Annotated in this window: 46 protein-coding genes (1 of these 46 only partly in view); 18 read left to right on the top strand and 28 right to left on the bottom strand. The window is 73.5% G+C overall.

The genetic code is table 11. The annotated features are described in order from the left end of the window. From ACJOT3_RS02930 to ACJOT3_RS02890, 9 genes are all read right to left on the bottom strand, one after another. A protein-coding gene (locus ACJOT3_RS02930) for a glutamine synthetase family protein (protein WP_406968436.1) crosses the window boundary here: on the bottom strand, positions 1-204 show its start. The gene continues 1224 nt to the left of window position 1, outside the view; 204 of the gene's 1428 nt are visible here — the first part of the coding sequence; the start codon lies at positions 202-204; its stop codon lies beyond the left edge, outside the window. Then, positions 201-2024 carry an IucA/IucC family protein gene (locus tag ACJOT3_RS02925; protein WP_406968434.1) on the bottom strand — a complete coding sequence of 608 codons (1824 nt, stop codon included), beginning with the start codon at positions 2022-2024 and terminating at the stop codon, positions 201-203. Before ACJOT3_RS02925 ends, ACJOT3_RS02930 begins: the two co-directional genes overlap by 4 nt. A gap of 5 nt (positions 2025-2029) precedes the next feature. Next, positions 2030-3856 (bottom strand): IucA/IucC family protein, encoded by a 1827-nt coding sequence (locus ACJOT3_RS02920; protein ID WP_406968432.1) that lies wholly within the window; start codon positions 3854-3856, stop codon positions 2030-2032. Next, complete coding sequence (locus ACJOT3_RS02915) at positions 3849-5084, bottom strand: MFS transporter (RefSeq protein WP_406968430.1); 1236 nt, start codon at positions 5082-5084, stop codon at positions 3849-3851. The genes ACJOT3_RS02920 and ACJOT3_RS02915 overlap by 8 nt, the downstream gene beginning before the upstream one ends. Next, entirely contained in the window at positions 5081-6415 is a 1335-nt protein-coding gene (locus ACJOT3_RS02910) for a lysine N(6)-hydroxylase/L-ornithine N(5)-oxygenase family protein (protein ID WP_406968428.1), read from the bottom strand. The genes ACJOT3_RS02915 and ACJOT3_RS02910 overlap by 4 nt, the downstream gene beginning before the upstream one ends. After that, positions 6412-7989 (bottom strand): pyridoxal phosphate-dependent decarboxylase family protein, encoded by a 1578-nt coding sequence (locus tag ACJOT3_RS02905; protein WP_406968426.1) that lies wholly within the window; start codon positions 7987-7989, stop codon positions 6412-6414. The genes ACJOT3_RS02910 and ACJOT3_RS02905 overlap by 4 nt, the downstream gene beginning before the upstream one ends. Before the next feature lie 189 nt (positions 7990-8178). After that, entirely contained in the window at positions 8179-8763 is a 585-nt protein-coding gene (locus ACJOT3_RS02900) for a GNAT family N-acetyltransferase (RefSeq protein ID WP_406968424.1), read from the bottom strand. A 135-nt stretch (positions 8764-8898) separates the two neighbouring features. After that, positions 8899-10218: an alanine racemase gene (locus ACJOT3_RS02895; RefSeq protein ID WP_406968422.1), complete on the bottom strand. Its 1320-nt coding sequence runs from the start codon at positions 10216-10218 to the stop codon at positions 8899-8901. A gap of 90 nt (positions 10219-10308) precedes the next feature. Further along, positions 10309-11328, bottom strand: coding sequence for an ABC transporter substrate-binding protein (locus ACJOT3_RS02890; protein WP_406968420.1), 1020 nt, complete (start codon positions 11326-11328; stop codon positions 10309-10311). 175 nt (positions 11329-11503) lie between these two features. Here ACJOT3_RS02890 and ACJOT3_RS02885 point away from each other — a divergent pair, with 175 nt between their 5' ends. The 4 genes from ACJOT3_RS02885 (at position 11504) to ACJOT3_RS02870 (ending at position 16913) form a co-directional block, all read left to right on the top strand. Continuing rightward, on the top strand, positions 11504-12589 hold the full coding sequence (locus tag ACJOT3_RS02885; RefSeq protein WP_406968418.1) for a FecCD family ABC transporter permease: 1086 nt from the start codon (positions 11504-11506) through the stop codon (positions 12587-12589). Further along, complete coding sequence (locus ACJOT3_RS02880; RefSeq protein ID WP_406968416.1) at positions 12586-13704, top strand: FecCD family ABC transporter permease; 1119 nt, start codon at positions 12586-12588, stop codon at positions 13702-13704. Before ACJOT3_RS02885 ends, ACJOT3_RS02880 begins: the two co-directional genes overlap by 4 nt. Continuing rightward, entirely contained in the window at positions 13701-14543 is an 843-nt protein-coding gene (locus tag ACJOT3_RS02875; RefSeq protein WP_406968414.1) for an ABC transporter ATP-binding protein, read from the top strand. Before ACJOT3_RS02880 ends, ACJOT3_RS02875 begins: the two co-directional genes overlap by 4 nt. Before the next feature lie 324 nt (positions 14544-14867). After that, positions 14868-16913 carry a PhoX family protein gene (locus ACJOT3_RS02870; RefSeq protein WP_406968412.1) on the top strand — a complete coding sequence of 682 codons (2046 nt, stop codon included), beginning with the start codon at positions 14868-14870 and terminating at the stop codon, positions 16911-16913. A gap of 151 nt (positions 16914-17064) precedes the next feature. Here ACJOT3_RS02870 and ACJOT3_RS02865 read toward each other — a convergent pair whose 3' ends face one another. Both ACJOT3_RS02865 and ACJOT3_RS02860 read right to left on the bottom strand, forming a co-directional pair. After that, positions 17065-17517: a GNAT family N-acetyltransferase gene (locus ACJOT3_RS02865; protein ID WP_406968410.1), complete on the bottom strand. Its 453-nt coding sequence runs from the start codon at positions 17515-17517 to the stop codon at positions 17065-17067. A gap of 23 nt (positions 17518-17540) precedes the next feature. Beyond that, a complete protein-coding gene (locus tag ACJOT3_RS02860; protein ID WP_406968408.1) occupies positions 17541-18971 on the bottom strand; it encodes an isochorismate synthase in 1431 nt (476 codons plus the stop codon). Positions 18972-19336: 365 nt separating this feature from the next. Here ACJOT3_RS02860 and ACJOT3_RS02855 point away from each other — a divergent pair, with 365 nt between their 5' ends. The 7 genes from ACJOT3_RS02855 to ACJOT3_RS02825 all read left to right on the top strand — a co-directional run bounded on the left by ACJOT3_RS02855 (position 19337) and on the right by ACJOT3_RS02825 (position 25942). After that, complete coding sequence (locus tag ACJOT3_RS02855; protein WP_406968448.1) at positions 19337-21004, top strand: glycoside hydrolase family 10-like protein; 1668 nt, start codon at positions 19337-19339, stop codon at positions 21002-21004. A 199-nt stretch (positions 21005-21203) separates the two neighbouring features. Next, the gene (locus tag ACJOT3_RS02850) at positions 21204-21419 is read left to right on the top strand and encodes an AarF/UbiB family protein (RefSeq protein ID WP_406968406.1); all 216 of its coding nucleotides are present in this window, start codon (positions 21204-21206) and stop codon (positions 21417-21419) included. Positions 21420-22410: 991 nt separating this feature from the next. Next, positions 22411-22812, top strand: coding sequence for a TOBE domain-containing protein (locus ACJOT3_RS02845; protein ID WP_406968404.1), 402 nt, complete (start codon positions 22411-22413; stop codon positions 22810-22812). Continuing rightward, the gene (modA, locus tag ACJOT3_RS02840; protein ID WP_406968402.1) at positions 22805-23626 is read left to right on the top strand and encodes a molybdate ABC transporter substrate-binding protein; all 822 of its coding nucleotides are present in this window, start codon (positions 22805-22807) and stop codon (positions 23624-23626) included. The genes ACJOT3_RS02845 and modA overlap by 8 nt, the downstream gene beginning before the upstream one ends. Next, complete coding sequence (locus tag ACJOT3_RS02835) at positions 23623-24447, top strand: ABC transporter permease (RefSeq protein ID WP_406968400.1); 825 nt, start codon at positions 23623-23625, stop codon at positions 24445-24447. Before modA ends, ACJOT3_RS02835 begins: the two co-directional genes overlap by 4 nt. Then, complete coding sequence (locus ACJOT3_RS02830; protein WP_406968398.1) at positions 24444-25481, top strand: ABC transporter ATP-binding protein; 1038 nt, start codon at positions 24444-24446, stop codon at positions 25479-25481. Before ACJOT3_RS02835 ends, ACJOT3_RS02830 begins: the two co-directional genes overlap by 4 nt. 176 nt (positions 25482-25657) lie before the next feature. Further along, entirely contained in the window at positions 25658-25942 is a 285-nt protein-coding gene (locus ACJOT3_RS02825; protein WP_406968396.1) for a DUF3040 domain-containing protein, read from the top strand. A 40-nt stretch (positions 25943-25982) separates the two neighbouring features. On the opposite strand, the gene ACJOT3_RS02820 is transcribed toward ACJOT3_RS02825, so the two are convergent. From ACJOT3_RS02820 to ACJOT3_RS02810, 3 genes are all read right to left on the bottom strand, one after another. Next, on the bottom strand, positions 25983-29813 hold the full coding sequence (locus tag ACJOT3_RS02820; RefSeq protein WP_406968394.1) for a penicillin-binding transpeptidase domain-containing protein: 3831 nt from the start codon (positions 29811-29813) through the stop codon (positions 25983-25985). 375 nt (positions 29814-30188) lie between these two features. Continuing rightward, the gene (locus ACJOT3_RS02815; protein ID WP_406968446.1) at positions 30189-31535 is read right to left on the bottom strand and encodes an FAD-dependent oxidoreductase; all 1347 of its coding nucleotides are present in this window, start codon (positions 31533-31535) and stop codon (positions 30189-30191) included. Between the two features lie 305 nt (positions 31536-31840). Further along, positions 31841-32536, bottom strand: coding sequence for a lysophospholipid acyltransferase family protein (locus tag ACJOT3_RS02810; protein WP_406968444.1), 696 nt, complete (start codon positions 32534-32536; stop codon positions 31841-31843). A gap of 270 nt (positions 32537-32806) precedes the next feature. Here ACJOT3_RS02810 and ACJOT3_RS02805 point away from each other — a divergent pair, with 270 nt between their 5' ends. Next, on the top strand, positions 32807-33451 hold the full coding sequence (locus tag ACJOT3_RS02805) for a cyclase family protein (protein WP_406968392.1): 645 nt from the start codon (positions 32807-32809) through the stop codon (positions 33449-33451). A 46-nt stretch (positions 33452-33497) separates the two neighbouring features. Here the strand turns inward: ACJOT3_RS02805 and ACJOT3_RS02800 are convergent, their stop codons facing one another. The 3 genes from ACJOT3_RS02800 to ACJOT3_RS02790 all read right to left on the bottom strand — a co-directional run bounded on the left by ACJOT3_RS02800 (position 33498) and on the right by ACJOT3_RS02790 (position 37949). Continuing rightward, positions 33498-35618 (bottom strand): FUSC family protein, encoded by a 2121-nt coding sequence (locus ACJOT3_RS02800; protein ID WP_406968390.1) that lies wholly within the window; start codon positions 35616-35618, stop codon positions 33498-33500. Between the two features lie 467 nt (positions 35619-36085). Then, positions 36086-37282: a hypothetical protein gene (locus ACJOT3_RS02795; RefSeq protein WP_406968388.1), complete on the bottom strand. Its 1197-nt coding sequence runs from the start codon at positions 37280-37282 to the stop codon at positions 36086-36088. A gap of 70 nt (positions 37283-37352) precedes the next feature. Next, on the bottom strand, positions 37353-37949 hold the full coding sequence (locus ACJOT3_RS02790) for a TetR/AcrR family transcriptional regulator (protein ID WP_406968386.1): 597 nt from the start codon (positions 37947-37949) through the stop codon (positions 37353-37355). A 151-nt stretch (positions 37950-38100) separates the two neighbouring features. Here ACJOT3_RS02790 and ACJOT3_RS02785 point away from each other — a divergent pair, with 151 nt between their 5' ends. After that, positions 38101-38526, top strand: coding sequence for a RidA family protein (locus ACJOT3_RS02785; RefSeq protein WP_406968384.1), 426 nt, complete (start codon positions 38101-38103; stop codon positions 38524-38526). 91 nt (positions 38527-38617) lie between these two features. Here ACJOT3_RS02785 and ACJOT3_RS02780 read toward each other — a convergent pair whose 3' ends face one another. Next, on the bottom strand, positions 38618-39160 hold the full coding sequence (locus ACJOT3_RS02780) for a GNAT family N-acetyltransferase (protein ID WP_406968382.1): 543 nt from the start codon (positions 39158-39160) through the stop codon (positions 38618-38620). Between the two features lie 305 nt (positions 39161-39465). On the opposite strand from ACJOT3_RS02780, the gene ACJOT3_RS02775 reads away from it, so the two are divergent. Further along, a complete protein-coding gene (locus ACJOT3_RS02775) occupies positions 39466-40395 on the top strand; it encodes a LysR family transcriptional regulator (protein ID WP_406968380.1) in 930 nt (309 codons plus the stop codon). Between the two features lie 71 nt (positions 40396-40466). Here the strand turns inward: ACJOT3_RS02775 and ACJOT3_RS02770 are convergent, their stop codons facing one another. Continuing rightward, a complete protein-coding gene (locus ACJOT3_RS02770; protein ID WP_406968378.1) occupies positions 40467-41405 on the bottom strand; it encodes a LysR family transcriptional regulator in 939 nt (312 codons plus the stop codon). A 72-nt stretch (positions 41406-41477) separates the two neighbouring features. On the opposite strand from ACJOT3_RS02770, the gene ACJOT3_RS02765 reads away from it, so the two are divergent. From ACJOT3_RS02765 to ACJOT3_RS02750, 4 genes are all read left to right on the top strand, one after another. Further along, the gene (locus tag ACJOT3_RS02765; RefSeq protein WP_406968442.1) at positions 41478-42626 is read left to right on the top strand and encodes an EamA family transporter; all 1149 of its coding nucleotides are present in this window, start codon (positions 41478-41480) and stop codon (positions 42624-42626) included. A gap of 189 nt (positions 42627-42815) precedes the next feature. Then, entirely contained in the window at positions 42816-44048 is a 1233-nt protein-coding gene (locus ACJOT3_RS02760; protein ID WP_406968376.1) for a serine hydrolase domain-containing protein, read from the top strand. Between the two features lie 49 nt (positions 44049-44097). Next, positions 44098-45042 carry a TetR/AcrR family transcriptional regulator gene (locus ACJOT3_RS02755; protein ID WP_406968374.1) on the top strand — a complete coding sequence of 315 codons (945 nt, stop codon included), beginning with the start codon at positions 44098-44100 and terminating at the stop codon, positions 45040-45042. A gap of 465 nt (positions 45043-45507) precedes the next feature. Continuing rightward, on the top strand, positions 45508-46482 hold the full coding sequence (locus ACJOT3_RS02750) for an erythromycin esterase family protein (protein ID WP_406968372.1): 975 nt from the start codon (positions 45508-45510) through the stop codon (positions 46480-46482). Positions 46483-46877: 395 nt separating this feature from the next. On the opposite strand, the gene ACJOT3_RS02745 is transcribed toward ACJOT3_RS02750, so the two are convergent. The 9 genes from ACJOT3_RS02745 to ACJOT3_RS02705 all read right to left on the bottom strand — a co-directional run bounded on the left by ACJOT3_RS02745 (position 46878) and on the right by ACJOT3_RS02705 (position 57454). Then, on the bottom strand, positions 46878-47210 hold the full coding sequence (locus tag ACJOT3_RS02745; RefSeq protein WP_406968370.1) for a winged helix-turn-helix domain-containing protein: 333 nt from the start codon (positions 47208-47210) through the stop codon (positions 46878-46880). Further along, positions 47207-47632 carry a hypothetical protein gene (locus tag ACJOT3_RS02740; RefSeq protein WP_406968368.1) on the bottom strand — a complete coding sequence of 142 codons (426 nt, stop codon included), beginning with the start codon at positions 47630-47632 and terminating at the stop codon, positions 47207-47209. Before ACJOT3_RS02740 ends, ACJOT3_RS02745 begins: the two co-directional genes overlap by 4 nt. A 427-nt stretch (positions 47633-48059) precedes the next feature. Then, entirely contained in the window at positions 48060-48341 is a 282-nt protein-coding gene (locus tag ACJOT3_RS02735) for an Atu4866 domain-containing protein (RefSeq protein ID WP_406968366.1), read from the bottom strand. Positions 48342-48802: 461 nt separating this feature from the next. Further along, a complete protein-coding gene (locus ACJOT3_RS02730; protein WP_406968364.1) occupies positions 48803-52114 on the bottom strand; it encodes a right-handed parallel beta-helix repeat-containing protein in 3312 nt (1103 codons plus the stop codon). An 89-nt stretch (positions 52115-52203) separates the two neighbouring features. After that, positions 52204-53709 (bottom strand): hypothetical protein, encoded by a 1506-nt coding sequence (locus tag ACJOT3_RS02725; RefSeq protein ID WP_406968362.1) that lies wholly within the window; start codon positions 53707-53709, stop codon positions 52204-52206. Positions 53710-53766: 57 nt separating this feature from the next. Continuing rightward, positions 53767-54105, bottom strand: a complete 339-nt coding sequence (locus ACJOT3_RS02720; protein WP_406968360.1) for a hypothetical protein — start codon at positions 54103-54105, stop codon at positions 53767-53769. Between the two features lie 29 nt (positions 54106-54134). Continuing rightward, a complete protein-coding gene (locus ACJOT3_RS02715; protein WP_406968440.1) occupies positions 54135-54455 on the bottom strand; it encodes a YbaB/EbfC family nucleoid-associated protein in 321 nt (106 codons plus the stop codon). Then, positions 54397-56979, bottom strand: a complete 2583-nt coding sequence (locus ACJOT3_RS02710) for a hypothetical protein (protein ID WP_406968358.1) — start codon at positions 56977-56979, stop codon at positions 54397-54399. Before ACJOT3_RS02710 ends, ACJOT3_RS02715 begins: the two co-directional genes overlap by 59 nt. A gap of 70 nt (positions 56980-57049) precedes the next feature. Continuing rightward, entirely contained in the window at positions 57050-57454 is a 405-nt protein-coding gene (locus tag ACJOT3_RS02705) for a hypothetical protein (protein ID WP_406968356.1), read from the bottom strand. Between the last annotated feature and the right edge of the window lie 35 nt (positions 57455-57489).

The following is a 57489-nucleotide window of genomic DNA, read 5'->3' as shown; positions in this document are numbered from 1 at the left end:
CCGCTCCGCGAAGTCGCGCGGCGCCACCCGGCTCCCCTGCACCCGCCCCTGGAGGTCGGGCAGGGCCACGATCACGTCCGTGATCCCGCCCGCCTCCACGTCGGCGCGCAGCCGCTCCAGCGGAACCGGGAACGGTGGCGGAGGGGGAGACGGCGGCAGCGTCTCGTACAGGGGCGGCAGTCCGTCGCCGATCAGCGGGCTCATCGGTCCTCTTCCGGGGTGTGCAGCGGGTTGGGGATCGCCGGGGCGTCCAGGTGGAACTCGGCGTCGCGCTCGGCGCGGTCGTGGTAGCCGCCGCCCAGCAGCCGCTCCCGGTTCAGGCACACCCGCTCGTACTCCGGCGCCAGCAGGTCGAACAGCGCGAACCGGTCGGCCAGCTCCGGGAACTCCGCCTGGTACCGGTCGATCTCCGCCCGCACCAGCGCCCAGAACCGCCCTTCGCCCACCCCCAGCTGCTCCTCCACCAGCGGCGCCAGGTACCGGAAGTGCCCGATGAACAGCGACTTGGCCACCGACGACGTCAGCTCGTGGGCGTCGAAGCGCATCAGCACCCCCAGCGCCTCCGCCGGCAGCCCCTCGTACTCCGGCAGGTCGACGTCCAGCAGCTTCATGTCGTCCACGAAGTCCTTGACCGCCAGCCGCACCGGTCGGTCCCGCCCGTCGTACACGACGATGGTGTTCTCCCCGTGCGGGTTGAACGCCAGCCCGTACCGGTACAGCAGGTGCAGCAGCGGCGGCAGCACCGTCCCGAACAGCGCGCCCAGCCACTCCTCGGCACTCAGCCCGGACCGCTCCACCAGCTCCGCCGTGAACGCCCGCCCCTGCCCGTCCACGTGCAGCAGCGCCGCCAGGGTCCGCGCCCGCTCGCCCGCCTCCAGGCTCTCCGCGACCGGCTCGCGCCACAGCGCCCCCAGCAGCTGCCGGTGCCGGTACGGCGCGTCCGGGATGTCCTCCAGCACCGGGTGGCGCACCGCCACCGCGGCCACCTCGCCGGGCAGGATCACCCGGTGCCGCTCGGCCAGGAACGCGTCCTTGGCGTGCAGCGCGTGCACCCATCCCGTGCTCACCGGGGCGGCCCGGCACAGCTCGGTGGGGATGCCCCGGTAGACCATGGTGTTGAGGATCGCCAACGACAGCTTGACGTTGAACCGGTCCGGCCGGGTCAGGTTGGTGAACGTGCGGATGGACTGCTGCGGCAGGTAGTCGTCCCCCGCCTCGCCCAGCGCAACGATGAGCCCGCGCGCCAGCTCGCCCGCGAACAGCGGCACCACCACCTCGTCCCACTGCCACGGGTGCACCGGCAACCACACGAACGCGGCCGGGTCGGCCCCCGCCGCCGTCAGCCGCGCGGTGAACCGGGCGGTGGTCTCCTCGCCCAGCTCGCGGGCGCGCAGCACCTCCGGCTCCAGCCCCGGCACCCCGTGGTACTCGGCCAGCGAGGCGTGCACCGCGATCCACGGCAGCCGCATCGGCCGCCGCGCCTCGGGCGGGAAGTCCGCCCGGTCGCGGGCGGAGAAGCCCACCCGCCCCTTGTTGGCGAAGATCCACGGGTGCCCGGTCTGGTACCCCTCCAGGTCGGCGTAGGGCAGGTCGGCCAGGTCGGCGGCTGTGCGCCGCTCCACGGCCAGCCGGGCGTCCGCGGACAGGGTGGCGGTCAGCTCCCCGACGGTGAACGCCTCCACCGCCGGGTCCACGATCCCGGCCGCGCCCAGGTCGCGCAGCAGCGCGAACGGCGAGGCGGGCGCCTCGACACCGTCGGCGCCGACACGCGTGACCCCGGGCAGCACCCGCCACCCGTCCAGCAGGGTGCGCCTCCCCTCGAACCGGTAACGGGCCCCGCCCACGGCGGCGCTCCAGCGCCCGGGCCCGTCGGCCTCGGGGGGCAGCGCGTACTCGAAGCACAGCTCGGCGACCATCTTGGCGGCCAGCAGGTCGCAGGCCCGGTCCCAGTGCTCGGCGGTCAGCTCGGCCGGCACCGGCAGTGGCGCGGCGGACGCGGCGAACGTGGTGGACACGCGGTTCATGTCGTTCACTCCTTCTCCCCGTTCTCCCCGGGCACTGCCACGGCCAGCGGGTTGTCCACCAGCCCGTGCATGACGTCGAACTCGGCGTCGCGTTCGGCGCGCTCGTGGAAGCCGCCGCCCATCAGCTGCTCGCGGTTGAGCGCCACCCGCCCCACCTTCGGGGCCAGCAGGTCGAACCAGGCGAACCGCTCGGCCAGCTCCGGGAAGCGCGCCTGGTAGGCCAGCACCTGGGCGCGGGCCAGCGCCCACAGCCGCGCCCCCGGCACCCCGAGGTCGTGCTCGACGATGTCGGCCAGGAACCGCAGGTGCCCCGCGCAGATCGCGGACAGCACCGAGTGCGCCAGTTCCTCCGGCCGCCAGCGGTGCAGCACCGACCGCACGTGCTCGGGGATCTCGGCGTACTCGGGCAGGTCGAAGGGGAGCAGCTCCACGTCCGACCCGAAGTCCTTCAGGGCGATGCGCACCGGGACCTCGTTCTCGTCCAGGACGAGCACCACGTTCTCCCCGTGCGGGGTGAACGACGCCCCGTACCGGTACAGGTAGTGCAGCACCGGCGGGAACAGGGCGGCCGTGAACCGCTCCAGCCACGCCTCCACCCCCAGCCCGGAGCGCTCGATCAGCTCGGCCACCAGCGGCCGCCCGTCGGAGCCGCGCAGCAGCAGGCACGCCATGGTGCGGGCCCGCTCGCCCTCGCGCAGGTGGTGGTGGATCGGCTCGCGCCAGATGGTGCCCAGCAGCTCGTGGAACCGGTACGGGGCCTGCGGCATCTGTGCGAACACCGGGTGCGGGACGGTCGCGGAGGCGCGCTCGGCGAGCATCACCACCCCGGTCTCGCTGAAGTAGCCGTCGCGTTCGGCGAGGGTCCGCAGCCAGGTGCTGGTGTGCGGGGCGCAGCCGGTCTGGGTGCCCGACAGCCCGCGCCACACCAGGGTGTTGCGGATCATCAGCGGCACCTTGACGTTGAGCCGGTCGGGCCGGTCCAGGTTCATCAGGGTGCGGATGGACTGGAAGGGGCGGTACCGGTCGCGGCTCTCGCCCAGGCGGACCACCCGGCCCAGGGCGATCTCCCCGGCGAACAGCGGGGCGACCACCTCGTCCCACTGGAAGGGGTGGACGGGGATCCACAGGTAGGCGTCGGGGTCTCCGCCGCGCCCGCGGATGGCGGCGGCGAACTCGGCGCGCTGGTCCGCGTCGATCTCGGCGGCGACCAGCGCGGCCCGGTCGGTGCCCGCCATGGACTGGAACCCGCCCAGGTCGGGGTGGACGGCGATCCAGACCAGGCGGAACGCGCCGCGCGCCTCGGGGGTGTAGCGGGCGGCGTCGTCGGCGGAGAACCCGAGCCGGCCCTTGTTGACGAAGATGCAGGGGTGGCCGGTCTGGTACCCCTCCAGGTCCTCGTACGGCAGGTCGGCCAGCTCGGCGGCCGGGAGGGCGGCGGCCAGCAGGCGGGCGTCGGCGGCGTGGGTGGCCAGCAGGTCGCGCACCACCTCGGCCAGGGAGTCGCCGGGCAGGCCCACGGTCTTCTGGGCGTCGGTGACGAACCGGGTGGGGTCCCAGGCCGGCTCGGCGCCCCGGTCGTCGGTGCGGACGAAGGAGTCGGCGTCCACGTGCCAGGAGCCGAAGCCGCCGCGCCGGGCGGTGAAGGTGTAGACGACGCCTCCGTCCACGGGCAGCCGCCAGGCGGGGGAACCTCCTGCCCCTGAGGGCTCGGCCACGGCCTCGGGGACGACCATCTCCTCGTAGGCCATCTCACCGACCATGTGGGCGAGCAGGCGGCTCCCGGCCCGGCGCCACAGGTCGGCGTCGTGGGTGGACTGTGCGTTCTCAGACATGGTGCGGACTTTCGGTGCGGTGCGCGGACGGGTCGTCGGAGGTCTCGGCGGCGTCGGGCGGCGGCGGTGATGGAGGCAGGCGCGAGGGCAGGCAGAGCAGCAGCGCGAGCACGGCGAACAGCCCCGCCCCCGCCAGCAGCGGCAGCCCCAGCCCGCCCGCGGCCAGGGCGGTGGCGGCCACCGGGCTGACCAGGGTCGCCGCCACCCGCACGGTGGCCACGGCGGAGAACGCCGGTCCGTCCGTGCCGGTCACGGCGAACACCCGCAGGTCCAGGGCGACGTGCCCCAGCCCCAGCCCGACGCCGAACACCACCCGGGCCGCCGCCAGCAGCGCGGGGTCGCCGGTGAGGAACTGCGCGGCCAGCCCGGTCGCGGCCAGCAGGCACGCGACCGGCAGCAGCGCCCGGCCCAGCAGGGCGTGCGCCCGCCCGGCCAGCGGCAGCACCGCCAGCACGGCCACCTGCGGGAGCAGGAAGAGGACGGCGGCGGCCGTGGTGCCGACGCCGCCGTCCTCCGCGTACAGGGTGAAGAACGGGCGCACGATGAGCCGGGCGATCTCCACCGCGAGCACGATCGCGCTCACCGCGGCGATCGCCGCCACCGCACTCCGCGGCGCCGCGCCCCGCGGCGCCGCCTGTGGCCCGGCCGCCTCGACGGCGTCCACCACCGCGGGCGCGCGCCGCTCCCTCGGCAGCCTGCGATGGCACAGCACCGCCAGCGCCACGTACAGCAGCGCGCAGGCCGCGATGCCCCACCGCGGCTGGGGCAGGGCCATGATCCCCGCGCCGATGAGCGTGGCCACCACCGTGCCGCCGTTGACCACGTACGCGAACACGGTGACGTCGCGGACCCGGTCGGTGCCGGTCCCCACGAACGCCGGGTAGGCCAGGGTGAACGCCATCGTCACCGCCACCTGCACCGCCGACAGCACCAGGAACACCGGGTACGTCGGCGAGACCGCCAGCGCCAGCTCCAGCACCGCGGCCACCCCCAGCGACCCCAGTACCAGGGTCGACAGCGAGAACCGCCGGGCGATGAGCCCCCACAGGGGCATGGCCACCAGCGCCGTCACCCGGCACACCCAGATGTACACGCCGGTGGCCGCCGGGTCGGTGACCCCGAACAGCCGCTCGAACAGCTGCGGGTAGAACGGGCTCAGAGCCACGTCGCTCACCAGGTGCAGCAGGATGACCAGCAGGTACAGCCGACGGAACGAGGCCCCGCTCACCGCCGCGCCCCGGCCGGTGCGCCGAACGACGTGAACGCCGTCCGCTCCGGCAGCCGGTAGGCGCTGCCCCCGGTGATGGAGTTGAGGATGACGGCCGCCCGCCAGGCGCCCAGCCCCAGGTCGGGGGCGCCCACGCCGTGGGTGTGCAGCTCGGCGTTCTGAACGTGGACGGGCGCGGTCAGGGTCGGGTCGGTGGCCAGGCGCAGGTCCTCGTCGATGAACGGGCGGCCCTGCCCGTCGGTCTCGATGAGCTTGGCCAGGGGCGCCAGGAAGTCGGGGGTGCGGTGGGCGTACCCGGAGGCGGCGATCACCGCGCCGGTGCGCACGGTGAACTCGGCGTCCTGCTCGCGGTGGCGGAACCGCAGCGCGAACCCGTCGCCGTCGGCCTCGGCGGCCAGCAGCTCGCACTGGGCCCGCAGGCTCACCCCCACGTCGGCGCCCGCGATGCCGCGCTCGTAGAGCACGTCGTGGATCTCGCCGATGGTGTCGCCGCTGATGCCCTTGTACAGCTGCCACTGGGCCGGGACCACCCGGTCCTTGGTCTCCTGGGGCAGGGCGTGGAAGTAGCGGGTGTAGTCGGGGGTGAAGTGCTCCAGGCCCAGCTTGGAGTACTCCATGGGCGCGAACGCCTGCGAGCGGGTCAGCCAGTGCACGGCGGTGTCGCGGTGGGCGGGGGAGCGCAGCAGGTCCAGGAACACCTCGGCGCCGGACTGCCCCGAGCCCAGGACGGTGATGTCGTCGACCCCGTCCAGCCCGGCGACCCGCTCCAGGTAGTCGGCGGCGTGGAACACCCGCTTGCCCACCAGGGGTCGCAGCGGCTCGGGCAGCACCGGCTCGGTGCCGATGCCCAGCACCAGGGCGCGCCCGCGGGTGCGGGTCACGACACCCGCCGCGTCGACGTGCTCCACCGTGAAGACCCCGTCCTCGTGGTGGACCGCGGTCGCGCGGGCGTCGAACCGGCACGAGTCCAGGGAGCGGGCGACCCAGCGGCAGTAGTCGTCGTACTCCCGGCGCGGCACGTGGAAGTGCTCGGAGAAGTAGAAGGGGAAGAGCCGGTCGTGTTCGCGCAGGTAGGACAGGAACGACCAGGGGCTGGTGGGGTCGACCAGGGTCACCAGGTCGGCGAGGAACGGCACCTGGAGCCGGGCGCCCTCCAGCAGCAGCCCCGGGTGCCAGGAGAAGTCGGTCCGGGCCTCCAGGAACCGGGCGCCGAGCCCGGGCACGCCGTCGGCCAGGGCGGCCAGGGCCAGGTTGAACGGGCCCAGGCCGATGCCCACCAGGTCGTACAGCGGGTCGCCCTCGGGGGTACGGGGGTGCGGGTCGGCGGTCAACGGGACTCCTTCAGGGCGGAGAGTTCGGTGTCGCCCGCGGCGGCCACCTCGGCGAGCAGCGCGGCGGTGTCCTCGACGGTCGTGTAGGGGTTGAGCAGGGTGAGCTTGAGCCACACCCGGTCGTTGATCCGGGTGCGGCCGACCACGGCCCGGCCCTCCTCCAGCAGGCGGCGGCGCAGCCGGGCGTTCACCTCGTCGGAGTCGGCCCCGGCGTCGTAGCGGAACACCACGGTGGTGAGGGAGGGCGCGGCGGCCAGCTGGAGCCGCGGGTGGGCGGTGACCTTGGCGGCCGTCCGCAGGGTCAGGTCGCGGCAGGCGTCCACGAGGCGGCCCAGCCCGTCGGTGCCCAGGGCCCGCAGCGTGACGGCGATCTTGAAGACGTCGGCCCGGCGGGTGGTGCGCAGCGAGTAGCCGAGCAGGCTGGGGTAGCCGGCCTCCTCGTCGTCGGCGGGGTTGAGGTAGTCCACCGAGCGCGACAGCGGGGCGAACAGGGCGCGCTCGCGGGTGAGCAGGACCCCGGCGGCCACCGGCTGCCAGCCGAGCTTGTGCAGGTCCAGGCCGATGGAGTGGGCCCGGTCCAGCCCGGCGAGCAGGCCGCGCAGCCGGCGGGAGAACAGCAGCCCGCCGCCGTAGGCGGCGTCCACGTGCAGCCACACCCCGTACTCGCGGGCGATGTGGGCGACCGCGCCCAGGGAGTCGATGCCGCCCAGGTCGGTGGTGCCCGCGGTGGCGACGATCGCGACGGGGATGTCGCCGTCGGCGCGCATCCGGTCCAGGGCCTCGCGCAGGGCGCGCGGCCGCATCCGGTGCCGGGCGTCCACGTCCACGGTGACGACGGCGTCCTCGCCCAGGCCCAGCAGGGCGGCCGAGCGCTGGACGGAGAAGTGGGCGACGGCCCCGCACAGGATGCGCGGGCGGGCCCCGGCGGCCGCCCGGGCCACCCCGTGGCGGACGGGGTCGCGCTCGGGGCCGGCCAGGGCGTGGTCGCGGGCCAGCAGCAGGGCGGTCAGGTTGGACTCGGTGCCGCCGGAGGTGACCACACCGCCCGCGAGGGCGGGGTCGTATCCGGCCAGCCCGGCGAGCTCGCCGATGACCTGGGTCTCCATGGCGGTCGCGGCGGGGGCCTGGTCCCAGGAGTCCATGGACTGGTTGAGGACGGAGGCGACGGCGTCGGCGGCCACCGCCACGGCCAGCGGCGGGCAGTGCAGGTGGGCGGCGCAGCGCGGGTGGGAGGGGTCGGCGGCGTGCAGGGCCAGGGTGTGCGTGAGCCGGGCGAGAACACGTTCGGCGAGGTCGGGGGCGTGCCGGTCGCCCTCGGGGGCGGCGGTCAGCGGGCCCAGGGCGGCCCGGACGGCCTCGGCGACCTCGTGCGGGGTGCGGGCGGGCAGCGGTCCGCCGCGTTCCTCGCGGGCCGCGGTCAGGACGCCGGCGGCGGCGGTCAGCAGGGCGGTCACCGCCTCGGGGCCGCCGGGGGCCGCGGCCAGGGCGTCGGGCAGCAGGGTGGAGGCGTCGGTGGGGACGGTGAGACCGTCGGGCCCCCAGGTCACGGTGTCGCCACCGGGAGTGATGGTCATGGGGCGTGGGGCTCCTGTTTCTCTCCGAAGCGGGTGGAACGCGCGGACGGGGATGAGATGGGGGAGTCCCGGGCCGCGGGGCCCGGTCGCTGCGATACGCCGGGGCGGAGGCGACGGGGGAGGCCGCACGCCCCGGGGGCGGGCACGGGAGGTGCCGGCGCGCACGCCGTCGTGCGCGCCGGGGGCGGGTCAGCGCAGGGGCATGAGCAGGGCGTGGTGGCGGCGCCAGCCCGGGTGGGGCTCGACGTCGCCGACGTGGGTCCAGCCGTTGCGCAGGACCAGGTCCAGGGCGTGGGCGTTGGTCTCGGCGACCAGCCCGGCGGCGCGTTCCTCGGGCCGGCCCTGGACGAGGAAGGGGAAGGCGCGCTCGACCACGCCCGAGCCCCGGAACGGCTCGCTGATGAGGGCCTCGCACATGGCGAAGGTGCGGCCCGGGTACTCGGCGGTGACCTCGGCCGCGTCCACGCCGGGCAGCGGGGTGAAGCCGTTCCACCAGCCGGTGGTCGGGGGCAGGGAGTAGCCGTAGGCGAACCCGGCCAGGGCGCCGTCGACGTGGCAGGAGGTGAGCCGGAAGCCGTCGCGGCCGGCGCTGAAGGCGAGGCGTTCGGCGAAGGTCGGGTCCCGGTGGTCGGGCAGGTGCAGGGCGTGCGCGTAGACCTCCTCGTAGGCCTCGACCCAGGGGGCGGGGTCGGCGAGGACGTCGGCACCGGTGAGGTTCTCGATCCGCCAGGTGACGGTGGCCGGGTCGGCCGTCGGAGCGGGGGAGGCGGACACGGTGGGGTCTCCTTGTTCTGGAAAGCGGGGGCAGGGCCGGGCGCGGCGGCGCCGGGCGACCACATTAATTAGGGCAGCCTTGCCTAAGAAGTGTCAAGGGGGGAATGTGTGTCCCCCGACACAGGGAGTGAGGGCTCAGGGCAGCCGCGAGTCCACGGTGGTGCGCACCGCCGCGGGGTGCCCCAGGAACGCGGGCATGGCGAACTCGAACCCGTACGCGCCCGCGTTGGGGAAGACCAGCACGTCACCGGCGCGCACCGACGGCACCCGCACGTCCCGGGCCAGCACGTCCTCGGGGGTGCACAGCTCGCCCGACACCGTCACCGACGCCCCGCGCGCCTCGGGGCGGGGCACACCCGCCGGCCACAGGTCGTCCTCCAGCACCGCGAAATTGTGCCGGATCTCCCACGAGGTGGGCAGCTGGAAATGGTTGATGCCGCCGCGCACCACGGCGAAGGTCCCGCCGTAGGCCGCCTTGACGTCCGTCACCCGGGCCGCGTACCAGCCCGCGGGGGCGCCGATCCACCGGCCCGGCTCGAACACCACCTCCACACCCGGGTCGGGGGCGTCCGCCAGCGCGGCGCCGAACCCCTCCAGGTCGAAGGCGTCGTCGCCCGCCTCGAACGGCACGCCCAGGCCGCCGCCCACGTCCACCGTGCGCAGGTCCACCCCGTGCCGGCCGGCCGTCTCGCGCGCCCACTCCAGGCACCACAGCACGTAGGCGGCGTGCGCCGCGGCGTCGGTGTTGCCGCTCACCGCGTGCACGTGGAAGCCGGTCAGGTCCAGTCCCGGCAGGGACCGCACCGCCGCCACCGCGGCGGGCACCTCCGCCTCGGGGATCCCGAACGGGCCCGGGGTGCCGCCCATCACCAGGGAACCGCTCACCGGCACCCGGGCGGGGTTGACCCGGATCGTCACCGGCAGCACCGTACCCGCGTCGACCACCGCCGCCGAGGCCCGGTGCGCCTCCAGGACGCTCTCCAGGTTGACGACCACGTCGGCGCCGCGTTCGGCGCGCAGCCGGGCCAGCCCGGCCAGCAGCTCGGGGGTCTTGCCCGGGCCGCTCACCGCGATCCGCCCGCCCGTGCCGCCCGGGCCGCTCACCGCGATCCGCCCGCCTGAGCCGCCCGGGCCGCCCGCGTCGCCGCGCCGCTCGCGCAGCGCCGCCAGGGAGGCGCGCGCCTCGCGCAGCGAGGCCGCCTCGAACCCGTCCACGGCCTCGGCCAGGTGCGCCAGCACCGGTTCGAACCCGTTGGCCTTGACCGCGAAGTACACCCGGGCCCAGCCCGGCAGCGCCTTGCGCAGCGTGCGGGCCCGGTCGGCGGCCAGAGCGGGGTCGTAGACATAGCCCGCCCCCGACCCGGAGGCCAGCTCCAGCGCCGCCGCCCGCACGGGGGCGGGGATCAGGTCGGCGTCCAGACAGGGGGCGTGCTCGAAGGAGCGGGGCGGTTCCACAGAGGTCTCCCGGTGTGGTGTCGCGGGGTGACACGGGTGCGCGGCGCCAGGCGCCGCGCACCCGTTCGAGCGGGGAGGGGGATACCGGCCCTAGCGCTGCGGGTCGACGTCGAAGATCTCGGCGAGGTCGTCCAGCACCGCGTGCGCGGCGATCAGGCCCACACCGGAGATCCAGTACGCGTCGTCCACCTCGGTGATCTCACCGGTCAGCTCGCCCCACAGCGGAGCGGCCATGTACTCCTGCTTGCTCTCCTGCACACCGTCCTCGCCGCCGTCGTCGTAGGTGGCGACGAAGAGGTGGTCGGCGTCCAGGTCGAGCAGGCGCTCCTGGCTGTGGTAGGTGACGATCTCCTCGGACCCGGTGTCCACACCCGGGCCCGGCTCCAGGCCCACGTCCTCCAGGATCACGCCGATGTAGGACTTGGGCGTGTACAGCCGCACGCCGTCGGCGTCACCGGCGAACCGGACCGCGGACACGGTGGGCGCCTCGCCGCCGTTGGCCTCGATGATCGCCTCGCCCAGGGCGGCGGCGCGGTCCTCGAACTCGGTGACCAGCTGCTCGGCCTCCTCCTCGGCGTCCAGCGCGGCACCGGTCAGGACCAGGTTCTCCTTCCAGGTGGCGCCGGTGGTCTCCGACATGACGGTCGGGGCGACCTCGGAGAACTGCGCGTACCCGTCGCCGTGGCGGACCTGCGCCGACAGGATCAGGTCCGGGGCGGTGGCGGCCACCGCCTCGGGGTCGACCTCCCAGAGCAGGCCCACCGGGACGGCCTCGTCGGCGGTGCCGGCGTTCCAGTCGCTGTTCAGCAGGTAGTCGGGGAGCTCGGTGACGTCCTCGGCGAACGTGGTGAAGCCCACCACGTTGCCGCCCAGCGCCAGGGTGGAGTCCACGTAGGCGGCGTCCAGCGGCAGGACCCGCTCGGGGGCCGCGGGGATCTCGGTGGAGCCGAGGAAGTGCTCCACGGTCCGCGGGTAGCCGTCGCTGGGCTCGTTGGTGGCGTCGGGGTTGCCCTCGGGGCCGCCGGCTCCGCAGGCGGTCAGCATGGCGACCGAGGCGGCCACCGCGACGGTGGACAGGGTGAGGCGGCGCTGCCGGGTGGGCAGGGTCATACGGGGGCTCCATGAGGGTCGGGGAACGCGCCGGGTCCGGAAGGGACTCGGGGGGTGTGCGGACCGCGGGGCGGTGTGTCGTTCCAGGCCGGGACGTGGCAAACTTAGATCATCCAGATACGGCTAGGCAAACCTAAGTAAGGTTCGCCTGGCCTTCGTCATGATAGGAGTCCGGGTGCACGACACCTCCGGCCCGCCCCCCGGTAACGCGGCTCCCCCGGCCGCACCGGCGGTCGCGGGCACCGCGGGCGGCGCGGTGGCCGCCCGCCGCGCCCGCCGCCTCACCGGACTGGCCGCCCTCGTCCTGCTGCTGTGCGCGGCCTGCCTGGGCAGCGTCCTCATCGGCGCCCGGGCCCTGAGCCCCGACACCGTCTGGCAGGCGCTCACCTCCACCGCCGGGGCCGAGGCCGACATCATCGTCCACGACATCCGGCTGCCCCGCACCGCGCTGGGGGTCATGGCGGGCGTCGCCCTGGGACTGGCCGGGGCGCTCATGCAGGGCCACACCCGCAACCCCCTGGGCGATCCCAGCATCCTCGGCGTCACCTTCGGGGCGGCCCTGGCCGTGGTCCTGGGCATCGCGTTCCTCGACATCACCGCCCTGTACACCCAGGCCTGGCTGGCCTTCGCCGGGGCGGGCGCCGCCGTCGTCGTGGTCTACCTCATCGGGTCCGTGCCCGGGCGCGGACCCACACCCGTCACCCTGGCGCTGGCCGGGACCGCGGTGAGCTGGCTCGCCTACTCGGTGGTGTCCGGGCTCGTGCTGCTGGACCGCTCCACCATGGACGACTTCCGGTTCTGGCGGGTGGGCTCCCTGGTCGGCCGCGACCCCGAGATCCTGGTCCCGATGCTGGTCGTCGTGGCCGTCGGCGCCGTGCTGGGCCTGGCCAACGCCGGGGCGCTCAACGCCCTGGCCCTGGGCGAGGACACCGCCAAGGCGCTGGGCCACCACGTGGGCCGGGCCCGCGTGGTGGGCCTGACCGCGATCACCCTGCTCACCGGGGTCACCGTCGCCGCCTGCGGCCCCATCGCGTTCGTCGGCCTGATCGTCCCCCACCTGGCCCGCGGGATCGTCGGCGCCGACCACCGGTGGCTGCTGCCCTACTCCGCCCTCATGGGCGCGATCCTGCTGCTGGCCGCCGACGTATTGGGCCGCTTCCTGGCACCCCCCGGCGAACTCCAGGTCGGCATCGTGCTCGCCCTGGTCGGGGCGCCCTTCTTCATCTACATCGTCCGCCGCCGGAGACTGCTCGCGCTATGACACCCCTCGCCCCCGAACGCCCGGCGCCGACGGTGCGCGACCGGCTGCGCCGCAGCCGCCCCGCCCTGCGCCTGGGCCCCGTCGCGCTGCGGCTGCGCCCCCGCCTGATCGCCGTGTGCCTGGCGACCCTGGCCGCCCTGGTCGTCCTGCTCGCCCTCAACCTCTCCCTGGGACAGACCCCGCTGACCCCCGCCCAGGTGTGGGCGCACGTCATCGGCACCGACTACGAGCACTACTTCACGGTGTGGCGGGTGCGGATGCCGCGCGTGGTCGTGGGCATGCTCGCCGGGGCCGCCCTGGCCGCCGCCGGGGCCGTCACCCAGACCATCATGCGCAATCCCCTGGCCAGCCCCGACCTGCTCGGCGTCACCCACGGGGCCAGTGCGGGCGTGGTCGCCGTCCTGGCGTTCGGCGGCAGCTACGGCATCCTCGCCGGGGGCAGCGCCCTGTCCGCGCTGGGCGTGCCGGCCGTCGCCCTGATCGGCGGGCTGGCCGCCGGGGTGCTGTGCTACACCCTGGCCCGGCGGGGCGGCATCGACGGCTACCGGCTGCTGCTGGTGGGCGTGGGCATCTCCACCGTCCTGATGAACCTCACCCTGTGGCTGCTCACCCTGGGCGAGGTCACCGACACCGGCCGGGCCATGGTGTGGGTCGCCGGCAGCCTGAGCATGCGCACCTGGGAGAACGCCGCCCCGGTCGCCCTGGCCCTGGCGGTGCTGCTGCCGCTCGCCCTGGCCGCCTCGCGCACCCTGGACGCCCTGGCCTACGACGACGACGTGGCGCGCGGCCTGGGCGTGGACCTGGAGCGCGCCCGCACCGCCATGCTCGTCCTGGCGGTGCTGCTGGCCGCGTTCGGCACCTCCGCCGCCGGGCCGATCCTGTTCGTGTCCCTGGCCTGCCCGCAGATCGCCCTGCGCCTGGCCGGGCCCGGCACCTCCCGGCCGCCGGTGCTGCTGTCGGCGCTGGTCGGCGCCGCCCTGGTCAGCGGCGCCGACCTGCTGGCCCGCACCACCCTGGACAACATCCAGCTGCCGGTCGGCGTCGTCACCGGCTGCCTGGGCGCCCTCTACCTCATCTACCTGCTCGTCCGCGCCAACCGGAGGACCCAAGCGTGACCGCCCCGCACACCACCCGCACCGAGGGCGCGCCCTCCCACGCCCGGGCGCGGCTGAGCGCCCGCGGCCTGACCCTGGCCTACGACGACCGCGTCATCGTCGACGGCCTGGACGCCGACATCGTCGAGGGCACCATCACCTGCGTCATCGGACCCAACGGGTGCGGCAAGTCCACCATGCTGCGCGCCCTGGGGCGGCTGATGCGCCCCAAGGCCGGAGTGGTGGAACTGGACGGCCACGACATCCACCGCACCCCCACCCGCGAGGTCGCCCGGGTGCTGGGCGTGCTGCCCCAGCAGCCCACCGCCCCCGACGGGCTCACCGTCGCCGACCTGGTGGCCCGCGGCCGCCACCCGGCCCAGCGCTGGTACCGCCAGTGGTCCGGCGACGACCACGAGGCGGTCGCCCGGGCGCTGGAGCTGACCGGGCTGGCCGACCTGGCCGACAGCCCGCTGTCGGAGCTGTCCGGCGGCCAGCGCCAGCGCGCCTGGATCTCCATGGTCCTGGCCCAGGGCACCGACCTGCTGCTGCTGGACGAGCCCACCACGTTCCTGGACCTGGTCCACCAGGTGGACGTGCTCGACCTGGTGCGCGAACTGCACGACGAGGGCGGGCGCACCATCGTCATGGTCCTGCACGACCTCAACCTCGCCGCCCGCTACGCCGACACCATCATCGCGATGCGCGACGGGCGGGTGCTGGCCAGCGGGAGCCCTGCCGACGTGCTCACCCCCGCCCTGCTGCGCGAGGCGTTCGGGCTGGAGGCCGTCGTGGTGGAGGACCCCGTCACCGGCGGCCCCATGGTCGTCCCGGTCGGCCGCAGCAAGGAGAAGGCATAGGGGAGGCGGGCTCCGGGCAGGGGCGGGGAGAGGACCGGGAAGGGCCCCGGGCGTGGAGCCTGGACCCGGCGGTCCGCGGTGGTGGATCATCGCGGACAAGGGCCGACTGTGGGTGTTCACCAAGTCGCGAAAAGTGATCAACTCAGGGATGTGCCGGAGTTGTAAGGGCGTTCACCTCGGTTTCACCCGTGCGTGTGGAACCTCGGCCAAGGTCGAGAGCGACCGGTGGGACGACCCCGCCTGCCGCGACCCCGCTCGGCATCGCCCCTGCCCCGTACCAGGGTGGAGCCGCCCGGGGGAAGTCACGATCCCCAAGGAGAAGGTGTGCCCGAATCCGCGCCCCGCCGTCGCTCGCTGCCGCTCATCGGCATGGTCGGGGGAGGTCGTTCCCGCAGGACCTGCGAGCTGCGCTGCGGCGATGCCTGTTTCCACCCCGCCCCCAACACCAGTGACAACCCCTACTTCGGTGACATCTTCGCCAAGGCCCTCTCCCGCCGCTCGGTGCTGAGCGCCGCCGTGGTCGGCGCCGGAGCCGGCGCCCTGGGCGTGGCCGCCCCCGCGATGGCCGACCCCGACCGCGGCCCGGGCCGCCCCAAGCCCGCCCCCCGCCCCACCTTCAAGAACGTCCCCGCCAACACCGACGACAAGATCACCGTGCCCGAGGGCTACGACCACCACGTGATCATCCGCTGGGGCGACCCCGTCGTGCCCGGCGCCCCCGCGTTCGACATCGAGAACCAGACCGCCGAGGCCCAGGCCCAGCAGTTCGGCTACAACTGCGACTACGTCGGCTTCCACCAGATCGACGCGGACCGCGGCCTGCTGTGGGTCAACCACGAGTACACCAACGAGAACATCATGTTCCGCGGGTACACCAACGGCAACGAGGCCGACCTGGAGCAGATCCGGGTGGCCATCGCCGCGCACGGCGGCTCCATCGTCGAGCTCACGCGCGAGGGCGGAACGGGCAAGTGGGTCCTGGCCGGCGGCGAGCGGCGCTACAACCGGCGCGTCACCGGCAACAGCCCCACCGTCCTCACCGGCCCCGTCGCCGGGCACGACCTGGTCAAGACCGCCGAGGACCCCACCGGCCGCGAGGTCAAGGGCATCCTCAACAACTGCGCGGGCGGCATGACCCCCTGGGGCACCTTCCTCACCGCCGAGGAGAACTTCAACCAGTACTTCGTCGGCGGCGACGGCGTGCCCGCGGCCGACAAGCCCGCCCTGAACCGCTACGGCATCCCCACCAGCGGGAACACCTACGGCGGCCGCCGGTTCGACCGCGCCGAGGAGCGGTTCGACCTGGCCCTGCACCCCAACGAGGCCAACCGGTTCGGGTGGATCGTCGAGGTGGACCCCTTCGACCCCGACTTCGTGCCCGCCAAGCGCACCATGCTCGGCCGGTTCAAGCACGAGGGCGCCACCATCCAGGTGGCCAAGGACGGCCGCGTCGCCGCCTACATGGGCGACGACGAGCGCTTCGACTACATCTACAAGTTCGTCAGCGCCAAGAAGTACCGCGAGGGCGACACCGCCCACAACCTCACCCTGCTGGACACCGGCACGCTCTACGTCGCCCGCCTCACCGGCAACAGCCCGGAGGAGGAGATCGACGGCAGCGGCACCCTGCCCTCCGACGGCGAGTTCGACGGGTACGGCGACTGGATCCCGCTGGCCACCGACACCGAGAGCTTCGTCGGCGGGTTCACCGTCGCCGAGGTGCTGGTCCACACCCGCCTGGCCGCCGACGCCGTGGGCGCCACCAAGATGGACCGGCCCGAGGACGTCGAGCCCAGCCCCGTCACCGGCAAGGTCTACGTCGCGCTGACCAACAACACCGCTCGCGAGCCCGGCCAGGCCGACGAGCCCAACCCGCGCGGCCCCAACAAGCACGGCCACATCCTGGAGATCATCGAGCACAACGGCGACTCCGCCGCCGAGGCCTTCTCCTGGAACGTGCCCCTGGTGTGCGGCGACCCCGAGGACGAGGACACCTACTACGCGGGCTACGACAAGTCGAAGGTCGTGGCGATCTCCGCGCCCGACAACGTCGCCTTCGACAAGGACGGCAACCTGTGGATCTCCACCGACGGCCAGCCCGGCACGCTGGGGATCAACGACGCGCTGCACGTCATGCCGGTCGAGGGCCGCTTCCGCGGTGAGCTCAAGACCTTCGCCACCGTCCCGGCGGACGCCGAGGCGTGCGGGCCGCTGATCACCGAGGACAACAAGACGGTGTTCCTGGCCCCGCAGCACCCCGGTGAGAACGGCACCTTCGAGGCGCCCACCAGCGTGTGGCCCGACGGCGACTTCCCGCGCCCGTCGGTGGTCTGCATCTGGCACAAGGGCGGCCGCGACGTCGGTCAGTGACCGACACCCCTGAACACCGGTCCCGGGACTCCATCGTGGGGGAGCCCCGGGACCGGTTCGTGTGCGGGGGTTCCGGGGCCGGTTCTTGTCCGGGGGCTCCGGGGCCGGTTCTTGTCCGGGGGCTCCGGGGCCGCCGGGGGAGCCAGGGGAGCTAGAGGTCCTTGCCGAAGCACAGCGACGAGGGCGAGTCGGCGTAGGCGCCGAACGGCTCCACGGGGGTGTAACCGGACTTGGTGTAGAAGCGCACCGCGTCGGGCTGGCGGTCGCCGGTCTCCAGCCGGAGTCGCTTCCAGCCCCGGCCGCCCGCCCACTCCTCCAGGGCGGCCAGCAGCAGCGCGGCCGCACCCGAGCCCCGGTGTTCGGGCAGCACGTACATCCGCTTGACCTCGCCGCCCTCGTCCGGCCCCAGGTCGCGCAGCCCGCCGCAGGCCACGGCGGTGCCGTCGGCGGTCCGGGCCAGGGCGAACACGGCGATGTCGGACGCGGACGGGGGTGTGCCCGGCTCGGAGTCGGGGGTGCCGTACCTTTCGGCGATCTCGGTGCGCTGGCCGGCCCGCAGGGCGGCGGCGTCGGGGTCGTCCCAGGTCACGAAGTCGATCTGCATGGCCGTACGCTAGCCCCGGCGTGTTACGCGCCCGTTTCCCCCGGCACACCGGCACCGGCGCCCGCTCCTGTGCCGGCGCCCGCTCCTGTGCCGGCACCCGCTCCTGTACCGGCACCCGCTCCCGTACCGGCACCCGTTCCCGTACCGGCGCCCGCATCCGCGCCGGCCGCGTGCTCCGCGGTGTCGGTGAGGGCTTCGCGCACCGGCCGGAACTTGGACTCGGTCTCGGCGATCTCCGCCTCCGCCTCCGACCCGGCCACGATCCCGCACCCCGCGAACAGCCGGGCCGTCGCCCCGTCCACGTGCGCGCTGCGCAGGGCGATGCCCCACTCGGCGTTGCCCGCGCCGTCCACCCAGCCGACCGGGCCCGCGTAGCCGCCGCGGTCCATGCCCTCCACCTCGTCGATCAGCCGCATCGCCGTGGGGGTCGGGGTACCGCCCACGGCGGCCGTCGGGTGCAGGGCGGCCACCGCGTCCAGCGCCGACACCCCCGGCCGCAGCCGGGCCTGCGCGCGGGTGGCCAGGTGCTGGACGTTGGCCAGCCGCAGCAGGTGCGGCCAGGCCGGGACCGCCAGCTCCTCGGCCAGGGGGGCCAGCGCGTCGCGCAGGGAGTCCACCGCCAGGCCATGCTCCTCCACGTCCTTGGCCGAGGACATCAGCTCCTCCGCCAGGCGCCGGTCGGCCGCCTCGTCGGCGCCGCGCGGGCGGGTGCCCGCCAGCACCAGGGAGGTCAGGTCCGGGCCCTCCCGGCGCAGCAGCAGCTCGGGGGTGGCGCCGATCATGCCCGCCACCGAGAACGTGAAGCACTGCGGGTAGCGGGCGTGCAGCCGCTCCAGCACGGTGCGCACGTCGATGGGGGCGTCGGCCCGGGCGATGAGGTCGCGGGCCAGCACCGCCTTGTCGAGCTCCCCGGCGCGGATGCGCGCGACGGTGGCGGCGACTACCTCGCCCCACTCCCCGGCGGTGCGCTCGCCCGTGCTCCAGGTCAGCGGGCCGACCGGACGCGGGGCGGGGGCCGGGTACAGCAGCTCCTCGGGGTGGACGCCGGGTTCGTCGGTGACCGTGGTCAGCCACGCCCGGTCGCCGCGGCGGCCCAGCAGGACGCGGGGGACCACCATCGTGGAGCCCGCGGAGGTGGGCGAGAACGTGAACGTGCCGAAGGCCACGACACCGGTGCCCGGCAGGCCGATCCCGTCCTCCACCTCCGACTGCTCCAGCACGCCGTTGAGCCAGCGGGCGGCCTCGGTGAACCGGGTGGTGTCGGTGGGCTCGGTGCCCGCCGGCTCGGCGGCCAGGCTCCAGTGGGCGGCCCGTCCCCAGCCGACCAGTGCGTTGTCGCCGGTCAGCCACGCCAGCGGGGCCCCGGCGGGCAGACGGCGCACCAGGGAGTCGGCGCCGCCGCGCAGCGGAACGGTCCGAACGAAGAGTTTGGGTGGGCACACAGCGGCGTTCACGTCACCCGAGTCTAGGACTCCCGATGTGCCCGCCGACCCGGGGCGGGGGAGGTCGGAGGGGGAGGTCAAGGCCCCCGGCGGGGGGCGGGGCGCGGCGGGGCGACGGTTTCCGTACCCGGGACCGGGGAAACCGTGGGGATTCCGGGGGCTGCGTTGACCTGCGGAGATGTTCCCGAACTCGGGCTTGTGCGAGGTTGTCCACAGATTGGCTGAATCGTGTCTGAAAATTGACATTGTCCTCTACTCTGGTCCACGGCACGGTGCCCCGGGGACGGGCGCCGCCCACCGGTTCCAGAGGAGACGTTGCTTTGAAGGGTTCTGTGGCACGGACCGTGACCGCACCGCGCGCCGCGCGGTGGGCGGCCATGGCCGCCGCGTCCACCGTCCTGCTCGCCGGATGCGCCGCCGGCGTCCCGGGGGGAGTGCTCGGCGACGGCGCCAGCGGCAGCCGCAACGGCGACAGCGCCGACGGGGGCAGTGCCGACGGCGGCGTCGGCGGCGGTGGTGGCGGTGGTGGAGCGGGCGGGGCAGACGGGGCAGGCGGCACCGTCCGGGCCGCGGACGCGCTGTGCGCCGCCGACTCCGACCGGCAGATGCGCGGCGCCTGGCTCACCACCGTGCGCAACATCGACTGGCCCTCCGAGCCCGGCCTGTCCGCCGACGAGCAGAAGGCCGAGCTGGACGCCTACCTCGACGACGCCGTCGCCATGGGCCTCAACGCCGTGTTCCTGCACGTGCGCCCCACCGCCGACGCCGTGTACGCCTCCGACAAGGAGCCCTGGGCCCGCTACCTCACCGGCGAGCAGGGCGGCGACCCCGGGTACGACCCGCTGGAGTACGCCGTGGCGCGGGCGCACGAACGCGGCCTGGAGATGCACGCCTGGTTCAACCCCTACCGGGTGGGATTGCAGGACCCCGACATCGAGAACCTGGTGGACGACCACCCCGTCAAGAAGAATCCTGAGTGGCTGGTGGACTACGGCACCGAGGCCTACGTCGACCCCGGCAACCCCGAGGTCCGGGAGTGGGTCACCGGCGTGATCATGGACGTGGTCGAGCGCTACGACATCGACGGCGTCCACTTCGACGACTTCTTCTACCCCTACCCCAAGGACGGCGAGGAGTTCGACGACGACGCCTCGTGGGAGGCGCACGGCGGCGACTTCGACGACCGCGGCGACTGGCGGCGCGACAACGTCGACCAGCTCATGCGCGACGTGCACGGCGCCATCCAGGAGACCAAGCCGTGGGTGAGCTTCGGCGTCTCCCCGTTCGGCATCTGGCGCAACCAGAGCACCGACCCCAGCGGGTCGCCCAGCTCGGGGCTGCAGTCCTACGACGCCCAGTACGCCGACACCCGCACCTGGATCCGGGAGGGCACCGTCGACTACGTCGCACCCCAGCTGTACTGGGAGCGCGGCTTCGGCACCGCCGACTACGAGGCGCTCACCGACTGGTGGGCGGACGAGGTCGCCGGCAGTGGTGTGGAGCTGTACATCGGCCAGGCCGCCTACCGCCTGGGGGAGAGCGGGTGGACCTCCGACGACGCCCTGTCCACTCAGCTCGACTACTCCGGTGAGCTGGAGGAGGTCGGCGGCGACGTCTACTTCTCCATCAAGAGCCTGCGCCAGAACCGGGACGCGGTGGAGCATTTGCTCGGCGGCCACTACGCCGACCCGGCGCTGCCGCCGCGCACCGACTCCGGCGAGGAGGAGGCGCGGGTGGGCGCGGTGGCCGGGGTGTCGGCCAGCGCCGGTGAGGACGGGGATGGGGTCGAGGGCGGGGTCGAGGTGACCTGGGAGGCCGCCGAGGGCGCCCGCTTCTACGCCGTGTACCGGCTGCCCGCCGAGGTGGCCGAGGCCGGGGACGAGACGGTGTGCGAGGCGCTCACCCCGGCCAACCTCGTCGGCGTGACCGGCGGCACCGCGTTCGACGACACCGGTGCGGGGGACGACGTGGTGTACGCGGTCACCGCCCTGGACGACTACCGCGCCCAGGGGCCGCTCGGCGGGGTCGCCGACCCGCGCGGGTGACCGGGGGCGGTTGACTGGGAGCGGGTGACTGGGACCGGGTGACCGGGGGTGGTTGACCGGGATCGGGTGACTGGGAGCGGGTGACCGGGGGTGGTTGACCGGGACCGGCCGCGGCCCCGGGCCCCTTGGGGCCGGGGGCTGTGGTGCGTTGCTGACATAGTCGCTTCTCGCGTACCGGAACGAACATCCCCTGCCCCGGGTGGAACCGGGTGGAAAGCGACGACGTGGAACCCTGCTCGCCTCGGACCCCGAACGCATCGGTCGTTACCTGCTCACCGAACGCCTGGGCGCGGGCGGGATGGGGCGGGTGTACCTGGCCCGTACCCCGTCCGGCCGCCAGGTCGTGGTCAAGGTGATCCGCCCCGAGTACGTGAAGGACGACGAGTTCCGGGCCCGGTTCGTGCGCGAGGCCTAGGCGGCCCGCCGGGTGGGCGGTCTTCTGCGGCCGTCACCCCCTTGGGGTCGGGAAGGCGATCGGGGCGGGGGTCTCACCCCCTGTGGTCGGGGAGGGCGGTGGGGGCGGGGGTTACCCCGTCTGTGGTTGGGCTTTCAAGCGAGGTCTGTGCAACCGCGGGTTTGCAGTCGGGGCGTCTTTCCGTGGACCTGTGTGGTCGGGGGTGTGTGCTGTGCCCCGACCCGTCCCCTGGAAACACCCCCACCACCGGGGACGTGCGGGAGACGCGTACGTCTTTTTGGTCTGCCGGGCGTCGTACCGTGGGGACGGCTCCGCGCCCAGCCCGGGTCTGTACGTTCCCAAGGGGTGCCCCGTGGAGACCAACGCGACCGAGAGCGGTCTCCGCACACCGCCCTCCGCAGATGGCGGGGGTTTTGGAAACCTGCTCTTGCTGTCTCACCCCCGGCACACCGGGCCGAGTCCCGCTCTACCGACACCCCCTGGGGTCGGGGCGGGAGGCCTCGTGCGGCCGTCACCCTCTGCGGCGGGGGAGGCACAGCGCACTCCGGCTGGGGCTAAGGCCCCGGGTAGGTGACCGGGCTGTGGTTGAGGTCCCAGGCGGGTGGGAAACCCCCTGGGGTGGGGTGGTCAGGGAGGTGGTCGGGCTGGGGCCCCGGGTAGGTGGGAAACCCCCTGGGGGCGGGGAGAGGAAGCCTCCTGCCGCCCTAGGAGGTGTGGGTGATCGGCTTCGTGCTCCTGTTCTTCCCCCTGGGGATCGTCCTGATGGTGTTCTTCCAATGACGCGCTGAAGGTCCGACCCGTGCTCGTTCCGGCACCACCGCCGCCTCGAACGGAAGGCGACGACGTGGAACCCCTGTTCACCGCGGACCCCGAACGTATCCGCCGTTTGGATGATCATCTGACAAGTGCGGCCGTTCGGCGGAGAGAAAGTTATGATCCACTAGCCATAAAGGGCTAACGCCCTCGCAACTGCGAGCGGTAGATTCCTCCCATGCCCACCTTCCAGATCAGCGAGGCCGCCGAGCTGCTCGGCGTCAGCGCCGACACCGTGCGCCGCTGGGTCGACTCCGGACGCCTCAACGCCACCCGCGACACGTCCGGTCGCCGCCTCCTCGACGGGGCCGACCTGGCCGCCTTCATGCGCGAGGGGTCCCACCAGGACCCCGACCGCCACCGTTCCTCCGCGCGCAACCGCTTCCGCGGACTGGTCACCGGGATCGTCCGCGACACCGTCATGGCGCAGGTGGAGATCCAGGCGGGACCGCACCGCATCGTCTCGCTGATGAGCCGCGAGGCCGCCGACGAGCTCGGCCTGGAGGTGGGCACCATCGCCACGGGCGTGGTCAAGTCCACGAACGTGATCGTCGAAACGACCGGAGAACACCATGCGTGACATCCCCCTGCGTCTGGCCGCGGCCCTGGCCGCCGCGACGCTGGCCCTCACCGCCTGCGCGGCCGAGGACACCGGCCCCGAACCGGGGGAGGAGGCCACCACCGGGGAGGAGCTCACCGGAGAGCTCACCGTCTTCGCCGCCGCCTCCCTCACCGACGTCTTCGAGGATCTGGCCGAGGAGTTCCAGGCGCAGCACCCCGGGGTGGAGGTCGTCTTCAACTTCGCGGGCAGCAGCGAGCTCGCCGCCCAGATCAACTCGGGCGCCCCCGCCGACGTGTTCGCCGCCGCCAACACCTCCACCATGGGCCAGGTCGTCGAGGGGGAGGGCCTCGCCGAGGACTGGGCCGGCGAGCACGGTGCGGACGGTGCGGTCTTCGCGACCAACACCCTCCAGATCGCCGTGCCCGCCGACAACCCCGCCGACATCGAGGACCTCGACGACCTGGCGGAGGACGGTGTCTCCGTCGCGTTCTGCGCCGAGGAGGTCCCCTGCGGCTCGGCCACGGTGACCGCCCTGGACGCCGCCGGGCTCGACATCACCCCCGTCACCTACGAGGAGGACGTCCGCGCTGTCCTCACCAAGGTCGAACTGGGCGAGGTCGACGCCGGCCTCGTCTACCAGACCGACGTGATCGCCGCCGGGGAGACCGTCACCGGCATCTCCTTCCCCGAGGCCGACGAGGCCGTCAACGACTACCCGATCGCCCTGCTGGCCAACGCGCCCGCCGCTGAGTTGGGTGACGCCTGGATCGACTTCGTGCTGTCCGAGACCGGCACCGCGGCTCTCACAGAGGCGGGGTTCGGCACCCCGTGACCCGCAGTTCCGTACGGACCGGGCCCGCGCTGCGGGCCCGGTCCGGGCGTCCGCCCTGGCCGCTCGTCCTGCCCGCCCTGGTGGCCATTGCTTTTCTTGTTCTGCCCCTGCTCGGCCTCATCGTGCGCGCACCCTGGTCCGACATGGGCCGTCGGGTCACCGAACCCGACGTGCTGGCCGCGCTATGGCTGTCGCTGTCCACCGCCACCGTCACCACCGCCCTGTGCCTGGTCTTCGGGGTGCCGCTGGCCTGGCTGCTGGCCCGCACCGAGTTCCCCGGGCGGCGGTTCGTGCGCGCCCTGGTCACCGTGCCCCTGGTCATCCCGCCCGTGGTCGGCGGTGTGGCGCTGCTGCTCGTGCTCGGACGCAACGGCCTGGTCGGGCAGTACCTGAACGCGTGGTTCGGGATCACCATCCCCTTCACCTCCGTGGCCGTGGTGCTGGCCCAGACCTTCGTCGCCATGCCGTTCCTGGTGATCAGCGTGGAGGGCGCCCTGCGCGGGGCCGACCGCCGCTACGAGGAGGCCGCCGCGACCCTGGGCGCCGGGCGGGTCACCGTGTTCACCCGCGTCACCCTGCCCATGGTGCTGCCCGGCATCGGCGCCGGGGCCATCCTGTGCTGGGCCCGCGCCCTGGGCGAGTTCGGCGCCACCATCACCTTCGCCGGGAACTTCCCCGGCACCACCCAGACCATGCCGCTGGCCGTCTACATGGCCATGCAGCGCGACCCCGAGGCCGCGATCGTGCTCAGCCTCGTGCTGCTGCTGGTGTCCCTGGCCGTGCTGGCCACCCTGCGCGAGAAATGGGTGAACACCGCATGAGCGTGCTCTCCGCGGACCTGCGGCTGAGCCGCGGCGAATTCGACCTGGACGTTGCCCTGTCCGTGGCCGCCGGGGAGGTGCTGGCCCTGCTCGGCCCCAACGGGGCCGGCAAGTCCTCGGCGCTGCGCGCCCTGGCCGGGCTGCTCCCGCTCACCGCCGGGCACGTGCGGGTGGACGGGGACGACCACACGCGCACGCCCGTGGAGCGGCGGCCCATCGGCATGGTGTTCCAGGACTACCTGCTGTTCCAGCACATGAGCGCGCTGGACAACGTCGCGTTCGGGCCGCGCTGCCACGGTGAGTCCAAGGCCGACGCCCGCGCCCGCGCCGCCGAACTGCTCGACCACATGGACCTGGCCGGGTACACCCGCGCCCGGCCCCGGAACCTGTCCGGCGGGCAGGCCCAGCGGGTGGCGCTGGCCCGCGCGCTGGCGGTGCGCCCGCGCCTGCTGCTGCTCGACGAACCCATGGCCGCCCTGGACGTGAGCACCCGCCTGCACGTGCGGGGACGGCTGCGCCGCCTGCTGGAGGAGTTCGACGGGGCGACGGTGCTGGTCACCCACGACCCGCTGGACGCCATGGTGCTGGCCGACCGCATCGCCGTCGTCGAAGACGGCCGGGTGGTCCAGGAGGGCGCGCCCGCCGAGGTGGCCCGCCGCCCCCGCACCCCCTACGTGGCGCGGCTGGTGGGGCTCAACCTGTTCCGCGGCCGGGCCGACGGCACCGCGGTGTTCCTGGACGGCGGGGCGGTCGTGGAGGTGCACGAGGCGCACCACGGGCCCGCGCTCGTGGCGTTCCCGCCCCGGGCCGTCGCCCTGTACCGGCGGCGCCCCGACGGCAGCCCGCGCAACCTGTGGGAGCTGACCGTCGACGGGGTGGAGCGGTTCGGCGACCAGGTGCGGGTGCACCTGACCGGAGCGCTCGACCTGGCCGCCGACATCAGCCCGGCCGCCCTGGCCGAGCTGGGGCTGGTCCGCGGTGACACCGTCTGGGCCGGGGTCAAGGCCGCCGAGGCCGAGTGCTACCCCGGATGACCGCTCGCTGAGACGTTCTTCCCACCTGTCGGGACGCCGCACGGCGGTGACCTGCGGGGGCCGCAGATGGCCGGGAAAACCCGCGGAACCCGGGATATCCCCGCGCTTCGCGGGGGAGACTGTAGGACACCCGGTGGCGACAGTAGTCCTTCCCCCGGCCGCTGAAGGAGGGTGCCATGTCCCTGAGAGAGCACGAGCGGAGAATCCTCGAAGAGATCGAGCGGCGGCTCAGCGAAGAGGAACCGGAGCTCGCCGAGCGCCTGGACTCCTTTGGGGACCCCGACGCGCCCGCCGACCCCGGCCTGAGCGGCTGGAAGCCCTGGGTGGCCTGCGGCCTGATCGCCGCCGTCACCGCCGGGCTGCTGGTCCTGCTGTTCGTCCTCACACCCGGCGCGCCCCAGCCCGCCGAGCAGCCGTCCGCGCCCGCGCAGACGGTCCAGCCCGCCGACGAGAGCCGGTAGACGGCGGGCGACCCGACCGGGGCCGCCCGCCGTCCGCGCGTCACAGCGCGTTCGTGAACTTCGCGGCGATCGGACCGGCGACGGACGAACCGCCACCGCCGCCCTCCACCACCACGGCGAACGCGACGTCGCCCTTGAAGCCGACCATCCACGCGTGGCTGGGCAGCTCCTCGCCCTCCTCGGCCGTGCCGAACTCGGCCGTGCCCGTCTTGCCGTACACCTCGCCCTGGAAGGGCAGGTCCTTGGCGGTGCCCTCGGTGATCACCGCGCGCATCATCGTGCGCAGCGCCTCCGCGTTGGGGATCGGACGGGGCTCGGGCAGGTCCCCGGCGGCCGGCTCGGTCACCAGCAGCGGGGGCCGCCAGTTGCCGTCGGCGACCGCGGCCGGGACCGTGGCCATGTGCAGCGGCGAGGTCTCGACCTGGCCCTGGCCGATCGCCTGGGCGCCCAGCATGACGGCGCCCTCGGAGAGCGGGTAGACCGGCTCGAACGTCGGGACGCCGATGTCCAGCGGGGCGTTCATGCCGAACAGCTCGGCGCTGGCCAGCAGGGCGTTCCCGTCGATGTTGTCGACCGAGGCCCGGACCAGCGCGGTGTTGCAGGAGGTGGCGAACGCCTGGGTCATCGACTGCGCGCCGTACTCGGCACCGCCCGCGTTCGTGAACTCCCAGCCGCCCGGGTTGTACTCCTTGGGGCAGTCGAACGGGCTGTCCAGGGTCATGCCGTCGTCCAGCAGCGCGTTGTAGGTGATGACCTTGAACGTCGAACCGGGCGGGTAGCGGCCCTCGAACGCGCGGTTGAAGCCGCCGGGGACGTTCACCGCCGCGAGGATCTCACCGGTGGACGGCCGGATCGCCACCATGCCCGACTCCTCGGGGGCGTTGATGATGGCGCTGGCGGCGGCGTTCTGCACCGCCATGTCGATGCTGGTGACCACGTTCTCGCCGGGGGCGCCGTCCAGGCTGGCGACCGTGTTCTCCTCGGTCGCCTCCACGGCGTCGGCCTCGGTGCCGGAGTCCACCATGACGATGGTGGTGGCGGCCTGCCCGGCCAGCCGCTCCTCGTAGGTGCGCTGGAGCCCGGTGGCGCCGACGGTGTCGCCGACCCGGTAGGCGGGGCCCAGCCGCTCGACGTCCTCCTCGGTGGCCTCGCCCATCGTGCCGACGAGCATCTGCAGCGACCCGGTGATGCTCGGGTCGTCCAGGCGGGTGCCGTCGGCGGCGTGGATCTGGCCACGCTCGCCCCACACCGCGGTGCGGGCAAGGGTCTGGCCCTCGGTCAGGCCGGGGAAGGCGACCTCGGGGGAGAAGTCGACCAGCCACTCGCCGTCCTGGCGGACCAGGGGGAGCTCGCCCTCCCAGCCCCAGTCGCCGGCGTTGGACAGGCCGACGGACACCTCGTAGGTGGCGGTGCCTGTGTCGCCGTCGGTGGTGGGCTCGCCGACGGTGACGTCGACGTTCTCCACCCCGATGCCGGTGGCGATGCCGCCGAGGACCTCGGCGGGGTCGCCGCCGGTGGTGACGGCGGCCATGGCCTCGTAGTCCTGCGCCTCCCAGGCGGCCGCGTACGCGGTGGTGGCCTCATCGGCCTGGGGCAGGTTGAGCACGTACCAGGAGACGCCGCCGCCGATCAGCGCCAGCACCACCACGGCGGCGATGCCGCCGAAGAGCAGCCCGCGCCGGGACTTGCGCGCCAGCGGCTCGGGCCGCTCCGGCTCCGGCACGGCGGTGTTGCCGTTGTAGAGGTACTCGAAGCCCTCGCGCCGGGGCTCGTCCTGCGGCTCGCCGTCCCAGTCGTCCCAGTCGTCACGCGGCCCGCCGGGCCCCTGCGGCGGCGGCCCGCCGCGGCCCCCCGCCGCAGGGGGCCGGTCGCCCCACATCGGCGCCTCGTCCTGCCCGGCGTCGCTCCACGCCCCACCGGCCTGTTGCGGCCCGCTGTCGGTGTCGTCCCACGAGTCGCCGGCTCCGCGCCCGTCACGGGACTGGTCGCCCCACATCGGCGCGTCGCCCTGCTGGGTCTCGCCGGGCCGGCCGCCCCAGGTGTCACCCGCTCCACGCCCGTCGCGGGGCTGGTCGCCCCACGCGGGCGCTTCGTCGCCGGGGGTGCCCCATGTGGCGCCGGTCGGCTGGGGGCCGCTGTGCGCGCCCCGCGCGGGCTCGTCACCGGAGTCACCCCAGGTGGCCCCGGTCTGCTCGCCCCAGGAGTCGCCTTGGCCGCTGTCGCCCCAGGTGTCGCCTGTTCCGCGCGCGTCGCGGGGCTGGTCGCCCCACGCGGGTGCGTCGTCCTGGCCGGATTCGCTCCATGCCGCGGTGGTCTGCTCCGGGTCACCGCCCCAGGCGGCGCTGGTCGGCTGTGGTCCGCTGTTGGTGCTGTCCCAGGTGTCGCCGTGGTCGCTGTTGCCCCAGGTGTCACCGGAACCACGTGTGTCGCTGGGCTGCGCGCCCCACGCCGAGGCAGCGTCGCCGCTGCCGGGGGTGCCCTGCCGCGGTCCACTGTGCGCGCCCCGTGTGGGCACGTCGTCGGCGTCGCCCCATGCGGCGGTGGTCTGCTCCGGGGCGTCGCCACCCCAGGCGGTGCCGCCTGCGTCGGAGCCGCTGCCGCGGTGGGCGCCGCCGGTCTGCTCACCCCATGCGGGTGCGTCGTCCTGGCCGGAGTCGTTCCATGCCGCGGTGGTCTGCTCCGGGTCGCCGCTCCAGGCGGCGCTGGTCGGCTGGGGTCCGCTGTTGGTGGTGTCCCAGGAGTCGCCCTGGCCACTGCCGCCCCAAGCGGGTGCGTTGTCGGCGTCGCCGGAGGAACCCCAGGCCGTGGCGCTCTGCTGGGGTCCGCTGTGCGCACCCCATGAGGGCGCATCGTCGCCGCTGCCGGGGGTGTCCCAGGCGGCGGGCTGCTGCGGGTCGCCGTGCGTGCCTCGGGTGCCGGGGGCATCGACGTTCGGCGGGGTGCTGCCCGGCTGGTCGCTCCAGGCGGCACTGGTCGGCTGGGGCCCGCTGTTGGTGGTGTCCCAGGAACCGCCCTGGTCGCTGCCACCCCAGGCGTCACCGGAACCGCGTGTGCCACCGGGCTGGTCGCCCCAGGCGGGCGCGTCGTCAGTGTCGTCGGGGGTGCCCCATGCGGCGGTGGTCCGCTCGCTGTGGGCGCCACCAGGCTGGTCGCTCCAGGTGGTGCTGGTCGGTTGGGGCCCGCTATTGGTGCTGTCCCAGGCGTCACCGGAACCACGCGTGCCGCCGGTCTGCTCACCCCATGCGGGGGCATCGTCGCCACTGCCGGGGGTGCTACCCCAGGAGGTGCCGGTCTGCGGCGGTTCGCCGTGCGCACCGCGGCCGCTGCCAGCACTGGTTCCCTGCGGGGTGTCGCCGGGCTGGTCGCTCCAGGCGGCACTGGTCGGCTGCGGTCCGCTGTTAGCGCTGTCCCAGGTGTCACCCTGGTCATTGCCACCCCAGGCGTCACCGGAGCCACGTGCGTCGCCGGGCTGCTCATCCCATGCGGCGGTGGTCTGCTCGGCGCCGCGTCGGTGGGAGCCGGGGGTGTCGGCCGGGTCGGGGTCGGCGGACTGCTTGTCCGTCGAGAACCAGCCGGAGCCGGGCTCCTCGGCCGGCTTCTCCGGGGTCTCCCAGTCCCTCCAGGTGTCCGTGGGAGGGGTCTCGTCGGGGCGCGGGGACGCCCACTCGCCGGTGGGCCCCTGGGCGGCCGGGTAGGGGGTGTCCCAGCTCTCGGGACGGTCGGACGCACCACTGGCGGCCGCCCCGCCCGCGGCCGGGGGCCGCTGCGGAATGCGATAGGGGTTCTCCGGGCGAACTCCTCGGGTCGGGGTGTCGCCCGACTCCTCGGGCGGCCCGGAGGAATCCGGTTGCCGGGGGGACCGTTCGTCCACGCCTGACCGTCCTTCGTCGTTTTTCGGGGAGAATACCAAGATGCCCCGCTCCCACCTCAGTGGGAGCGGGGCATGAGGCTGATGGTCGGCATGGCGGTCGCCTCTCGGCGCGGGGCACAACGGGGCTCCGGACCGTACGGTCTCCCCTGGCGGGGGCCGTACGCGGTATTCCGCGAAGGCAATAGTTGAGGCCCGGGGGACACTTGCTACCACACCGACCAACAGTGACTCTAACCCATGGAACCGGGCCGTTGTTCCATGTTCCTCCGGCGAGTCGCATGTGCAATCTCACGGTGGAAACCACCGCCCGGAGGGGAATAGGAGGTGCCGGCCCCGCAGAGGGGCGCGGGGCCGGCCGGGACGTTCGCGCGGGGGTCAGCCCTGGCGCGCGACCGTGGTCTGTTCGTCGCGGGTGAGCAGCTTGAGGCGCTTGCGGCCGCGCTCGGCCCCCAGCTCCTCTTCGCGGGCCTCGATCCGCTGCCAGCCCTCCCAGGTCGTGTACTCCACGCCGCGCTCCTCCAGCAGGGCCCGGAACGCGACCGGGTCCGGCTCGGCGGCCGGGGTGAACGACTCGCGGTCGGAGACCAGGTTGGTGACGGTCTCCAGGGCGTCGCCCTTGGTGTGGCCGATCAGGCCCACCGGTCCGCGCTTGATCCACCCGGTGGCGTAGACGCCGGGGATGTGGTTCTCGTCCAGGTCCAGGACCCGGCCCTCGCGGTTGGGGACGACGCCGTTCTCCTCGTCGAAGGGCAGGTCGGCCAGGGGCGAGCCCAGGTAGCCGATGGCCCGGTAGACGGCCTGGACCTCGTGGTCCACGTACTCGCCGGTGCCCTTGACCCCGCCGTCGCCGGTGAGCTCCATGCGCTCGGTGCGGAAACCGGTGACCCGGTCCTCGCCGAGCACCGCCACCGGCGAGTGCAGGAAGTGCAGGTGCAGGCGGACGTCCTCACCGCGCGGGTCGCGCAGCGCCCAGTTCTGGAGCACCTTGACGTTGGTCTTGGTCTGGTTGGAGTCCTCGCAGGCCTGGAGGCTGCCCTCGTCCATCTCGAAGTCCTCGGGGTAGACGACGACCTCGACCCCGGGCTGCTTGTCGAGCTCGCGCAGCTCCATCGGGGTGGCCTTGCACTGGGCGATGCCGCGGCGGGCGAAGACGTGCACGTCGGTGATCTGCTTGCTGCGCAGGCCCTCGTACACGTTGTCGGTGATGTCGGTTTCGAGCAGGTCGTCGGCGTTCTTGGCGAGGATGCGGGCGACGTCGACGGCGACGTTGCCGGCGCCGATCACGGCGACGCTGGTGCCCTCGACGTGCCAGGACGGCGAGACGTCGGGGTGGGAGTCGTACCAGAAGACGAAGTCGGCGGCCCCGTGGCTGCCCGGCAGGTCGATGCCGGGGATGTCCAGGGGGCGGTCGCGGTCGCTGCCGGTGGAGAAGATGACCGCGTCGTAGTGCCTCTGCAGGTCCTCCAGCTTGAGGTCCCGGCCGTACTCGACGTTGCCGTAGAAGGTGATCTCGGGCTTGTCGAGGATCTTGTGCAGGGCCCCCTGGATCTGCTTGATCCGGGGGTGGTCCGGGGCGACGCCGTAGCGGACCAGGCCGTAGGGGGAGGGCAGCTTGTCGAGGATGTCGATGCTGACGGACGTGCCGCACGCGGACAGGGTCTCGTCCTTGGTGAGCAGGTCGGCGGCGTAGATGCCCGCCGGACCGGCACCAACGATTCCCACTCGCAGGGGTCGCGTCATCGCACAGCTCCAAGTCTTCGCGCCAGGGGTCGGACGCCATCTAAAGGTAAGGCTTGCCTAATCTATCCGGTGTTGGCACCGGTAATCCCCACTATACTGGTGGGGAATTCTGCCCCCGCCTCCGGGGTGCGGCCGTCGGCCCCGGGCGGCGTTCGCGCACCCCGGTGACCCGGCATCCCAGCTGGGGCGGGGGTCGCGGCGCGCCCGAAGGCCGCGCCCGGTGCCCCTCAATCAGGGGTCAACGCTCCGCCAAGGGCGAATCAGCCCCGAGCGTACTGTGGGGAAAGTCACCCGCGAGGGCCGCCCTGTCCCAGTTCGGCCTTGACCGAGGCCGCGTAGCGGGCCACCCGCTCCTGGCCGGACAGCTTGGCGATCGCCTCCATGATGGCGTCGGTGGCCTCTCTGCGGGGCTTGGCCCGGTCCGCCCGGCCCGCCCACGGGGACAGGTCCACGGGCTCGCCGAAGCGCACGCCCACCCGGTTGAACGAGGGGACCCGGCGCCCCGGCGGCAGGATCCGCTCGGTCCCGGCCAGCGCCACCGGCACCACCGGGACACCGGTCGTCAGCGCCAGCCAGGCCAGCCCGGTCTGCCCCTTGTACAGGCGGCCGTCGGGGGAGCGGGTGCCCTCGGGGAAGATCCCGAAGACCTCGCCGCGCTCCAGCACCTCCAGGCTGTTGTCCATGGCCTCCTGGGCGCTCTGGCCCGGGCGGCGGTCCACCGACAGCTGGCCGAGCCCGCGCAGCACCCGCGCGAACGTGCGCCGGGGCAGCGTGCCCTCGTCGAACAGCTCCTGCTTGGCGATGAACCGCACCGGCCGCGGGCAGGCGACGCCGATGAACAGCGGGTCGATGAGCGCCAGGTGGTTGGCGGCCAGGATCAGGCCGCCCGTGCGGGGCACGTGGTGGGCGCCCTCCGCCTTCACGGGCCACATCATGCGGGTCGCGGGCGCGACGACGGCCTTGGCCGCTCCGTACAGTGACACCATGAAGTGGACCCTTCTCCCTGCGTGATGCGAATCCGCGGTGGCCGGGGGGACTCCGCGGAACCGCCGCCACGTGCGTTCACCGACCTTATCGGGCCCGCGGAGCGGACCGGCGGGCCGAGGTGGGCCGACCGCGTCCGGGGGGTTCCGCGCGTGATCCCGGAACAGCAAGATGGTGGCGTGTGTCACACACGCTAGGCTCATGGTCTAGACCTCTGGCGCAGGTCGGGGGTCGTGCACCGGACGCGCTCGTGAAGCGAGGAAACAGCCATGTCCAAACCGGTCGACGTCAGCCACCAGATCACCGACGGGATGACCACTTGCCCCGGTCTCCCGGAGCCGCACATCACCGAGGCCTCGGCCGTCCAGGGCGTCGGGCACGGCGACGGCGGCAGGGTCACCATGGCCGGTGCCACCGGCACCTACATCGAGATGCCCGCCCACCGCTACCGCGACGGGGCCGACCTGGCCGACCTCGACCTGGACCGGGTGGCCGACCTGCCCGGCACGGTCGTCGACGCCGTCGGCGCCCGCCAGATCGGCCCGGAGGCGTTCACCGGCCTGGAGCTGCGCGGCCGGGCCGTGCTCATCCGCACCGGCTGGGACCGCCGCTGGCGCACCGAGGCCTACGGCGACCACGACCACCCCCACCTGACCGAGGCCGCGGCCAAGACCCTGGTCGAGGCCGGGGCCGTCCTGGTCGGCATCGACTCCGTGGGCGTGGACGACACCTCCCCGGCCGCGGAGGGGGCCCGCCCGGCCCAGGCGGTCCTGCTCGCCGCGGGCGTCCCGGTCGTCTCCCACCTGTGTCTGCTCGACGAGTTGCCCGCCGAGGGCTTCCGGTTCTTCGCCGTCCCCGCCAAGGTGCGCGGGCTGGCGGCCTTCCCCGTCCGCGCGTTCGCCCTGGTCGGCTGAGTCCGGGGACGGGGAGGACGGCCCCGGGCCCCGAGGGACCCGCCGCCTAGAGGTCGGCGTCGAGGTCCCTCTGGGCCCGGTGCCGTTCCACCTCGGCGCGCTTCTCGGCCTCCAGCCGGGCCGCCCGCTCGTCCTGGGCGACGGCACCGGCCATGGCCGTGGACAGGGCGCGCAGCTCCATGTTGATCCGCGGGTAGGCGGGCAGCCGGGGCAGGGCGCCCATCCGCGGGGTGCGCCGCTCCCGCATCGCCGAGATCAGCTCGCGGAACGCCAGGTCCACCCGCTGCAGCGTGATCGTCCCCACCGGCTCGGGTTTTTCCAGGGCCAGCGCCGACAGGGCCAGGTATCCGGTGCGCTGGGTGGCCACCACCACCGGCCACAGCGGCTGCGTGGAGGCGGCGCGCGGCACGTCGCCGATGGCGCTCTCGTAGACCCCGCGCAGGCTCACCAGCGCCGCGCGCATGTCCCGCCGCAGCTCGTAGCGGAGCCTGCCGTCGATCACGGTGTCCTGGTCCAGCACCATCGCGATGCAGCGGCGCGCCTCCTCCAGCACCCCGACGATCGACTGCGGCAGCCGCGTCGCCGACGCGCCCCGCCACAGCAGCATCGCCCCGGCCAGGCCCACCAGGGACCCCACCACGGTGTCGATGATGCGGGTCTCGGCCAGCTCGGTGATGGGGTGCGGGGCCGCCGTGTACGACAGCAGCAGCGCCATCGGGGTGATCAGCAGCGAACCGTAGAAGAAGTTGCGGCCGATCACCAGCTGGGCGGCGCCCTGGAACAGCCCCGCCAGCACGATGACCCCGATCAGCGGCGGGTGCGAGGCGATGAGCAGCGCCCCGATCACGACGCCGAACAGGGTGCCCAGCGAACGCTGCACCGACCGGTTGAGGGTCAGCACCACGTTGCCGCCCTGGAGGACGGCCGTGGTGGTGATGCCCACCCAGTAGGAGTTCTCCAGCCCCACCGCCATGGCCAGCACACCCGCCGCCGTCACCGTGATCCACATGCGCAGGGCGGTGGGCCGGATCAGCGACTCCTGGCTGAGGCTGGAGCGCAGCGCGCCCCACAGCGCCGGGTAGCGCTCGTCGTGCAGGGTCCGGGCGCGCTCGTCGTCGTCCAGCCCGCCCGCGTCGCGGCGTTCGGTGGTGGCCGCCCGGGCCATCAGCCCGTACAGGCGGGCCTCCAGGGAGCGCGGGCGCATGCCCCGGCGCAGCCCGTCCAGGTCGGCCGGGTCGGGCGCCTTCTCCGGGGCGGCGACCGCGGCCGCCATCTTCTCGGCGAACGCGGCGGCCTCGGGCGGCAGCGGCGTGGGCCGGGCCATGCACACCTGCGTGGTGGCCAGGTGGATGTCGGAGACCCAGCGCAGCAGGGAGCGCAGCCGGGCCGCCTCGTCGCTGGTGCGGTAGCCGCGGGTCTGCGCCAGCAGCACCATCCGCCAGGCGTCGGCGACCGCCACCGACGCGTCGTGCTGGGCGTGGTCGAGCTCGGGGGTGCCCACCGCCCGCAGCAGAACCGCGAGCTTGCGGTACGCCCCGGCGACCGCCTGCCGCTCGGGGTGGCGGGCGCGCACGAAGACACCCGACATGGACACCGCCCAGCCGACCGCGGCGCCGAACGCGGCGATGAGCGCGTGCAGCGGAACGTCGGCCAGGCCGCCGGGGACGATGGTGGAGATCGCGCCGACCAGCACGAAGAACATGGGTCCGGGCTTGTCCACCCGCCAGGCCGCGCACACCCAGGTGGCCAGCCCGGCGGTCAGCCCGATGGAGAACACCGCCGCCCACGGGGACAGCGCCGAGGCCACCGAGCCCAGGGACACGCTGATCACGAACCCCAGCCCGACCAGGGCCAACGCGGCCGACCGGTAGACGTAGGGGGTCTTCTTCTCGTACAGGACCGTCATGGAGCCCATCGCCGCCAGGGTGGCGACCTGCGGGTCGAACAGCCACGCGGCCAGCGCGAAGGAGGCGGTCATGGCGATCGCGGCCTGTGCCGCGGTGGTCCAGGCCCAGGCACCCGATTCCAGCCCGAAGACGGCGCGCAGGTCCACCCGCGGCCGGGGGCGTTCGCCGACGGCGACGCGCCGGGGCCCCGGGTGCGAGGTGTCGCCCACGTCGAGGGGTCCGGTATCGCCCGTGGTTCCCAGATCTCGCACGTGCCCCATCCTAGACCGGGACGAATCGGTACTCATGCCCCAGAGGACGCGTTACCCCTGTATTCGGGTTCGGCCTCGCACCGGTGTCCTGGGCCACCCTCCACCCGCCGCCGTGTGTCCCGCACCCCGCCGCGCCGGTCCGCCGGTCCGCTGATCTGCCCCGACGCCGTCGCGGTGTCCGCCCGCACGGTGCGGGGTGTCCTCGGACACCTCTGGCGGTCCAGCCGGTCCGCATGCACATGGAGCGGTCGGAGCTCCCATGCCCCGGACCTCGTACGGGTCCCCGCCCGCACGCTCCGGGTGCCTTCGGCCGCCGCTGGGGACACCGCCGGTCCGTGCGCCCGTGGGCGGGGCCGGTCGGCCGATCGGGACGGCCCCGGTGCGTGGGCCCGGTGCATGGGCCCGGGACCTCGCCGGGTCCCTTCCGGCCGGCACGGGCGTGCCCGGCGCCCGGTCGGTTCTGGGAGGGGGTGGTCTCAGTTCTGGGAGGGGGCGGTCTCGGCCAGGCGGGCCAGGGCCTCGTCGCGTTCGGCCTCGGCGCGCTCCGCCCGCTCCAGGGCGCGGTCGCGGGCCTCCTCGGCCAGGGCCAGGCGGGCGGCCGCGGCCTCGCGGGACTCGGCCAGGGTGAGCTCGGCCCCGCGCCGCTGCGCCGCCAGCTCCTCGGTCAGGCGGTCCCGCTCGGCCACCGAGCGCTCCAGCTCGGCGGTGAGCCGCTCGCGTTCGGCGACCGCCGCCGCGCGCTCGGCCTCCAGCGCCCGCTCGATCCGGTCGAGTTCGGCCTTGGAGCGCTCGCGCTCGGCGGTCAGCGCCTCCTCCGCCCGGCGCACGCGTTCCTCGGCGTGCTCGGCCCGCTCCCGCTCGCCGCGGGCGGCGGCCAGGGCCTCGTCGCGCCTGCGGGCGTGCTCGGCGGTCTCCGCCCGCAGCCCCTCGGCCTCGGCGTGCGCGTGCTGTAGACGCCGGGCGGCGTCGGCGCGCTCGCGATCGGCCTCCTCGCGCTGCTCGGCCAGGCGGCGCTCGGCGTCGGCCAGCCCCGCGTTGGCCTCCGCGACGGCGGCGTCGCGCTCCACCCGGGCGGCCCGCGCCTCACCGTCGGCCTCCTCCCGCGCGGCCTCGGCCTCGTCCCGGCGGGCCAGCGCCTCCTCGGCCATCTGCTCGGCCTCGGCGGTCGCGGCCACTGCCGAGGCGGCCGCCTCCTCCGCCGACCTGCGGGCCGACTCCGCCTCGCGGCGGCGGTTCTCCGCCTCCAGCCGCGCCGCGTCGGCCTCCGCGGCGTGCCGGGCCCCCGCCAGCCGGGCCGCCTCCACCTGGGCCTCGGCCGCGGCCGGGTCGGTCATCGTCGTGAACGCCTCGGTGGCCGACCGCAGCGTCTCGGTGAGCTGCTCGCTCTGCACGGCGAACCGGGTCAGCAGGTCGTCGGCGCGCAGCCGGGCCGCCGTCACCGGCTCGGTCGAGGCGAACCCCGCGGCGGCCGCGGCGGCCGGCTCCTGGGCGGCGCGCGCCTGAGCCTCCTGCCGCTCGGACTCCTGGGCCTGGCGCTGGCGCTCCTTCCAGGCCCGCCACCGGGTGTGCTCGGGCAGGTCGCAGTACTGGGGAGGTCGCCCGGGGGAGGAGGCCCGGGGCACCGGGCGGTCGCAGCCGGGGAAGTTGCAGGTGTTGGAGTCGGAGGTCGCCACGCAGGCGAGCGTAGCGTTTCCGGCCCCGCCCGCGCCGGGGTGTGTCGCGCGGCGGCCCGGTACCGCCCGTTCACCCCGGGTCCGGCCGGGGCCGCAGGCCGAGCAGGACGTCCTCGATGAGATCGGCGCTGCGGCTGACCGCCTCCTCCCCGAACCCCAGGAAGTGCCGGTAGTGGATCGGCGCGTAGAAGAGGTCGACCATCACGTCGGTGGGCACGTCGGAGCGAAGCTGGCCGGCGGCCACGGCGGAGGCCAGGCGGGCCCGGCACTCCGTGATGCTGGGTTCGAGGATCGTCTCGCGGAACGCCTTCATCAGCACGGGGTCGTTCTGTGCCTCGGCCATGACGCCCTTGAAGGCCTCGCCCATCCTGCCGGTGACCAGCCGCCGGCTCACCGCGGTGATCTGGGTCGTGAGGTCGGCGGCGATGTCGCCGGTGTCGGGGAAGGCGAAGTCGTCGCCGAGCTCCTCGTGCATCGCCTCCAGCACCACCGCGCCTTTGGACCTCCACCAGCGGTAGATCGTGGGCTTGCCCACGCCGGCCTGGGCGGCGATGCCCTCGATGGTCACCTTCGCGAAGCCCTTGCGGCTCACCAGGTCGAACGCCGCGTCCAGGACCGCCCGGCGGGCGCGCTCGCTGCGCCGTTCACTGTTCGGAGCAGGGGTCATGGGCCACACTCTACCGCTTGCGTGACGTTACGTTTCGTTTTGACAGACGGCCCGGGAACCGTCTACGTTCAATGTCGTTACGAAACGTTTCGTAACGCCATGGCGCGGGTCCGGGTCCGGGCCCCGCCCGGACAGGGGGAGGAAGAGGAACATGTCCAGTAACGAGGGTGCGGCCACCGCGGAGCGTGTCGAGAAGATCGCGACCACGCCGGACTGGTACGCGCCGTACCGGATATCGCAGGCCGTTCGGGCCGGGGGCTTCGTGTACGTGTCCGGGCAGGCGGGCTTCGAGGAGGACGGGACGACCGTCGAGGGCGGGTTCCTGGCGCAGGGGCGCCAGGCCTTCAGGAACGTCGGGCGGGTGCTGGACGCGGCCGGACTGGACTTCGCGGACGTGGTCAAGGTCGGCATCTTCGTCCGTGACATGGCGAAGAACCTCCCGCACGTGATCGCGCTGCGCGGCGAGTTCCTGGCCGAGCCCTACCCCGCCGACACCCTCATCGAGGTCGCCGCGCTGGCTCGGCCCGACTGGCAGATCGAGGTCGAGGTCATCGCGCTGGACCGAAGCCCCGCCTGAACCCCGGGGCCGTGCCGGAACGGTGACGGGACATGGCGACGCCCCTGTACCCGAGAGCACAGGGGCGTCCGCACAGGGAGGGGGGCGGCGGTCAGTCGTGGGCGCCGAACCCGTCGACGCGGCAGACCATCGTGGTCACGAAGGGGCGGAACCCCTCCGTCTCCAGGAAGCTGATGTCCTCCGAGGCGGTGGCCAGGGCCGAGAACTCGATGTCGCGGATGCCCATGGCGGCCAACTGGTGGCGGATCTCCTCCAGCAGCTTGGAGCCGACGCGGGTGCCCGCGTACTCCGGGTCGATGGCGAAGGTCTGCACGACCGCGACGCGCTCGCCGCGGTCCCAGGTGCCCTGCGGGTCGGCGCGCAGCGTCACCATCGCGTACCCGGCCGGGTCGTCGCCGTTCTCGGCGAGGATCGCCAGCGTTTCGGGGTCGGCCAGCCACTCCAGGTACTGGGTGCGGCGCCGGCGCCAGGACTCGTCCATGCTCGTGGTGCTGATGATGTCGGACAGGTGCGAGGAGCTCAGGGCGTGCTGCTGGTGGAGGGCACCCCACAGGTCCGCGAGTTCCTCTACCTCGTGAGCGCCCAGGTAACGGAAGCCGAGCACACCGACGTCGGTCGGTCGAGGTTTGGTCATCAGCGAAGTTTGCATGTTCTTCTCCACCCGTTCCACCAGCATTGGGTGCTGATCCCCTGGAGTGCGCGAGGTGCGCGCTCTCGGTTGAGCTGTGGTCCTGACTGTACGTGCCGGTATCTACTGGAACGTTCGTGACACGAGGAAAGAGCGGAACGACATCACGATGGGAGAAGAAGTTTGATTTTTTCTTCCGAAAGAGCCCGAAGAGGGGCTTCTGGACGTTGTGCAGCGAATCACTGTCGTTGAGTGTGCAAACTGTCGGAAATCACCAGGAAACACACGCGTACTCGCTTACATTGGACACCATGATCGACGTTCGGCGGTTGCAGCTCCTCCACGCCCTGGCGCACCACCACACGGTGGCGGCGACGGCCGAGGCGCTCAATGTCACACCGTCGGCGGTCTCCCAGCAGCTCGCCGCCCTGGCCAAGGAGCCCGGGGTCCCCCTCGTCGAACGCCAGGGCCGCCGCTTCATGCTCACCGGCGCCGCCCGGGTCCTGCTCGAACGCGCCCCCGCGATCTTCGCGGAGATGGAGCGCGCCGGAGCCGACCTGGCCGCCTACGCCGAAGGGGACCGCGGTGTCATCCGGGTGGGCTCCTTCTCCACCGGGATCAGCGACCTCATCGCCCCCGCCCTGGCCCGGCTGCGGGTCAGCCACCCCGGGTGGTCGTTCGAGGTCGTCCAGGCCGAGCCCGAGCAGAGCGCCGAGATGGTGCGCTCCGGGCGCCTGGACGTGGCGCTCACCATGTCCACCGGACACCTGCCGGCCGCCGGGGACCCCGACTTCCGCGCCGACTCGGTGATGGTCGAGCTGTTCGACGCGATCCTGCCCTACCAGCACCCGCTGGCCACCCGCAACGGCCTGCACCTGTCCGAGGACCTGGCCGCGGAGGACTGGATCATGTCCGCGCCCGGCACCGCCTGGCACGAGTGCGTCACCGCCGCCACCAGCCAGGCCGGGTTCCAGCCGCGGGTGGTCCACACCGTGGACGACTTCAGCGCCGTGTTCGCGCTGGTGCAGGCGGGGCTGGGCATCGCCCTGATGCCGCGGCTGGCCTGGACGGGCATGAACACGCCGCACACCGTCGTGCGCGGGGTGCGCGACACCGCCCGGCGCCACATCGTCGCGCTCTCGCGTGCGGGGGCCACCCCCGAGCCGCTGCTCACGGCGGTGCGCGAGGCGGCCAGCAAGGTGCCGGTGCCCTCGGTGGGCCCCTTCGCCATCGCGGGCTGAGGCCGGTTCCGCCCGGGGCCGGTCGGGTCCGGCCGGGGCGGGGTCCGCTCCGGGAACACCGGGCCGGCGGCTCAGGCCGGGGCGTCGGGTGACTCCGGCAGCGGGGGCACGTCGTCGAGCACGTCCTCGGCGGCCTGGTGCAGGTACCGCGCCAGCACCCGGATCGGCCGCCAGGCCCAGCCGCCGGTGCGACCGGCCAGGTACACCTGGCGCACCCCGCCCAGTTCGCCGAGCGGGGCGTGGGCGACCCCGCGCCGGGTGGCCGCCGACAGGCGCGGGACGACCCCCACGCCCACCCCGGCGGCGACCAGCTCCTCGAACAGTTCGAGGTTGTCGATGCGGTGCACGATCCGGGGCGTGAACCCGGCGTCGGCGCACATGCGCTGCACCAGGGCCGCCTCGTCGCCCCGGAACGGGCTGGCGATCCAGGCGGCGCCGGCCAGGTCGCGCAGCCGCCGCCGGGTGAGGGTGCGGCTGTCCGCCCCGGCCGAGGGTTGCGACAGCAGCAGACCCTCGGTGCCGATCGGGTGTACCGTCAGCGTGTCCGGGAAATCCCGGGGGAGCAGACTGTACTGGTAGACCACCCCCAGATCCGCGCCCCCGTTCTGCAACAGGGTGAGCGCCTGCTCCGACTCGTACTCGGTCAGGTGGATGTCGATGCCCGGGTGGTCGTGCCGCAGCCGCCGCAGCGCGGGCAGCACCACGGGCGCCGCGCTGGTGTACATGACCAGGTCGACCCGGCCCACCGGCTCTCCTTCGCCGTCGAACTCCGCCCGGGCCGCCTCCACCCGGGCCAGGATGTCCACCGCGTGCTCGGCCAGCCGCCGCCCCGCCGGGGTGAGCCGCACCCGCCGCCCGTCCGCCGCCAGCAGGGGGACGCCAGCCTCCCGCTCCAGGACCGCCAGGTGTTTGGAGACCGCCGAGGTGCTCATGCCGGTGACCTCGGAGACGGCGACCATCGTGCCCAACCGCTCCAACTCGACGAGCAGGCGCAAACGGGTGAAATCCATCCACTAAAACTACATGGTTCGTCAACCAATGGTTCGTGGACAGAAACAGACAACATGCTTCACATTGGTCGGGTGATCCGCTCCTTCCTTCCCTCGGTGCGCCGTGCCCGCCTTCAGGTACCGGCGCCGATCATGCTGCTCATCGGCATGTTCACGCTGCACACCGGCAGCGCCCTGGCCGTCACCGCGTTCGCGCAGGCGAGCCCGGCCACCATCACGTGGTTGCGGCTGACGTGGGCCGCCCTACTTCTGCTGGCCCTGGGTGGTCGCTCTCTGTGGCGGGCCGTGCGCGAAGCGACGTGGCGCCAGCGCGCCTCTGTGGTGATCCTCGGCACAGCGAGCGCGGGGATGATGATGTTCTACTCCGAGGCGACGGCACGGATCGAGCTCGGCACCGCCACCGCCATCGAGTTCCTGGGCACCCTGGTCGTCGCCGTGGCCGCCATGCGCCGCCGCCGCGAACTCGTGTGGATCGCCGCCGCCGTCGCGGGGGTGCTCTGCCTGACCCGGCCCTGGGAGGGCGACCTCGACCTGCTCGGCGTGGGCTTCGCCCTGGCGGGCGCGGTGTGCGTGGTGTTCTACATCGTCCTCACCCAGAAGGTGGGCGCCGGGTTCGGCGCCGTGCACGGGCTGGCCCTGACCATGGCCGTCGGCTCCCTGGTGACCGCGCCGTTCGGCGCCCCCGGGGCGTTCGCCGCGCCCGACCCGGGGCTGATCCTGTTCACCCTGCTCATCGCGCTGCTGTTCCCGATGGTGCCGTTCCTGCTGGAGATGATCGCCCTACAGCGGATGACCCGCACGGCGTACAGCACCTTCTCCAGCATGGAGCCCGGGGTGGCGCTGGTGATGGGCCTGGTCGTCATCGGCCAGGCGCCCGCCGCGCTCCAGATCGTCGGCATGGCGCTGGTGGTCGTGGCGGGCATCGGGGCCACCCGGGGCGAGCGGAGCGGTCGGCCGGCCGTCCCGGAGGTCGTGCGCGAACGCGGCCGCGGCGTGGCGGCGGAGGAGGCCGGGCGGGCGGGGCAGGGCGGGCGGACCGTCGTCCCCGTCCGTGAACCTGGTGACCATGCCGGACCTGCCGGGCCCGCCGGACCTGCCGGACCTGCCGGGCCCGCCGGACCTGCCGGATCTGCCGGGCCCGGCGAGCGGGCCGGTGGGCGGGCCGAGGAACCGGGCCCCGCTCCGGCCGGTACCGCCGCGGCCCCCGGCCGGGCCGCCTGAACCGGCCCTTCGGCGCGTACCTTTCACGAGGGCGGACGGCGCGCCGAAGGGTCGTGGACCAGGCGCCCCTGACCCGGCGCTCGTTCCCACCGGCCCGCGCACCCGGGTGCGCGGGCCGTTCTCTTGCCTTTTTCGTTCCGGTGGTGTCACCATTGGTTCGAAAATAGGTGGACGCGAGGGAGGAGCAGGATGGGCGAGACCGAATCCCGGGTGGGCGCGGGCATCGCGGCCGCGGCGGCCGTCGCGGGGGTGAGCGTGGGCGTCGCCGCCGGGGCTGCCTGGCTGTGGCGCAACCAGGCGGACATCGCCACCCGCCGCCCGTTCAACGAGTGGACCTTCACCCACATGTCCGCGCTGCTCCCGACACAGGCCGTGCCCCGGGCGTGCACGCCCCGCCCACTGCCCCGCGGGACCGGCCCGCTGCCGGTGACCTATGAGTACCGGGGCGAGAAGCGGACGCTGGCGCGACTGCACTCGGCCACCGAGACCACCGGGTTCGCCGTCGTGCACCGGGGCGTGCTCGTCCACGAGGCCTACCCCGGCGTGTTCGCCCACCCCCGGGCCCGGTTCCAGCTCTTCTCCCTCACCAAGTCGGTCACCGCCCTGCTCGTCGGCGTCGCCCTCAAGGAGGGCGACATCGACTCGCTCCAAGATCCGGCGGTGACCTACTGCCCGCGCCTGGCCGGCACCGCCTACGCCGGGGCGACCGTCGAGGACCTGCTCCGGATGTGCAGCGGCGCCGGTGACGAGCGGCTGGAGGACTACGCCGACCCCGACGCGGTCATCAACGACTTCGAGCGGACGGTCACCGCGGGCGGCTCCCTGTGGGACGTGATCCGGCGGGTGCCGGCCACGGCCGCGCCCGGCGCCCGTTTCAACTACTCCACCCTGGACAGCCAGGTGCTCGGGTGGGTGCTGGAGTCGGCCGTGGGGATGCCGATCGCCGACTACGCGGCCCGGCGGCTGTGGGGTCCGATCGGCGCGCAGGACGACGCCTACTACTTCCTTACCCGGGGCAGGCCGCGCACCGCGCTGGGCGGCGGCTCGCTCAACGCCTCGGTGCGGGACATGGCCAAGGTCGGCCTGCTCATGGCCAGGGACGGCGTGGTCGCGGGTGAACGCATCCTCCCCGAGGGGTGGGTGGAACGCGCACGCGGCGCCGGTCTCGCGCACCTGGAGGTGGGGGCGCTCGGACCGACCGGCGCGCCGCACTACGGTTACTCCGACCAGTGGTGGACCCTGGGCGGCGACCGGCGGGCGTTCACGGGGCTGGGCATACACGGCCAGTACCTGTGGGTGGACCCGCAGGCCGATGTGGTCGTGGTCAAGACCAGCGCCTGGCCCACCGCCGACGACGAGGACCGCGATGACGAGACCGTCGCGGCGATGCGGGCGATCGTCGCGTTCCTGGAGGAGCGCTGAGACCCGCCGCGGCGCGGACCCGCGGAACGGAGACGGAGGAGACCGAGCGATGACGACCGAACCCGACGGCCCGGGCGGCCCCGGTGACACGGGTGGACCCGGCGGCACAGGCGGACTCGACGGCCCGGGCGGCCCCGACGGCGCCATCGAAACCGACGGCATGGACGGCCCTGGTGATGCGGGTGGACCTGACGGCCCGGGCGGACCCGGTGGTGCGCGTGGGCTCGGTGACGAAGGCGGCCCCGGTGGCACGGGTGGACCCGGCGGCACAGGCGGACTCGACGGCCCGGGCGGCCCCGACGGCGCGCGGGCGGGTGCCCGACCCCGGGTCCGGCGCGGGCGGCCCCCGTCCACGGGGCTGACCCGCGCGGGCATCCTGGACGCCGCCCGGGCGATCATCGAGGCCGAGGGGCCCGACGCCCTGACCCTGCGGCGCCTGGGCGCCGACCTGGGCTCCAACCACACGGCCGTGCTGCGGCACTTCTCCGGCAAGGACGACATCCTCCTCGGGCTGGCGGAACGGCTGATCGAGGAGGCCCTGCGCGGCTTCACCCCCGCGGACACCTGGCGGGCGACCCTGACCGACCTGGCCCGGCGCATCCGCCGCGCCTGCCTGGCCCACCCGCGGGTCGCGGTGCTGGTGTCCACCCGGGTCTCGCGCAGCAGGGAGGAGCTCCGGGGGGCGGACGTGATCATCGGCGCGCTCCGGCAGACCGGGCTGCCCGACCGGGAGGTCGCCCGGTACTACCGCGCGCTCACTGACGCGGCCTTCGCCATGAGCTCCTATGAGGCCTCCTTCCTAGCCCTGGACCGCGACCAGCGCGAGGGCGACGCCGCCACCTGGCGCAGCGGCTACCTCGCCGCCCCGGCCGCCGAATACCCGAACCTGGCCGCGGTGGCCCCCCTGCTGCCCGAGATCGAGGAGGAGGACCGGTTCGAGGTCGTGCTGGACCTCCTCCTCGCCGCCGTCGAACTCCGCGCCCGCACCCCCTGACGGGAGAGCCGGGCCGGTGGGACCCGGTTCCGTGGCCACTGGCAGGTGAGCACCACCCGACCTCCAGGACCGGCCCGTGCCCCTGCCAGGTGGAACGCCGGACCGCTGATGGGGTGTCCGACCCACCCCGGATGTTCCGCCTGCTGGGCTGATCCCACCGCCGCGATGGTCCACCGGCGGCGCACGTGGGCGTCCGGGCCCCCGTCCCGGCGCCGCGGTGGTCGGAACGCCGGGGCGAGGGTGCCCGTGGCCGGGGACAGCGGAGCAGGAGAGGCCGGCCGGTGCCGTGCCCGGAACTCGGCCACCGGGCCGGACCGCTCGGGTGCATGCCGGCGATGCCGCGGCAGATGGAACGCCGGACCAACCGTGGCGGGGACGGTGCGTGCGGTGCGCGCTTGACCTCAACCTTGCTTGAGGTCGGATGATCGTCGGTGAGAGCGGGACACGAGGGACAGCGGTGGAGACATGGCGAAGGGGAACGGGATGTCGGCGGCGGTCGCATGGATTCGGAAGAACGCGTACGGGCTGACCGCGGGTGAGGCGGACGGGCCACTGGACGACCTGCGGCCGCTCGCGTCTATGGTGCGGGACGCCGAGGTGGTGGCGGTGGGCACCGCCGCGCGCCAGACCAGGGAGCTGGCGGTGGTGGCGCACCGTATAGTGCGGCTCCTGGTGGAGGAGGAGGGGTTCCGGTCGGTGGCGCTGGAGGGCGATGATCCCGCCCGGGTGGGGCTGAACGCGTACGTCGCCACCGGCGAGGGGGATCCCCGGGCCATGCTCGCCGAGTCCCGGCCGTTCTGGCGGCTGGCGGAGATCCTCGACCTCGTGTATTGGATGAGGGCGTACAACCTGCGCCATCCCCGGGACCCGGTGCGGTTCCTGGAGAACCCCGAACCGAAGGTGGAGGACACCCCCGCGCTCCGCGGGCTGGCCGGGATCGAGTGGACGCTCGCCGAGGGCGTGACCCGGTGGCGGGAGCGCACCGGCGACCGGATCGTGTACTGGGGCGGCAGCGCGCACACGGCGGTCGGCGACCCCCGCACGGTGTCCCCCTCCTCGCCGCCGGAGACCCACCGGAACATGGGCGGGTACCTGCGCGACCGCCTCGGGGACGGGTACCGGTCGATCGGCCTGACCCTGGGCCGGGGCTCGATCGGGGTGCCGCTGCCCGCACCGGCGGCGGGCACGATCGACGCCGTGCTCGACGAGGCCGCCACCGGCGCTCCGGGATACCTCCTGGACCTGCGGGCGCCGCGGCCCCCGGAGGTCGCCCGCCTGCTCGACGCCCCGACGAGGACGCGGCTGATCGGACCGTTCTACGACCCGGCCGAGGACGAGGACCACCACCTCTCGGGGGGAGCGCTGACGTCCTGGTTCGACGCCGTCGTCCACTTGCCGCGGGTGACCCCTGCCGGTCCGCTGCCCGCCCCCGTCGGCTGAGGTCCGCCCCGGCCGGCGCCGGTGGGCGCCGTGTGACCGCTGCTCACTCCCGTCGGCCGACCTCCGTCCTGACCGGCGTTGGTGAGCGCCGCGCAGCTGCTCGCTCCTGTCGGCCTGCCCCCACTCCGGTCGGCGCCGGTGGGTGCCGTGTGTCCGCTCATTCCTGGTAGCCGATGTCCCGTCCGGTCTGCGCTGGTGGGCGCAGCTCAGTCGTCCACTCCGGTCGGCCGACATCTGTTCCGTGTGGCACCGGTGTGCACCGCACAGCTGCTCGCTCCGGTCGGCCGGTGTTCGCGCCCGACACGGCCAGTGCTCGTCGCACGGCCGACCGAGGAGTCGGGGGAGCCGTGCGGCCGCCGGTGCCGCCCGCGTGGGCGGCGGGCGGTGCGGCGGGGTCAGTCCGCGGACCCGTTGGTCGGCGCGGGCTCCAGAGCGGTGCCCGCGGCGATCTCGCGCAGCGCCGCCACATGCCGCTCGAAGGCCGCCCGGCCCTCCTTTGTCAGTGACAGGGAGGTCCGGGTGCGCCGTCCCACGGTGAACTTCTGCACCTTCACGTAACCGGCGTTCTCCAGCACGGTGACCTGCTTGGACAGCACCGAGTCGCTCACCTCCACCGTGTCCCGCACCAGCCGGAACTCGGCGCGGTCCACGGCGGCCAGCGCGGCGGCCACCGAGAAGCGCACGGGGGAGTGGATCACCTCGTCCAGGCGGTTGCGCGGGTGACTCATCGTGGGTCCCTGCTCTGCCGCAGCGCCACGTAGGCGACCACCAGGGGTGGAAGACAGCTCAGCAGCGCGCCCGAGACCCACCAGGCGGTCACGCCGGGGAAGACGTTGACCCCGACCAGGAGGGTCACCAGGTAGACGACGGTCCAGGCGCCCATCATGCCCAGGTGCAGCACCCCCAGGTTGCGCGGCTGCGCGGGCCGGGTCAGCGCGTAGGTGAGGAGCAGCGCCATCACCACGGCGAAGGCGCCCATCGTCCACGGCAGAGCCTCGGGGGAGGGCAGCAGGCCCAGCGCCAGGATCAGGGCGCAGCTCATCGCCGCGTACCCCGCACCGAAGACCGCGTACCAACCGCCCTGCCCGCGCATCCGGGCCTTGAGTGTCTCCGCCTGCTCAAGGGCGTCCAGCGCCTCGTCCTGTCGCATGTCCCACCTCCGTTATCCGAACCTGTTTCCAGGTTCGCACTTACTTTCCGATTCGGCAAGTACTTTCCTGGACTGTGGACGACCGATGTGGACGGCCGGTGCGGACGGCCGAGATAGAGGACCGATGCGGGCAATCGGTGTGGGCAATCGGTGTGGGCGGTCGGTATGGACCACCGGTGTGGACAAAGCCCTCGGCTCCCGAGTCCCACCCCGGTCCCGGGGTCCCGGAGTCCCGGCCCTCGGTCTCCAGGGCTCGGCCGCGGCCTGCCGGTCCCCGCCCCGGTTCCCGTAGCCGGGGCCATCCGGTCACCGACCGCCGACCGCCGACCGCCGACCGCTGGCCCTCAGGGCCCGGTCTCCGGCAGCCGGCCCCGGGCCCCGGGCGTCCGGGCCCCTTCCTCCGGCGCCGCGGTCCTCGCCCCCGGCCTCAGCCCGTGGGCGCCTCTCCCTCCCGGTACAGGACCAGGTGCTCGTGGTACAGCACCCCGTCGCGCACGTCCCCCGTGGCGGTGAACCCGGTGTCGTCGACGTAGTCGATGTGGTCCCCCGTCACCGTGTAACTCCCGGTGTAGGCGCTGCGCCGCCTCCCGCGCGCCTCGTCGTAGCGCCCGTCCGGCAGCAGCTCCTGCCGGATGTGCCCGTCGGCCGTCACCCACATGCCCACGAACGGGTGCGGTGCGGTGTCCTTCTCGGCCATGGTGTCCTCCACCTCTGTTCCTACCTTCGGCGCCCCGTGCTTCCGCGCGCTCGCCCGTCGCGCCCCCGCGCGGGGGCGCGCGACGTCGAGTCTCGTCCGGCGCCGCGGGGGCATCCAGGCCGTGGTGTCCCCTGGTGCGCCGCACCCCCTCGGGCCGGCCGCACGGAACACGGTGAGGCGAGCACCGGCCGGACGGGCATCACCCCGCACGGGACGCGTCCGCCCCGGGACTGCTTCCGGGGAGGGAGGAGGAGCCGCACCGGGCCGGGTCCGGGCAGACGGCCTTCCGGGTCGGAAGTACCCGGCCGGTGACGGCGGTCCGGCGGCCGTACCGTGACGGCCGCCCCTCGGGGTGGCGTACCTCGTCGAAGGTCCGTGCCCCGTGCCCCGTGTCCCGGTGTGGGCAAACCCGACCGCCCCGGCGCGGACGGTGCGCCGGGGCGGTCGGGGGCTTGCGGGCCGGGGGTGCCGGGTCAGGGGAGGTCGGCGGGCAGGAGGGTGGTGAAGTCCTCGCGGGTGGCGGAGGCGCCCAGGCCGACCAGGCGGCCGGCCTGGCGGGTGATCATGCGTTCCAGGACCTGGCGGGCGTAGCGGGCGTTGCCGAAGGAGCCGTCGCGTTCCACCGTGGCGAAGTGGGCCGTGAGCGCGGTCAGGGTCTCGGGGCCGCATTCGTAGCCGGAGGTGGCGGCCATGCGGGTGACGATGGTGACCAGTTCGTCGTCGGAGTAGGAGGGGAATTCCACCCGGTGGTTGAACCGGGAGGCCAGGCCGGGGTTGGAGTCCATGAAGCGGTCCATCTCGGCCGGGTACCCGGCGACGATCACCGCGACCTCGTCGCGGTGGTCCTCCATCAGCTTGAGCAGGGTGTCCACGGCCTCCTGCCCGAAGTCGTTGCCCGTACCTCTGGGTGTGAGGGTGTAGGCCTCGTCGATGAAGAGCACCCCGCCGCGGGCCCGCTCGAACACCTCCGTGGTGAGCTGCGCGGTGTGTCCGACGTAGCGTCCGACCAGGTCCGACCGGGCGGCCTCCACGACCTGCCCGGACGGCAGCACGTCCAGCACCCGGAGCAGCCCTCCGTAGAGCCGGGCCACGGTCGTCTTACCCGTGCCGGGGGGACCGGTGAAGACCAGGTGGTGGCTCATGGTCGGTACCGGCAGGCCCAACGCCTTGCGCTGGCGCGCCATGAGCAGCAGGTTGGCCAGGTCGTTGACGGTGTCCTTGACCCCGCTCAGCCCCACCAGCTCGTCCAGCTCCTCCCGCAGCTCCGACAACTCGTCGCGCTCCCCGGCCGGGGCGGTGCCGTCGGACTCCTCCTCGCCCAGGTCCGCGGGCAGCAGCAGGCCCATCGTCGCCGGGTCGTCGGAGGAGTCCTCGCCCAGCCGGTACGCCTGCCGGTCGATCATCTCCTCGAACACCTTGCGGGCCTCGCGGCCGTTGCCGAACGTGCGCCCCATCGGAATCCGGGAGAACCGTGCCCCCAGAGCCCGCACCGTGTTCTCCGGGAGCGTGTAGCCGTGGGAGGCGCACATGGCGGCCACGATCTCCACCAGCTCGTCCACCGTGTAGTTGGGGAACTCGATGGTCCGGCTGAACCGGGACGCCAGGCCCGGGTTGGCCGACAGGAAGCGGTCCATGTCCTCGGTGTAGCCCGCGACGATGACGACCACCTCGTCGCGGTGGTCCTCCATCAGCTTGACCAGGGTGTCGATGGCCTCCCGGCCGAAGTCGGGGCCGCTGCTGCTCCCCTGCCCGGCGGCGAGCGTGTACGCCTCGTCGACGAACAGCACCCCGCCCTTGGCCTTCTCGAACACCTCGGTCGTCTTGATGGCGGTGCCGCCCACGTACTGCGAGACCAGGTCGGCGCGGGCCACCTCGACCACGTGGCCGTGCCGCAGCACGCCGAGGTCGGACAGGATGCGCCCGTAGAGCCGGGCCACGGTCGTCTTGCCGGTGCCGGGCGGGCCGCCGAAGACCAGGTGGCGGCTCATCGGCGGGGTGGGCAGGCCCATCTCCGTGCGCCGCCGTGCCATCTCCGTGCGCTTGACCAGGGTCTTGACCTCGTGTTTGACGTTGGCCAGGCCCACCAGGGCGTCGAGTTCGGCGAGCGGGCCCTCCAGGGGCTCCGGGGCGCCGCCGTCCCCGTCGAACTCGTCCGCGGGGCCCCGGGGCACGGGCAGGGCCGCCCCGGCGTCCTCTCCGTAGGCGTCGGGCACCCCGTTGTCCCGGCTCAGCAGGTCCTCGGCGTGCACCTGCTCCCCGGCGACCGTCTGCCGCAGCCCCGACTTGCGGTTGCCGCGCACCGAGCAGTCCTTCAGCACCACGTCCTCGGTGGTGTGGACCAGCACCCCGACCCCGCCGTTGTCCAGGATCTCGCAGCGGCGCAGGGAGGCGGTGCCCCCGGCCGCGACCAGCACCCCGTTGCGGCGCCCCTCGCGCACCCGGGTGCGCAGCAGGGTGCCCTCGCCGCCGTCGCCGATCGACACCCCGTCGCCGGAGCAGCCGGAGATGTCGCTGTCACGCAGGTCCACCCTGCCGCCGGAGCGCACCGCCAGCCCGGCGTCCCGGCCGTCGCGGACCTCCAGTCCCATCAGCAGCGGGCGCGAGCCGTTCTCCACCACGACCGATGCCTTGGTGGCGCGCTCCACGGCCACGTTCTCCAGACGGCCGTGTGCCTCCTTGGCGAAGACCACTCCCTGGCCGCGCACGTCCTCGATGGTGAGACCGCGCAGGAACGGCGTGCACGACTCGATCAGCACCCCGGTGATGTCGGTGCCCGAGATCGTCCCGCGGTCGAACTCCACGGTGGATCCGCTGCCCAGGCGCACCCCCTTGCCGCCGCGCACGGTCAGGTCCAGGAAGGTCGTCTGGGACCGGTCCTCGGCGCGTACCGCCTCCTCGGCGGAGTCCTCCACCGAGCACTCGGAGAACGTCCCCCGGGCCTTGCCCCACACCCGCACCCCGATGCCGCCCGCGCGCACCACGCGCACCCGCTCCAACCTGGGGTCGGAACCGTCGTGCACCGCCACACCGGTGCCGCCGACGTCCTCGACCGAGCAGTCCTGCGCGGCGGGCCGCGACCGGCTGGAGATCACCAGCCCGTCGCCCTCGACGTGGTGGATCCGGATGTCCCGCAGCTGGGTCGCGGCGTCCTCCTCCAGGGCGATCGCGGGCTTGGCGGTCGCCGTGATCTCACAGGAGTCCAGGGTCCCGGCCGAGCGCCCGCTGGCGAACACGCCGTTGCCCTCGGCGTCGCGGAACACGCACCTGCGCACGTCGGGGCACCCCTCCCCGCCGATGACCAGGGCGCTGGCCTTGACCTCCTCGATGAGGCAGTCCTCCAGGGTGCTGGGCCGGGCCGCGGTGATCACCACCCCGGCGCCGCCCGAGCAGGTCACGCGGCTCTCGCGCATGGCGAGGGCACCGCCGTCGCGCACCGACACCGCCGTCCAGGCGGAGCCGTCCACCTCGCAGTCGGCCATCTCCACCTGCCCGCGGGGGATGTCCACGGCGGGCTTCTCCTCGTCGGAGCCGCGCAGTACCAGCCCGGACAGCTTGACCGCCTCGGCCGCCGAGGCGACCACCGTGCCCGAGGGCGCGCTGATCTCCACGGTGCCGCGGCCGTCCCGGGCCATGAGGGTGACCACCTTGAGCAGGACGAGGTTCTCCTGGTATCGGCCGGGCGCGATCGTGATGAGCGCTCCGCTGTCGGCCGCGGCCACCGCCGCGCCGATCGTCGTGTGACCGGCCCCTGGTTCGGGGGAGACCGTGAGCATGTGCCTGGCCATCGGGGTCCTCTTCTTGGGGGAGGGCCCGGAGCACACCTGGGGAGGGAGAGGGGCGGCGTGTTCCGGGCCCGTGTGGATCATCTGGATGGTCAGGAACAGTTTGCCCGCATCGGCGAGGAGGCGACATGGGCGGTGCCCTGTCCGGACGCCTTGTTCTCACCGGAGTTGACCAGCTGCACGGTGAACTGTTCGGTCGGGGCGTCGAACTCGGCGATCTTGGTCCAGGTGCCCTTGACGTTCGACTGCACCAGTTCGGTCTGGGTGAAGGGCGCCCCGGGGGAGCCGCCGGAGTTGATCATGTACTTGGCGGGACCGTTGCTGATCCACAGCGGGGTCTCGTCGTTGGGGATGTAGACCCACACCTCGCAGTGGGAGCCCGCCCAGCCGGGGGTGAACGTCCACGCCGTGCTCGGGCCGCTGCCGTTGTGCCGGTCCCCGGAGACGGGGATGGCCTGGTAGAGGCCGTCGCAGCCGTCCTTGGTGTAGCCGCTGGAGCGGGTGGCCCAGCTGTTGACGGGGTCGTCGTACCAGGTGTTGTAGGCCCAGAAGTAGGTGCGGTCGTCGGACTTGCAGCCCGGGCCGGTGATGCCGCTGTAGGCGGGGCCGCTCGCGGAACCCCCGCCGCCGGATCCGGAGTTCCCGGAACTCCCGGAGCCGGAACTCCCGGAACCGGAGCTCCCGGAGCCGCCGTCCTCGGCCGCGGCCGTGGTGACGGGGGAGTCGTCGGAGGAACCGCCGCCGCTTTCGTCGCCGTCGGAGCTCTCGGACCCCTGGCCGTCGCCCGGCTCTCCGAGGAGCTTGGCGTGCTCCTCGCCGGACAGGGTCACCACCGCGTCGTCCTCGTCGCCGGCCGCGGCGGTCACGGTGTCGTCCTCGCCGCCCTGGTCCTCTTCGGTCGCCTCGCCCCCTGCTTCCTCCTCTCCGCCGTCCTCGTCCCCGGCGACCCCCTCAGGGGGGCCCTGTTCCGCGTTCGCCCAGGGGTGCCGGGGGCTGAAACCGCCACCGCCACCGTCACCGGAGGCGCCGCCGTCCCCGCCGCCGTCCGCCTCCTCGTCTTCGGGTTCGTCGCTCGCCACCGGGGCCAGCGGCTGGGGGACGAACCCGTTGCCGCCCCCCGACTCTCCTCCGGCTCCGAGGGCGCCCACTCCGCCGACACCGGTGTTCTCCTGGCCCTGGAGGCTCCACGGGGAGAACACCGACGGGTCCTGCTCCGCGGTGGCGTTGCCGAGCAGCACCTGAGGCCCGCCCGCGCTCGCGAACGGGGCGGCGATCAGCAGCAGCCCGGTGAACGCGGCCCCCGCCAGGAGGGGGGTGGAGGGGCGGCCCAGGGGCGCGTCCGGCTCCGTGTCCGGAACGGCCTCCTCGTCCGTGAACGTGGAGGCCGCGGGACGCGGGGGCGCCGGGGCCTCGAACGGGGAGTCCGCCGCGGCCGACTCCTCCGGGGCGGTAGCGGCGGCGTCGGCAGCGGTCGCCGCGGTCGTGTCCGGGGTCGCCGCGGCCGTCGTGTCGACGGTGTCGGCGTCCCCGGTGGGGGCGATCCGGGACGGCGGGAGGGGAGAGGCGCCGATCCCCTCGGCGCCGATGTCCTCGCTCATCGTGCTGTTTCTCCGGTTTCCATGGTCGTGGGGGGTGGATGGGGGTGGGGGACGGGGTCAGCGTCGGCCTTGGCCGTCCGGGGTGAGGTTGCGGCCGATGTCGATGTTCGTCTCTTCGGTGAGGTGGAACGAGCGCGCGGAGCTCACGGTGCGGTCCGCGGTGTCGCGGAACGCGGTGGCGAGGAACTCCAGGTACGCGACGAACGCGTCCTCGGCCGTGGGCATGACCGTGTTCATCTCCCGGGCGAACTCGTCGTTGCCTTCACCCCAGGGGGTGCCCAGGCTCATCCGGAAGTTGCGGTGCCGCAGGAGGAGATCGTCGATGTAGTCGGCGCAGTCGTAGATGTTGACACCCTCGCGCCCCATGCCCTCGGGGTCGACGGAAAGGTTGCTCATGTCGTTCTCCTGGCTGTGGGTGGGAGCGGTCAGGTGGCCTCGCGGCCGCGGGTCGGTGGCAGCGGCAGATCCAGTTCGGCGAACAGCTTCGCCGGGTCCAGATCGCCCTTGATCGCGGCGGCCACGTCCACCCCGGTCGGAGCGAACGGCTGGTAGGTGGCGGCGACGCGCTCGGCCATCACGGCCCGGGCCCGCCGGACCACGTCCACGATGGCGGCGCCCAGCTCGGCCGGGGCCATGTCGCGGTAGTCCTGGGTGTTGAACTTGATATCGACCAGCTCGCCGGCGGAGTCAATCCTGGCCGTCACCAGACGATCCTTCGACACGGCTTCGGCGGATTCCGACGCCAGGCTTGCGCTTCTTTCGCTGTAGTCGCGGATCGTCTGCTGAAGACGTTCCAGTTCTCCCGCCAGCTGTTCCGGTGTCGGTGAGGTCATGGTGTGCGACCGCCTTCCTGTTCTCTCCGGGCGCCGGGCGCCCGATCGCGCTCTTGCCGCCCTTGACATCGGTGCCCCAGACGCGCTCGTCCTCGGACAGCCACGTGGCGCGGCGCTGCTCCTTGCCCTCTCCCTGGCCGCCCATGCCGCCGCCCATCATGGGCGGGGGCATCATGGGCATCCCGCCCATGCCGTTCGGGTCCGCCCCCGAACCCCCGCCGGAGGCGATGTTGACGGCGCCGGTCCCGGGGATCCCGGTACCCGTCCCAGGGAGCCCCGTCCCGGGGAGTCCCGAACCGGGGAGCCCCGATCCCGGGAGGGAGGACCCGTTGAAGGAACTGCCGCCCTGGGGCATGGGAAGGTCGTCGCCCCCGTCCTGGGCCAGGGCGAACAGGTCCGAGCGGTCCACACTGCGAGGCCCCGAGGAGCCGGAACCGAGGTCGCTGAAGGAGGAACCCCCGCCGGAGGACCCCGAGAGGTCCGGGATGTCGGGGAGGCCCGGGGGGTCGTAGCCGCCGGACAGGTCCGAGCGGTCGGTGATCGAGGATCCCCCCGAGCCCGGCTGGAGCGGCTCTCCGGTCAACGGGTCGATGCCCAGAAGCTCGCCGGTGTCGGGGTCGAAGGCGATGGGCAGGCCGGTTTCGGGGTTGAAGGGGACGCCGTCGTCGTTGACGGGGAAGGGCTCGCCGGTCTCGGGGTTGATCGGCAGCCCGGTGGCGGGATCCCGCTCCAGGTCGCTGATGGTGCTGCCGCCCGGCGGGACGGGTTCGCCGGTCATCGGGTCGATGGGCAGGACTTCGCCGGTGGCCGGGTCCAGCGCGATGGGCAGGCCGGTTTCGGGGTCGTAGGGGACGCCGTCGTCGTTGACGGGGAAGGGCTCGCCGGTCTCGGGGTTGATGGGCAGCCCGGTGGCGGGGTCCACCTCCAGGCGGCGGGAACCGCCCCCGCTCCCGCCTCCGCTGATGGCGCTGCCGCCCGGCGGGATCAGGCCGCCGAGGAAGCCGCTCCCGCCCTCGCCGCCGCCGGTGAGGTCGCTGAAGCTGCTGCCCTCGGGGAGTCCGCCTTCGGGTCCGCCCCCCTCGGGGCCGCCGCCCAGCAGTTCGTTGGGGTCGAAGGAGCTGCCGCCGCCCCCGGGTCCGTCCCCGCCCCCGCCGGTGAGGTCGCTGACCGTGGTGCTCTCGGGGCCGCCGCCCAGTAGCTCGTTCGGGTCGAAGGAGCCGCCGCCCTCGGGCCCGCCCCCCTCGGGGCCGCCGCCGAAGAGCTCGTCGGTGTTGAACTCGCTGCCCCCGCCGGGCCCGGGACCGTCACCGCCGCCGAAGAGGCTCTCGGTGTTGAAGTCGCTGCCCCCGCCGGGGCCGGGGCCGTCACCGCCGCCGAAGGGCCCGTCCTCGCCGAAGAGGTCGTTGATGTCGAACCCGTTGTTCCCGTCGCCGTTCCCGTTCCCGTTCCCGTTCCCGATGTTCGGGTTGGGGTTGAAACCGGGCGGCAACCCGCCCTCGGGGGTGAAGAAGGGCGGAGTCCGGGAGGAGACGGTCGTGTAGGTGGTGCTCATGGCGTTGTAGAGCGTTTCCGCCGCGCTCGCCAGCGTTTCCAGGTGGTCCAGCCAGATCCGCTTGACGGCGTCGTTGGCGTATGTGTCGCTGCTTCCCAGAGTCGGCGCGCCCCAGTTCCCCAACTCGTCCAGCGGCATCTGGTACCGCCCGTCGGGGTGGAAGGACGTCGTCCACTGCGGGGTCTCCCGGTTCGTCCGGTTGTACCATTCCGTGATCGCGCCGCTGATCCGGGACAGGTCCGAATCCCGCCAGGTCCAGTACGCCTGGATGAAGTTGACGGCGGCCCTGACGACGCCGGACCGCACGTCGCTGATCCCCTGCTGGAGGGTTTGCAACTGGATCTGCATGTCGGTCAACCGCATGGCCAGGTCGTAGATTCTGGCGGCGAACATGCCGGCGGCGTTCCCCTGGAACCCGCCTTCCGGCTCGTCGACCCGCTGGTAGAGGGAGAACAGGCCGTTGCCGGTGTCCGTCCCGTCACTGATCCCCGTGGTCTCGGTCAGGAAGAGGTTGAGCGCGTTGAGCCGGTTGACCGCCTGTTGCTGGGATCCCGCACTGAACGCCGTCGAGTTCGTGATGTAGTTCATCACGTCGACGATTTGTGCCAGATTGGTGCGGAAGACCTGCTCGGCCGAGCTCGCCCCCTCCCACAGGCTCCGGTTGAACCGGTACCCCCAAGCGTGGTTCTGCTGGAGCCCCTGCCGCCAGCGGGCACTGGGCTGCCACCACACGATGTCCCAGTCGTGGGAGGGGAAGCTTCCCGGCGCGATGTGATTGCGGATGTCGTAGACACCCGCGGAGAACCAGTTCTCCCCGGTGAGTGTGCTCAACGCCGGGAGCGGGGGAACGCTGCCCCCCTCCTCGCGGTCAGCGAAGACGTTCATATACCTGACGAGGCGTTCAGGCATCTTCCCTCTCCGTTTCTCTCCGTTCCCTGTTCCCTGTCGTGTCGTGTCAGGGGGTGGCCGGCGGCCCCGTGGCCGGTCCGTTCTCCGTCACCGACGGTGACCCGATGAGGGAGAGCAACTGGGCCGCGGTCAGCTCTTCGTCCTCCTCCAACTCCAGGAAGATCAGCATGTTGCTGTTGAGGCGGTTGATGACACGGCCCGCCTCCGCCTGGAGCTCGCCCAGAGTCGTGCGGATGAGCTGGAGGCTCGTGTCGAACCGGCCGCCGAGAGTGCCCGCCTCCGCCAGCAGGGACGGGTTGCCGATCAGTACGTGCGGGCCCTGCTGCCCTTCGCCGTAGTAGTCGAACTCGGCGATGTGCGTGTTGAGACCCGTGTAGAAGGGGGACAGGTAGTTGGTGACGAACGACCGGACGGTCTCCATGTCGATCGAGGTGATCGGCTCGGGGGGCATGGGAGTTCCTATCGGGACGAGGGGTCGGGGAGGGG

The organism is Nocardiopsis protaetiae (assembly GCF_045446735.1).
GTDB classification, from domain to species: domain Bacteria; phylum Actinomycetota; class Actinomycetes; order Streptosporangiales; family Streptosporangiaceae; genus Nocardiopsis; species Nocardiopsis protaetiae.
The sequence above is the reverse complement of the archived record's forward strand: the minus strand, read 5'-3'. Positions and strand labels throughout refer to the sequence as shown.

Excerpts from the sequence above, each read along its gene's own strand:
- ACJOT3_RS02770 (WP_406968378.1), bottom strand. The coding sequence starts at position 41,405 with ATGGATTTCACCCGTTTGCGCCTGCTCGTCGAGTTGGAGCGGTTGGGC.
- ACJOT3_RS02925 (WP_406968434.1), bottom strand. The coding sequence starts at position 2,024 with ATGAACCGCGTGTCCACCACGTTCGCCGCGTCCGCCGCGCCACTGCCG.
- ACJOT3_RS02755 (WP_406968374.1), top strand. The coding sequence starts at position 44,098 with ATGACGACCGAACCCGACGGCCCGGGCGGCCCCGGTGACACGGGTGGA.
- ACJOT3_RS02905 (WP_406968426.1), bottom strand. The coding sequence starts at position 7,989 with ATGACCATCACTCCCGGTGGCGACACCGTGACCTGGGGGCCCGACGGT.
- ACJOT3_RS02705 (WP_406968356.1), bottom strand. The coding sequence starts at position 57,454 with ATGCCCCCCGAGCCGATCACCTCGATCGACATGGAGACCGTCCGGTCG.
- ACJOT3_RS02890 (WP_406968420.1), bottom strand. The coding sequence starts at position 11,328 with ATGACCCTGCCCACCCGGCAGCGCCGCCTCACCCTGTCCACCGTCGCG.
- ACJOT3_RS02760 (WP_406968376.1), top strand. The coding sequence starts at position 42,816 with ATGGGCGAGACCGAATCCCGGGTGGGCGCGGGCATCGCGGCCGCGGCG.
- ACJOT3_RS02725 (WP_406968362.1), bottom strand. The coding sequence starts at position 53,709 with ATGAGCGAGGACATCGGCGCCGAGGGGATCGGCGCCTCTCCCCTCCCG.
- ACJOT3_RS02785 (WP_406968384.1), top strand. The coding sequence starts at position 38,101 with ATGTCCAGTAACGAGGGTGCGGCCACCGCGGAGCGTGTCGAGAAGATC.
- modA (WP_406968402.1), top strand. The coding sequence starts at position 22,805 with ATGCGTGACATCCCCCTGCGTCTGGCCGCGGCCCTGGCCGCCGCGACG.
- ACJOT3_RS02920 (WP_406968432.1), bottom strand. The coding sequence starts at position 3,856 with ATGTCTGAGAACGCACAGTCCACCCACGACGCCGACCTGTGGCGCCGG.
- ACJOT3_RS02830 (WP_406968398.1), top strand. The coding sequence starts at position 24,444 with ATGAGCGTGCTCTCCGCGGACCTGCGGCTGAGCCGCGGCGAATTCGAC.
- ACJOT3_RS02720 (WP_406968360.1), bottom strand. The coding sequence starts at position 54,105 with ATGAGCAACCTTTCCGTCGACCCCGAGGGCATGGGGCGCGAGGGTGTC.
- ACJOT3_RS02775 (WP_406968380.1), top strand. The coding sequence starts at position 39,466 with ATGATCGACGTTCGGCGGTTGCAGCTCCTCCACGCCCTGGCGCACCAC.
- ACJOT3_RS02880 (WP_406968416.1), top strand. The coding sequence starts at position 12,586 with ATGACACCCCTCGCCCCCGAACGCCCGGCGCCGACGGTGCGCGACCGG.
- ACJOT3_RS02790 (WP_406968386.1), bottom strand. The coding sequence starts at position 37,949 with ATGACCCCTGCTCCGAACAGTGAACGGCGCAGCGAGCGCGCCCGCCGG.
- ACJOT3_RS02805 (WP_406968392.1), top strand. The coding sequence starts at position 32,807 with ATGTCCAAACCGGTCGACGTCAGCCACCAGATCACCGACGGGATGACC.
- ACJOT3_RS02740 (WP_406968368.1), bottom strand. The coding sequence starts at position 47,632 with ATGCGACAGGACGAGGCGCTGGACGCCCTTGAGCAGGCGGAGACACTC.
- ACJOT3_RS02825 (WP_406968396.1), top strand. The coding sequence starts at position 25,658 with ATGTCCCTGAGAGAGCACGAGCGGAGAATCCTCGAAGAGATCGAGCGG.
- ACJOT3_RS02730 (WP_406968364.1), bottom strand. The coding sequence starts at position 52,114 with ATGGCCAGGCACATGCTCACGGTCTCCCCCGAACCAGGGGCCGGTCAC.
- ACJOT3_RS02845 (WP_406968404.1), top strand. The coding sequence starts at position 22,411 with ATGCCCACCTTCCAGATCAGCGAGGCCGCCGAGCTGCTCGGCGTCAGC.
- ACJOT3_RS02750 (WP_406968372.1), top strand. The coding sequence starts at position 45,508 with ATGGCGAAGGGGAACGGGATGTCGGCGGCGGTCGCATGGATTCGGAAG.
- ACJOT3_RS02865 (WP_406968410.1), bottom strand. The coding sequence starts at position 17,517 with ATGCAGATCGACTTCGTGACCTGGGACGACCCCGACGCCGCCGCCCTG.
- ACJOT3_RS02800 (WP_406968390.1), bottom strand. The coding sequence starts at position 35,618 with ATGGGGCACGTGCGAGATCTGGGAACCACGGGCGATACCGGACCCCTC.
- ACJOT3_RS02710 (WP_406968358.1), bottom strand. The coding sequence starts at position 56,979 with ATGAACGTCTTCGCTGACCGCGAGGAGGGGGGCAGCGTTCCCCCGCTC.
- ACJOT3_RS02780 (WP_406968382.1), bottom strand. The coding sequence starts at position 39,160 with ATGACCAAACCTCGACCGACCGACGTCGGTGTGCTCGGCTTCCGTTAC.
- ACJOT3_RS02745 (WP_406968370.1), bottom strand. The coding sequence starts at position 47,210 with ATGAGTCACCCGCGCAACCGCCTGGACGAGGTGATCCACTCCCCCGTG.
- ACJOT3_RS02855 (WP_406968448.1), top strand. The coding sequence starts at position 19,337 with ATGGCCGCCGCGTCCACCGTCCTGCTCGCCGGATGCGCCGCCGGCGTC.